Source organism: Pseudomonas sp. 05N36, from assembly GCF_056397385.1.
On record NZ_JBFTNH010000002.1, the window covers coordinates 284,030 to 341,700 of the forward strand.

Here is a 57,671-nt window from a genome sequence, read left to right on the forward strand (position 1 = left end):
TAGTGTCCTCCGATGCGCGCTCCAAACTCATGGGCCGGATCGTCGACGGCTACACCAACATCACCACGCTGAAGCTCTTCGCCCACACCAACTTCGAACAGCAATACGCCCGCGAAGCCATCGCCGAGCAGACCGAAAAATCCCAACTGGCGGGCCGCGTCGTCACCAGCATGGACGTGGTCATCACCAGCATGAACGGCTTGCTGATCGTCGGCACCACGAGCCTTGCGCTGTGGCTGTGGACCCAGTCGCTGATCTCGGTGGGTGCCATTGCCCTGGCCACCGGCCTGGTGATCCGCATCGTCAACATGTCGGGCTGGATCATGTGGGTGGTCAACGGCATCTTCGAAAATATCGGGATGGTCCAGGACGGCCTGCAAACCATCGCCCAACCGATCAGCGTCACTGACCGCGTACCGGCGCCGCGCCTGGAAGTGGGCCGTGGCGAAGTGCGTTTCGAACACGTGACGTTTCACTATGGCAAGAAAAGCGGAATCATCGACGACCTCAACCTGACCATCAAACCCGGTGAAAAAATCGGTTTGATCGGTCCTTCAGGCGCCGGCAAATCGACCCTGGTCAATCTGCTGCTGCGCCTCTACGACCTGCAGAGCGGGCAGATCCTGGTCGATGGGCAGAACATCGCCAGCGTGGCCCAGGAAAGCCTGCGCGAGCGGATTGGCATGATCACTCAGGACACCTCGCTGCTGCACCGTTCGATCCGTGACAATCTGCTTTACGGCAAACCCGACGCCACCGACGAAGAACTCTGGGAAGCAGTCCGCAAGGCCCGCGCCGACGAGTTCATCCCGTTGCTATCGGATGCTGAAGGCCGCACCGGTTTCGATGCTCATGTCGGTGAACGTGGGGTGAAGCTCTCTGGCGGCCAGCGCCAACGGATCGCCATCGCCCGGGTGCTGCTCAAGGACGCGCCGATCCTGATCATGGACGAAGCCACCTCAGCGCTGGACTCGGAAGTCGAAGCGGCGATTCAGGAAAGCCTGGAAACCCTGATGCAGGGCAAGACCGTGATCGCCATCGCTCACCGGCTGTCGACCATTGCCCGAATGGATCGCCTGGTGGTGCTGGAAAAAGGCCACATCGCCGAAACCGGCAGCCATGCCGAACTGCTGGCCCATGGCGGGTTGTATGCGCGGTTGTGGCAGCACCAGACCGGCGGGTTTGTCGGCATCGATTGAGGATTGCGTCTGTGGCGAGGGAGCTTGCTCCCGCTCGGGCGCGAAGCGGCCGCAGATTCAGGTTGTCGGGTTTACCTGGCACAACGCCGTCTCGTGCATTGGGACAGCTTCGCTGTCCAGCGGGAGCAAGCTCCCTCGCCACAAGAGCCTCCATCAGCTCAAAAAAAGTGCCTCCGTCAGCTCAAAAAACTCGCCACAGCGCTCTAACCTCAGCCTTGTCGGTAGGGCAAGGCGCTCTTCGCCTCCTCTGCATAGCCCATGACACCCAAACGTTCGCGCTCAAGAAAATCCTTCACCGCCGACTTCAATCCCGGATGTCGCAAGTAGTGCCAGGAATGGGTGATCACCGGTTCAAAACCACGAATCAATTTGTGCTCGCCCTGGGCACCGGCATCGAAACGCTGAAAACCGTTGGCGATGGCGTAGTCCATGCCTTGATAGAAACAGGTCTCGAAATGCAGGCGGTCGAATTCCGCCAGGCAACCCCAGTACCGCCCATAAAAACTATCGCCACCGACCAGACTGAAGGCCATGGCCACCGGCCGTGATCCTTGTTTGGCCAGCACCACCCGGATGGCTTCGGGCATGCGTTCAGCCAACAGGCTGAAAAACTCCCGCGTCAGGTACGGCGACTGCCGACGCACCGCATAGGTGTTGGCGTAGCAGGCGTAGACGAAATCCCACAGTGCCTGGTCGAGTTGATGCCCCTCAAGCCATTCAAACTCGATACCCTGCCCCGCCACTTGTTCACGTTCCTTGCGCATCTGTTTGCGCTTGCGAGAACTGAGTGCATCAAGGAAGTCCTGAAAATCCCGATAGCCGCGATTCTGCCAGTGGTACTGGCAACCGATACGTTGCAACCAGCCCGGTTGCTCGGCCAATGCTGCATCGGTAAAGGCGTCGGTAAAGTTGATATGGGCGCTGGAGAGCCCTTCAATTTCCAGATAACCCGGCACGCTGTTCAGCAGTTCGAAACCATCCTGCACGTTCGCCGCCAACAACCGTGGCCCGCTGACCGGGCTGAACGGCACAGCCGTCAACAGTTTGGGGTAGTAATCGATCCCGGCGCGCTCGCAGGCATCGGCCCAGGCATGGTCGAACACGTATTCGCCGTAGGAATGCCATTTGCGGTAACTCGGCATTGCCGCGAGCAGCCGACCGTCTTCGATGTGCAGCAGATGCTCCGGCTGCCAGCCGGATTGCGGTCCCAGGCTGCCACTGTCTTCCAGCGCCCCAAGAAAAGCGTGACGCAGAAACGGCTGAGTCTCGGGCACCAGCGCGTCCCACTCTTGAGGCGCGATGGCGGACAGACTGTCCAAAACGTGTAACGGCATTCTGTTCCCCTGCGGTTGTTGCCTACAGACCCGCCGAGTATCGCCCATCCCCGGCCCTTGCCGAAATAAAAACCCCGCCGAAGCGGGGTCAAAACGAAGTCTGAGGGCGGTGTGACCTGAAATTACTCTTTACCCTTTTGACGTTCGGCGGCCAGCCGCGCGGCGAGCTCGTCGACACCGGGAAGCGGTTTTTCGGGCATGGCGCGCAAGGTCGCCTGCATCAGGCGCATCTGTCGGATGAACCGTCGGCAATTGGGGCAAAACATCAAATGATGGCGCACCATCAGCCGCTCACGAAAACTCAACTGGCCATCGAGATAATCGCTGGACCGCGCTACTTGTTCCTTACAGGTCAACATTCGCCGGTTTCCTCAAAATGCTCCACGGTTGCAAACACCTTCAACCGTGCACGGTGCAGCAGCACACGAACATTGGAGAGCGAGATCTCCAGAAGATTACAAATTTCCTCCAGCTCCAGGCCCTGGCGCTCACGCAACAGCAGCACGCTGCTTTGCAGTTCCGACAGGCTGAGCAAGGTGTGCTCCAGGCATTCACGCAGTTCGTTTTCGGTAAGCAGCGCTTCCGGGGTGTCCTGATGCCAGCTGAACGGCGCCACCAGCCAGTGGCCATCATCAGCGGAAAAACGATCATCGTCGATGGTGCCGTGGGGTGACGGCAGGTCATCGAGCAAGACTTCCCGGCGGTTTTGCTTGTATCGACCTTTTGCCGCGTTGGCGGTGATGGTCAACAGCCAGGTCTTGAGGCTGGAACGCCCCTCGAACCCGTTCAGGTTGCGCACCACCGACAGCCAGGCATCCTGCACCACTTCGTCGGCATGCCGGTTACCGACGATGGCATAAGCCACGGCCCGCATGGCGCTCTGGTAGGTGCTGACCAACTCCTTGAAAGCCTTTTGCTCGCCCGCCAACAGGCGTCCGAGCAGTTGCGTGTCGTCAGCTGCGGTCATTGAAACCTCGTGTCCGGTTCGTGAACTCAGCGCTTGCGCAGAATCACGCTACCAATCGAATAACCGGCACCAAACGAGCTGAGTACCGCCAGCGAACCGGCTGGCAAATCGTCCTGGTTCTTGTGAAAGGCAATCACTGAACCTGCAGAGCTGGTGTTGGCATAGGTGTCGAGAATCACCGGGGCTTCTTCTTCGGTGGCTTCACGGCCCAGCAGCTTCTTGACGATCAGGTGGTTCATGCTCAGGTTGGCCTGGTGCAGCCAGAAGCGCTTCACGTCGCTGATGTTCAGCTTGTTCTCGTCCAGGTGGGTGGCGATCAGTTCCGCGACCATCGGGCAGACATCGCGAAACACCTTGCGACCTTCCTGGACGAAGAGTTTGTCACGGGCACCGATGCCCTCTTCCGCCGCACGGTTGAGGAAGCCGAAGTTGTTGCGAATATTGTTGGAGAACTTGGTCAACAACTTGGTGCTGACAACATCAAACTGGTACTTGGACGTGGCCAGGTCGGCACGTTCAATAATTACCGCTGTCGCCGCGTCGCCGAAGATGAAGTGACTGTCGCGGTCGCGGAAGTTCAGGTGACCGGTGCAGACTTCCGGGTTGACCATCAGGATCGCCCGCGCCTGGCCCAGCTGTACGCTGTTGGCGGCGGCCTGAATGCCGAATGTCGCCGAGGAACAGGCCACGTTCATGTCAAAACCGAAACCCTCGATACCCAGCGCTTCCTGGACTTCGATGGCAATGGCCGGATAGGCGCGTTGCAGGTTGGAGCAGGCAACGATCACCCCGTCGATGTCCGCCGCCGTCTTGCCGGCGCGTTGCAAGGCCTGCTCGGCAGCGCCGATGGCCATCTGGCAAAGCACCGACCATTCGTCATTGGAACGCTCGGGTAAACGGGGAGCCATGCGCTTAGGATCGAGAATGCCGTCCTTGTCCATGACAAAGCGGCTTTTGATCCCCGAGGCCTTTTCGATAAAGGCGGCGCTGGATTCGGTCAACGCTTGCACTTCACCGCGCTCGATGGCGTCAGCGTTGTCGGCATTGAACTGAGCGACGTAAGTATTGAAAGACTGCACCAGCTCTTCGTTGGAGATGCTGTTGGCCGGGGTGTACAGGCCGGTGCCGCTGATGACGACATTATGCATGGTCGTTTCTCTGATCTGTTCAGGCAGAAAGTGTTGGCACCGACGTACCAACACATAAAGGGTTTATCCCGTCGAAGGGCATCAACCTGGCATCTCTTGATTCCGGTCCGCCCGGGTTGCGAGGCTCAAATATGCGCGGGCGGTGTTTATAACGGCGAAGTTTGCCATAAACATTGGCGTTTGGCCCCTGCCGCAAGAACAATGGCAGACCTGTGGGAGCGAGCCTGCTCGCGAAAGCGGTGTGTCAGTCAACATTGATGCTGAGTTTTCTGGCCCCTTCGCGAGCAGGCTCGCTCCCACAGGGTTTACGGTTCGACTTGGGTCCATTGCTTGCTCAAACGCTTGTCGGAGATCGGTACCTTGGTCCCCAATTGCTGGGCGAACAGCGAAACCCGGTACTCCTCCAGCCACCAGCGATAGAGTTCAAGCTGCGGATCGCGCTTGCCTTCCTGCGCGTGTTTGTTGGCGCGGGTCTGGTATTGGGTCCAGAGACCGGACAACTCGCCGCTCCAGACCCGGTCCTTCTGTACCTGAGCCCCAAGTTTCTCGAAGCGCTGCTCGATGGCTTTCAAGTAACGCGGCAACTCCTTGAGCCACTGCATCGGGGTTTCACGGACAAAGCCCGGATACACCAGGTGACTGAGCTGCTGCTTGATGTCGTTCAGGGCCACCGCTTGCGCCAGGTCGATCTTGCCTTTGAAGCGCTTCTGCAAAGCGTGCCAGAGCTTGAGCGTTTCCAGCGTCAGTTTCGCCAGACGCTCGGCATGCTCGGTCCACGCACCGCGCTTGCGCTCGGCCAGCGAGGCCAAACCCGCGCCGTCACGCGGCAAACTCGCTTCGCCGTCGAGAATGCAGCTGTCGAGGCTCGCCAGCAGGATGTCTTCCACCAGACTGTCGATACGCCCCAGCTCGCGGTACATCAGGCCCAGCTCGGTGAGCCCCGGCAACTTGCCGCGCAAGAACTTCGCCGGCTCGGCCAGTTGTTGCATGAGCAACCGCTGCAATGCCCGACGATGCTGGAACTCGGCCTCGGCCGGGGTCGAAAAACGCCCTTCCTTAACGCTGCCCGCCTCTTCCACCAGCGCCGGGTAGACCGTCATCGACAGCCCGGCGATCTTCTGCTGGGTTTTCTCGGCCACCGCGGCGAAGACCTTGGCCTCCACCGGCTGTTGGCTTTTCGCCGTCTGTGGTACCGCCAAAGCAGCCTGACTGGCCTCGGCGAAACGTGCGGTCAGCTCGGCCAGATCACGGCCTTCGCCGAGGAACTTGCCTTGGCCATCGACGATTTCCAGGTTCATCCGCAGATGACTTTCAACCTGCTGCGACGCTTCCACCCAGGCCTCGTCACTGACTCGCGCACCGGTCATGCGCAACAGTTCGCGACCCAATGCCTGCGGCAGGGAACCGTCGGCGAAAGTGACTCGCTGCAACGCCGCTTTGACGAAGTCCGGCACCGGCACGAAGTTCTTGCGCAGGGCCTTGGGCAGGTTACGCACCAGGGCGATGCACTTGGCTTCGATCACCCCTGGCACCAGCCATTCCAGGCGTTCCGGCGGCAGCATCGGCAACAGCGGTGCCGGTACGCGCAAGGTCACGCCATCGCGGGGATGGTTAGGCTCGAAGTGATAGCTCAACGGCAAGGTCAGATCGCCCAGACGCAGGGTGTCCGGGTAATGCGCGGCGGTGACTTCGCTGGCTTCGCGGGCCAGCACGTCTTCTTCACGCATGATCAGCAATTGCGGGTCTTTCTGGCTGTTGATCCGATACCAGCTGTCGAAGGTCGCGGTCTGATGGATTTCTGCCGGCAAGCGCGCGTCGTAGAAGGCAAACAGGGTTTCCTCGTCTGCCAGAATGTCACGACGACGGGCCTTGGCCTCCAGTTCGTCGAGCTGCTCCAACAATTGCTCATTGGCAGACAGACACTTGGCTTTCGACTGAATCTCGCTCCGCACCAGCGCTTCGCGGATAAACAGTTCACGCGAGGTGACAGGATCGATCGGCCCGTAATGCACGGGCCGGCGGCCGACCACGATCAACCCGAACAGGGTGATTTGCTCGTAGGCCACGACCTGTCCGCGTTTCTTCTCCCAATGCGGTTCGAAGTGGTTCTTCTTGATCAGGTGCCCGGCCAGCGGCTCTATCCAGTCCGGCTCGATCTTCGCCACCATGCGCGCATAGAGCTTGGTGGTTTCCACCAGTTCAGCGGTCATCAGCCATTGCGGACGCTTCTTGCCCAGGCCCGATGACGGGTGAATCCAGAAGCGCCGCTGACGCGCGCCGAGGTAATCGCCGTCTTCGGTTTTCTGGCCGATCTGGCTGAGCAATCCGGACAACACCGCGTTGTGCAGCTTCGGGTAGTCCGCCGGCTCTTTGTTGAGGCTCAACTGCATGTCGCGGCAGATCAGGCTCAACTGGCGATGAGAATCACGCCACTCGCGCAGGCGCAGGTAGTTCAGGAAATTCTTGCGGCACCAATTGCGCAGCGGGCTGGCGGTCAGGGCCTGGCGTTGCTCTTCAAAACCACGCCACAGATTGACCAGCCCGGCGAAATCCGAGTCCACGTCTTTCCATTGTGCGTGGGCCTGATCGGCGGCCTGCTGACGCTCCGGTGGACGCTCGCGCGGGTCCTGGATCGACATCGCGCTGGCGACGATCAGCACTTCCTGCAAGCTGCCGAGTTTTGCCGCTTCGAGCAACATCCGGCCCATGCGCGGGTCCACTGGCAAACGCGCCAGTTGCCGGCCGAGCGGCGTCAGTTGGCTGTTGCGGTCGACTGCCGAGAGTTCTTGCAGCAGGTTGAAACCATCGCTGATGGCCTTGCCATCCGGCGGTTCGATAAACGGGAAATCGGTGATTTCACCGAGGCGCAGATGGAGCATCTGCAAAATCACCGCCGCAAGGTTGGTACGCAGAATTTCCGGATCGGTAAATTCCGGCCGCCCGATGAAATCTTCTTCGCTGTACAGGCGGATGCAAATGCCCGGCTCGACCCGTCCGCAACGGCCTTTACGCTGGTTGGCGCTGGCCTGGGAAATCGCCTCGATCGGCAAGCGCTGGACCTTGGCCCGGTAGCTGTAGCGGCTGATGCGCGCGGTACCGCTGTCGATCACGTAACGAATGCCCGGCACGGTCAGCGAGGTTTCCGCGACGTTGGTCGCCAGCACCACGCGACGACCCGGATGAGACTGGAAAATCCGCTGCTGCTCGGCCGGCGACAGCCGTGCGTACAGCGGCAGAATTTCGGTGTGTTTGAGCTGGGCCTTGCGCAGCATGTCCGCCGCGTCACGAATCTCGCGCTCACCGGGCAGGAACACCAGCACGTCGCCGGGACTGCGGCGCTCGCTGCGTTCGTATGCGGCAATTTCATCGAGGGTGGCGAGGATCGCCTGATCCACGGTCAGGTCGTCTTCGACCCGGTTGCCCTCTTCGTCCTGCTCCAGCGTCAGCGGTCGATACCAGGTGTCCACCGGGAAAGTACGGCCCGAGACTTCGACAATCGGCGCATCGTCGAAATGCTTGGAGAAGCGCTCGAGATCGATGGTCGCCGAGGTGATGATGACTTTCAGGTCCGGACGGCGCGGCAGCAGGGTTTTCAGGTAACCGAGCAGGAAGTCGATGTTCAGGCTGCGTTCGTGGGCTTCGTCGACGATGATCGTGTCGTAGCGTTCGAGGTAGCGGTCGTTCTGGGTTTCCGCCAGCAGGATGCCGTCGGTCATCAGCTTGATCAGGGTGTTGGCATCGCTCTGATCCTCGAACCGCACCTGATAGCCAACCAAGGCACCGAGCGGCGTCGCCAGCTCTTCGGCCACCCGGCTCGCGACGCTGCGCGCAGCAATTCGGCGCGGCTGGGTGTGGCCGATCAGGCCGTGTTGGCCGCGGCCGATTTCCAGGCAGATCTTCGGCAACTGGGTGGTTTTACCCGAGCCGGTTTCGCCAGCAATGATCAGCACCTGATGCTTGAGCAGCGCTTCCTTGATTTCGTCGCGCTTGGCGGCGATCGGCAGGCTGTCGTCGTAACGAATCAGCGGCAGGCTGGCACGTCGCGCCACCACCTGGTCGCAGGACGCTTGCATGCGCGTCACCCACAGCGCCAGCTTGGCGTCGTCGGGTTTCTTGCGCAGCTCGAGCAACTGCCGCCGCAGCCGGTGGCGGTCGGCAAGCATGGCGTGGTCGAGGTTTTCCAGCAGTTTGTCGATTGAAGGCGATTCGTCAGTCATCAGGTACGCAAAGGTCGTCTAGTGGCGCAGGGGGGCGATTGTCGCAGATTTGAGTCCATAGCGACGAACCCAACCTGCTTTTGTGGCGAGGGAGCTTGCTCCCGCTGGGTTGCGAAGCGGCCCCAAAAGGGACTGCTGCGCAGTCCAGCGGGAGCAAGCTCCCTCGCCACAAGGTGTTCACTCAGGAGGGTTATTCGTTATCGAGGCCTTTGCGCCGATACGGGAACACATCGATCACCTTGCCAGCGCGAATCGCTGCTTGCAGGCCTTTCCAGTAATCGGCGTTGTACAGCTCGCCATGCAGTTGATCGAACAACCGGCGCTGCGCGGAGTCGGCGAACAGGAACGGTGGGAACTCTTCGGGGAACACGTCCAGCGGCCCGATCGAATACCACGGCTCGGAGGCCATTTCATCTTCCGGTGTACGCGGTTGCGGGATGTGGCGGAAGTTGGCTTCGGTGAGAAAACAGATTTCGTCGTAGTCATAAAACACCACGCGCCCGTGTCGGGTGACGCCGAAGTTTTTCAGCAGCATGTCACCGGGGAAAATGTTCGCCGCCGCCAGTTGCTTGATCGCCAAGCCATAATCTTCCAGCGCTTCGCGCACCTGCGCGTCGTTGGCGTTTTCCAGGTAGAGGTTCAACGGGGTCATGCGCCGCTCGGTCCAGCAGTGGCGAATCAGCACGGTGTCGCCTTCCACCTGGACCGTCGACGCGGCGACTTCCAGCAGCTCGGCCAGGCACGCCGGATCAAACTTGCTCAACGGAAAACGGAAGTCGGCAAACTCCTGGGTATCGGCCATGCGCCCGACCCKGTCGACGCTTTTCACCAAGCGATACTTCTCGATCACCGTGGCGCGGTCGACGTTTTTCGACGGCGAGAAACGGTCCTTGATGATTTTGAATACGGTGTTGAACCCCGGCAGGGTAAACACGCTCATGACCATGCCGCGCACGCCCGGGGCCATGATGAACTGGTCGTCGGTGTTGGCCAGGTGATTGATCAACGCCCGGTAGAACTCCGACTTGCCGTGTTTGTAGAAACCGATCGAGGTGTACAGCTCGGCGATGTGCTTGCCCGGCAGGATGCGCTTGAGAAAACCGATGAACTCCGCCGGTACCGGCACATCGACCATGAAGTACGAGCGGGTGAACGAGAAAATGATCGACACTTCGGCTTCATCGGTGATCAACGCGTCGATCTGAATCCCTCGGCCTTCGCGGTGCAGAAACGGAATCACCAGTGGCCATTGCTCGTCCGCGGTATAGATGCGCCCTACCAGGTAGGCGCCCTTGTTGCGGTAGAGCACCGAGGAAAACAGCTCGACGCTCAGTTCCGGGTCCTTGCAGACCCAATCGGGCAAATTCTCGCGCAGTTGCGCTTCGAGTCGGCGCAGGTCGCGGTCGAGGTCAGCGTAGTCTTCGCTGAAGCGGTAATCGGCAAAAATACTCGCCAGCATGCCGGACAACTGCCCATGCGGCTTATAGATCCGGGTCTGCGCGGCCCGGGCCCGGTGCAAGCTGGGCCGGGTGGTGTGGATGAACATGCAGCCATCGCTGATCAGGTCATGACTGAACAGCCCGCAGAAAATCGAGTTGTACCAGGTCTCGGACAATTCATCGTCGAAACGCAGGTCGATCAGGTTGATGTAGGCGCTTTTGACCAGCGGCCAGCAGCTGACATCCATCAGCACCTCAGCCTCGAAGGCGGCATGCAGGCGCCCTACCACTTCGCTGACCTTGGCTTCGTAGAGGTTGATCCGCGCCGCCGACGCGATCTGCGTTTCCTGCCACTGCGCCTGTTCGAAGCGCGCCCGGGCACCGTCAGTGATCTGGCGGAAATGCTCGCGGTAATCGTCGAAGCCGTCGAGGATCATCTGGGCGATATCGGCGGCGGGCCATGGCTGCGGCATGTGAAGACCTCTGCGGGATGGTTCTTGTCGTTGGGGCTGAGCTTAGAGGTCAATTGTTACGCAACGCAACCATTGCCTTGGCCCCCTGAGGCAGCGACACTTGCGCCCTGATAAAGGAAGGAACGAGCCGTGAACCCCGTCGATATTCTGCGTATGTTGTCACTTGCTGCCATTTGGGGGGCGAGCTTTCTGTTCATGCGCATCATCGCCCCAGTGATTGGCACAATCCCCACTGCTTTTTTCCGCGTTTCGATCGCCGCCACCGGGTTGCTGGTGATTCTGGCGCTGATGCGGATCAGCTGGGATTTCCGTGGCAAGTTCAAAACCGTGCTGCTGCTCGGGATGATCAACTCCGGTCTTCCAGCGACCCTGTACTCGGTGGCCGCTCAAGTACTGCCGGCCGGCTACTCGGCGATTTTCAACGCCACCACGCCGCTGATGGGCGTGTTGATCGGCGGCCTGTTCTTCAGCGAAAAACTCACCCTCTCGAAGATTGCCGGGGTAGCCCTCGGCTTGTTTGGCGTCGCCATCCTGACCCGCGCAGGTCCGGTGGCCTTCGACATGCAATTGCTGATGGGCGCACTCGCCTGCCTGCTGGCAACCACCTGCTACGGCTTCGCCGGGTTCCTGGCGCGACGCTGGCTCGACCATCAAGGCGGCCTCGACAGCCGTCTCTCGGCACTGGGCAGCATGCTCGGCGCAACGCTGTTCGTGTTGCCGTTGTTCGGCTACAGCGTCATCACTCAGCCGCCCGTTAGCTGGGGTGGCTGGAATGTCTGGTTGTCGCTGCTGGGCTTGGGCCTGGGCTGCACGGCATTCGCCTACATCCTGTATTTCCGCTTGCTCAGCTCCATCGGCCCGGTCAAATCAATGACCGTGACCTTCATGATCCCGCCGTTCGGCGTGTTGTGGGGCGCATTGTTTCTCGATGAACCGCTGTCGATGGCGCATCTGTATGGCGGGCTGTTGATTGCAGGGGCGTTGTGGCTGGTGTTGAAGCCTGCGGCGGTGAAGGTGCCTGAACTGGTGGAGCAATAACCCATCGGCAGCGGCGCATCAACACACTATGCGCCGCTTGGGATTGCGTGCACTTCACCTCAAGGCGACGTCAGCGTAATCAGGTAAGCGCCTGAGTTCACCGGTTTTCCGGCAGCGTCGACCAAGGCGTATTGCTGATCGTAGTAACGGCCATCCTTGCTCCCGTCCGCGACCAGCTTCACGCCCACGCGGGAATGATCGAGCGCACTGACCGAGCGAACCGGCTCGACGCTGCGCACACTGACCGAGTCGCCATCCATCCTGGTCGGACAACCGTTGAACTCAAACGTCGAACTCGCCCCCACGCCGGAGCTACAACCTGACTCGACAATACTGCCGTGAAACTGGATGACACCTTGGCCTAGCGGGGTGGCCGCCAGGCACGCACCACTCAGCGCGAAGAACAGGCTGATACCGACCGACAAACGCTTACCGTTCATGTTGATGCTCCTTAGGGTTGTAAGGACTGCATCGACAAGTTTGGCTGGGATCTTGAGGATTTTAGGAAATGTCTGATGTTTATTTCTTGAGGCTGCCAACGGCGTCTCGGGGCGCACCCGTCAGCACGCTGCTGCTGACAAACTAAGAAACGCCTGATGTTCGCAGCTTTTCACGGTCGCTAAGGTACTGGTTCCTTTACCACCAGGTATCTCCGTAAGCATGATTTTTTCTAACAAACAGATTCGATTGCGCACCCTTCTGAAAATCGTTTGCGTGATGTCATTTGCCTACGGCCCTAGCGCAATGGCTGCGAAGTGCATTTGGGTAAGTGGCACTTCTGGCACCCTTAACTTCGGGGCCAGCTTGACCGCTGGCAGCCTGGCGATCCCCCAAGACGCCCCCATAGGCACAGTTATCTACGAGGACAGCCTTCAACAGAAAGAGCTTTATTATAAATGCAGTTCACAGTATATCTCTGGAATGTTCATGACGCCTGCACTCGGCGTACCTTCCGGCAATACTTACCCCTTGGGCAAGACCGGGCTATCTTTCCGTATAAAGTCACCTAACACGTTTGCCCCGGAAGTAGCACCACCCGCCTCCTTCCCCGCTACAGTGACCAGGAGTTACATAGCAGGTGGCACGTACACGCTTCAAATTTTCAAGTCCGCCGAGCTGTCATCGAACAGCGTGATCGCCGCCGGCGAATTAGGCCAACTCAGGGCCGAAGAGTTGCTATTCATCACGTTCAACCTGGCCAATCCTATTAACCTGAATACTGCCTCCTGCCAGACCCCGGCAGTGTCCGTTCAAATGGGCGACGACTATCAGCTGGACGAGTTCGACAAAAGCGGCGACACCCCTCGGGTGATCAAATTCAACATTGCCTTGAATCAGTGCCAGCGGGGCATTCAGAAAGTAACCTATCAGCTCAAAGCCAATACTCCGGCCATTGACCCGAAAAAGGGCATCGTTTCACTGAATACCGGATCATCAGCCAAAGGCATCGGCTTGCAGCTGATGAACGAGGCAGGACAACCCATCACCCTGGACACCCCTTACCCGTTCAGCGGTTTCAACCACTCGGGCACAGACTTCAAAATCCCTTTGTCCGCCGCTTACATCCGCCTGGCCGATAGCACGCTTGAAGCCGGCACCGCCAATAGCGAAGTCTCCTTCATTGTGAGCTACCTGTAGCGAACTAAGAATCGTCTGATTTTTTCCACTTTCCGCCTCACCTAAAGTGGTGGCATGAGATTAAAAACGTATATCCATCCGTTCAACCCGATCCTTTCCACACCCGGCGCGGCTAAATGAGCAACGCGATTGCCCAAAGCCATACCTGTTTCACTGCCCGTGAAGCACTGCTTGAAAGCCTCAGCTTGTCAGCCATGCGCTACGACGGGTAGGCAACCGGGGGATTTCTCCGAGTCCATGTCGAATGAACTCGAAACCCTTAAATGCGACAACGTCCCAGCCCCAAGATCATGGGTATCCAGTTTTTCCGAATGCCCTGTTTGGCTGGCTTAAATAACCTTTGCCCAGTACGAATGATCATCAATATGAGACTTTCGAAAAATCTTCCTATCCCGGGTTTCGTCTTTATGTTGGCATGTTTACATACGTCAACAACGGTTGCGGGCTCCTGCGTCGCTTTCGAAAACGAAGCCCCGACAATGAATTTCGGGAGCGGTTCGGCGGCAATCAACTTGTTGGTTTCCCCTAGCACCCCCATAGGTGAGACCGTCTACACGGACAGACGCTGGGCACCGAGGGTCGCCTATCGCTGCAGCGCCAGCTATCATCAGCGCGGGCTTAGCATGAATCCCGCATTGGGGTGGCCTACAGGCGGCGACGCCACAACCACTTTCCCCTTGGGAAAGAGCGGGCTGTCGTTTCGAATACGCAACACTTGGAATAATTACATTCCCGAAACGGAATTGCGTTTCAATGACCCTGAGTCGGATGCCATGCCCGAAGGGAATTACACACTGGAGATCATCAAATCAGCCGAGCTGCAATCGAACGTCGTGGTCCCCGCCGGCTATCTGGGTCGCCACTTTGCCGATGACGTCACGCTCGCCACATTTAATTTAAGCAATTCCATTGTTGTAAGTGCCCCGTCCTGCCAGGCCCCGTCAGTCTCGGTAAACATGGGTGATGACTATCAATTGGGGGACTTCAGTAAACCGGGGGCCACCCCTCAAACTATCAAGTTCAACATTGTGCTGAACCAATGCCAGGCCGGCATTCAGAAAGTTACCTATCAGCTCAAAGCCAATACTCCGGTCATCGACTCGCAAAAGGGCGTCGTTGCACTGAACGCCGGATCAACAGCCAAAGGCATCGGCTTGCAGCTGAAGAACGAGGCAGGGGAACCCATCGCCCTGGACACCACCTACCGGTTCAGCGGTTTCAAACCCTCGGGAACAGAATTCAAAATCCCTTTATCTGCCGCTTACATCCGCCTGGCCGACAGCAGGCTTGAAGCCGGCACCGCCAATACCGAAGTCACATTCACCATGAACTATCTGTAACAAACTAAGGATCGTCTGATTTTTCATGCCGTCTGCCCCACCTAAAGTGGCGGCATGAAATTTAAAACGTATCTCCACCAGTTCAATCCGATCCTTTCCACACCAGACGCAGCGCGGCGCTTGCTGCGTATTTTTGCCGTGGTGCTGCTGGTCGGCATCCTCGGCGGCGTTTATAACTTTCTGCTGTTCACCTTCAACAATGAAATCTCCCAGCGGCGCGGCTACATGAGCAGTGCGATTGCCGAAGCCCATACCTTTTTCACCACCCGTGAAGCGCTGCTCGAAAGCCTTAGCCTGTCAGCCACGCGCTACGACTGGCAGGCCGAACCGGCGGTGTCCGACGAAGAAACTCATCTGTTGCTGGGCGACTCGCCCGGCAAGCAGTGGAACATCTGGCTGACCCAACGCATGCGCGATTATTTGAAAGCGCAACAGGTCAACCTGATTTATGTCAGCAGCGATGTCGAGACCACGGTGGCGCGCCTGTACAACGCCACACCGGCAGCCGGGGATTTCTCCGAAACCATGCTGAATGAACTCCAGACCCTTAAACGCGACAACGCCCCTGCCCTGCAAGAGTTGTGGCTGACCCATAAGTCGGCAGGGCATTCGCAGCTATACATATTCATTCGTCTGGACGAGCGCGACGTGAACTCCGGCTGGCTGGGCCTGGAAATGGACGATCGGGAAGTCTCCAGAGCCTTGAGCGACCACAGCGCAGGCGAGTTCACCATGTTCAACGCCCAAGGCATGCCGCTTTTCAGCAACAGCCGCAATCCGCACTCAAGCCAGAATCTGCCGGACCTTCAATGGCAAGATTTCTTTGGCTTTGTCGGCGACGGCTGGCTGCCTGACCACATCGTGTTGCGCAAGCAGTTGAAGTCTTCCGACTGGCAACTCGCGTACTCCATCGACTTACGCGCCGTGCTGTCGGCTCTGTGGCCGCAATTGAGCGCCGCGCTGTTGTTTTTCCTGTTCAGCAGCAGTCTGGTGTGGCTGCTGACCCATCGTATCGAGCGCCGCTTCATTAACCCAGCGATCATGCGGATTCAGGCCCTGATCGAAAGCGAGCGGTTCAGCCGCGACGTAATCCAGACCGCCCCCGTGGCCCTGTGCGTATTGCGGCGCACCGACGGTCAGGTGGTGCTGGAAAACCCCTTGTCTCAGCAATGGCTGGGACAGGGAGGTGAACGCGAACACCTGTGCCACGGCTGGATTCGCCAGGCCTTCGATACGCTTGAACCCGCCCTCAGCGACTACTTCGAGACCATCGACGGCAGGCACCTTTATCTGAGCTGCGCACCTACCCGGTACAAAGGCGAAGACGTCTTGCTCTGTGCCTTCAGCGACATCAGCGCACGCACTGAAATCGAAGTCGCACTGGATGAAGCCCGGCAACTGGCCGATGCTGCCAACGAAGCCAAGACCTTGTTCCTGGCGACCATGAGCCATGAAATTCGCACCCCCTTATATGGCGTGCTGGGCACCCTGGAATTGCTGGCGCGCACCGATCTGGATGCCCAGCAAAAAAATTATCTTCGGGCCATCGAAGGCTCCTCGGCGACCTTGCTGCAATTGATCTGCGATGTGCTGGACGTGTCGAAAATCGAGGCTGGGCAACTGGCTCTGGAGTTGAGCGAGTTTTCGGCGCTGGAACTGGTACGGGAAGTGATTCAGGGTTATGCGGCGGCGGCCCAAAGCAAGGGCCTGCAATTGTACGCCTGTCTGGACTCGCAGTTGCCGGATCGGGTTATCGGTGATATCAGCCGTATCCGTCAAATCCTCAACAATCTGTTGAGCAACGCCGTCAAGTTCACCGACTCCGGGCGGGTGGTGTTGCGGGTCAAAGTGCTTAGCCGCGATGGTGAGCGCGCCAGTCTGCAATGGCAGGTCTCGGACACCGGCAAAGGCATCGCCCATGACGATCAGCCATTCATTTTCGAGCCGTTTTACCAGACCGGAGGCAACACCAATGTAGTCGCCGGCACAGGCCTTGGTCTGCCTATCTGCCTGCGCCTGACGAACTTGATGAACGGCAATATCCGCATGGTCAGCGATCAGGGTCTGGGCAGCAGCTTTTCCCTGACCTTGCCGCTGGAAGTGCCAACGATCGGTTCACTGTCGACAACCATGACAGGCCTGTTACCCGAAGTGGTCTACGTGGTCTCGCCGATCCGTGAAGTGGCCGAAGCCATCAGCGGCTGGTTGTGGCGCTGGGGTGCCCGCCCGCAAATCGGTCGACCGTCACACCAGGACGTTGGCCCGGAGTGCGTATTGATCGAACTGCACCCTGGCACCCTCGAACAGCGCCTGGCGCAAGAATGGGGCGGCCCGTTGGTGCTGGCCACCAGCGATGGTTCCAACGAGCCGCAGGCCATGTGCGGTGGCTGGAAGGTCAACCTCAATGACCTGCACGCGATTTATCAGGCAGTGAGCCGGGCCCAGGGTTTACGAATGGCCAAGCCTCAGCCGCTGATTGAGCAGCGCGACCTGCGCAAACTTAACCTGCACATCCTGGTAGCCGAAGACAACGCGATCAATCAGTTGATCCTGTGCGACCAACTGGAGGAACTCGGCTGCACCGTGAGACTGGCGTCCAACGGCGAAGAAGCGCTGGCGATCTGGCGCAGCGAACAGTTCGACATCGTCCTGAGCGACGTGAACATGCCCAGACTCAATGGCTACGAACTGGCCCGCGAACTGCGTCGCCAGGGCTGTACTACGCCGATCATCGGAGCGACGGCCAACGCCATGCGTGGAGAGGAAGCATTGTGTCTGGCGGCCGGCATGAATCACTGCCTGGTCAAACCTTTTACGTTGCGAGCCTTGTTTAATTACCTGGCTCCTTATGAACGAGCAGCCCATGAAGCCGTGTAGCATTTTGATAGTCGAAGACCATCCCTTCCAGCAGTTGTACTTGCAGCATTTGTTCGGCGAACTGGGGGATTTCTATCTGGAGTCTGCGTGCGACGGCGAAGAAGCGCTGGCCTGCTTGAAGCGGCGCAATTTCGATCTGGTCCTCACCGACCTACTGATGCCCGGCATGGATGGCGTGCAATTCATCCAGGGATTGGCGGCCTTACGCTCGCGGCCAGTGCTGGCGATCATGAGTGCTGCCTCGCGCCGAATGCTGATGGGGGCAAGCCTGGTGGCCAGCAACCTGCAAGTGAAGGTCATAGGGCTGATCTCCAAACCGGTGAATGTTGCTGCCCTGCGCTGCCTGATCGATCAATTGCAGGGGCTGCGCCAGGTCGCTCAGCCCTCGCCCCTACCCGGCATTGACCGCCAGGCAATCCTTGATGCGTTGGATAACGGTGAATTGCAGGCCTGGTTTCAACCCAAGAAAGCCTTGGTCAATGCACGCATCGTCGCCACCGAAGCGCTGATTCGCTGGATTCACCCCGAGCACGGCATGCTCCTGCCAGGGGTGTTTCTGCCCGCACTCATCACCTTCGGCCTGGAAGAGCGCCTGTTATGGCGGGTTCTGGAACAGGCCATAGTGGCCCAGGCCCAATGGCGTGAGCAGGGTTATGACATCCCTGTGTCGATCAACCTGCCCACACACCTGCTCAACAGCCATGACCTGCCTGACCGTATACTCGCGTTCGTCCTCAAGCATGAAGGTATTCCAGGGAGGATTTGCTTCGAACTGATGGAGTGTTCGGTGCCCGACGATATCAGCAACTTCTACGCCGGTGCCTGCCGCTTGCGGATCAAGGGCTTCGGTCTGTCGCAGGATGATTTTGGCAAGGGCTACAGCTCCTACATGAATCTGGTGTCGGCACCGTTTACCGAATTGAAGATCGATCGGGCACTGGTACATGGCTGTAATGACAACGAAGAACTGGCGCAAGCGTTGACCAGTATTGTTCGCTTGGGGCGGCAGTTAGGTTTGACCGTAGTGGCTGAAGGTGTCGAAACCGCGCAAGAACTTGCTCTGTTGCGTAAGATCGACTGCACTCAGGTCCAGGGTTTCCTGATTTCCCATGCGGTCTCCTCGGATCAGTTCCAACAGTTGTTAAGCCATGACGGTCCGGCAAACATGTGCTGATCCGCCCGAACGTCCCTTGCTTTTGAGGTCATTGTGTCCAACGGCTATCGGCTCGCCGCCTGCGGGGCTGTGCGATGAATCATCCCAACGCCTTACTGGAGAAACTGGCCAGTAGCTCCCTGCGGCTGAACAAAGGCTTGATGGTGCTCAGCGCGCTGGTATTGCTGTTAATCGGCATCAGCTACCTGGGCGTGCAGCGCACGCTGGAAGAGCAGCGCGACACCATGGGCTTTCATTTTGCCCGGCTGATGGAAAACATCCGCGAGCAGGAAGCTTTCCTCAATGCCGTCCAGCGGCAAAGTGCCAAAGGCTCCGTCCTGGACGCCCGGACTTCGCCGCTGTTTCAGCAAAAAAACCTGCCCGACCAAGGACCGGATGTTTATGAAGGGCAGCAGTTTTCGTTTTCGCTGCCCTTCAGCGTGAAAATCGCCACCGATAAAATCGCTGCCAGCGAACAACCAAAAGTCTTTGCCCTGGCCGCGCACCTGAGCGATTACTACAGCGCTTTCTGGTCCGCGTCGCACTATCAGTCACCGCAGGTTTTTCTGTTCAACGTCCCGGACAACTTCGATATCACGGTACCGGCCACCGGGCACCTGCGCCGTGAAGGGCAGATTCAGGGCGGCGTATTTGGCGATGTCGTGAAGCAGGTCAAGAAGCAACTGCATGACCAGACGCTGGACAATCAGGTTCATTGGGATCTGTACGGCGCAGCGTCCGATGACGTGATGGCGCCAACCCTCCTCGCCTACGTCAATATTGATCTCGCTTCGAGCACGTTGAATATTCAAGGCGCCAGCCCTCGGGTAGCGCTCGCGTCCTTGCTGAACCTGTCTCAGGTCAACAACATTGAGCGAATCATGCAGTGGTCGATCTACGACCAATTCACCCTGATTTCGCCGTCCGGCAGGGTGCTGGTTGGCGCACTCGAGCCGGAGCGCATGTTGAGTGAAGGGATGAATCTCAACCGTGACGGCCTGGTCTTCAAACTGACCAGCCATGATGAATACCCCTGGACAGCGATCTACACCATCAGCTTCAAAAGTTTTGTGGATTACGCCTTGTGGCCGCTGCTCTGTCTGGCTGCGCTGGTGCTGACGGGACTGGGTTGCGGCTGGGCCTTCAATCGCTGGTATAAAAGCCACGTCGTACTCCCTGCACATCAGGCTCACCAACGCATCGCCGAGAGCGAAGCGTTCAGCCGCGCCGTGATCGACACCGCGCCAACCGGCCTGTACGTGGTGCGCTGCAGCGACCATAAAGTGTTGCTGGAAAACCAGCGCGCCCAGCAATGGCAAGACACCACCCAACTGATCAGCGCCCTCAGCCGGCAGCAGGGCCTCACCGAGCCAGGGCAGGCCGATCTGGAAATCGATGGCCGCCATTTGCAGGTCGCGTTCATTTCCACTCGTTATCAAGGCCAGGACGCCTGGCTCTGTGCCTTTCACGATGTGACCCGGCATATCGAAGACGCAGCAGCCCTGGAAGAAGCCCGCCGGGCGGCCGACTCGGCCAACGAGGCCAAGACCCGCTTTTTGGCCACCATGAGCCATGAAATTCGCACACCGCTGTACGGCGTACTCGGCACCCTGGAACTGCTGGGACTGACCGAGCTTGATCCGCGCCAGCAGGCCTACCTGCACACCATCCAACGCTCTTCCGCGACCTTGTTTCAGTTGATCAGCGATGTGCTGGATGTGTCGAAGATCGAGTCCGGACAGATGACCATCGAGTCTCATGAATTCTGCCCCCTGGAACTGACGGAAGACACCCTGCGTACCTACAGCGCGTTCGCCCAGGCCAAGGGTTTGCAACTCTATGCCTGTATCGACGCAACGCTGCCAAACCGGGTACGCGGTGATCCGCTACGGATTCGGCAGATCCTCAATAATCTGCTGAGCAACGCCATCAAGTTCACCGACTACGGTCGGGTAGTGTTGCGGGTTCGGGTACTGCAAACCGATGGCTCAAACGTCAGCCTGCAATGGCAAGTCAGCGACACGGGGGTCGGGATATCCCAGGCCCAGCAGGTGCGATTATTCGATCCTTTCTATCAAGTCCGCGATGGCGTCAACGATTCGGGTGCGGGGTTGGGCCTGGCGATTTGCCGGTGGCTGTGTGAGCTGATGGCTGGCCAGTTGAAAGTGGTCAGCGAACCAGGCCTGGGCAGCAGCTTTTCTCTGCAATTGGCGCTTGAGCACGTGCCGGGGGAACTGGCCGATTGCCCCGAGTTCGAGCCAGGAGCGTCGGCTGTTTATGTTCGGGCGCCAGTGCAGGAGTTGACGCAACATCTCTGCGCCTGGCTCAACCGACTGGGCATTGAAACCCGCTCGGTGAACACCGACCTGCTGCAAGCAGAGCCGTCAACATTGCTGGTGGACATGCTGCCATCCGGCAACGAAATACCCTGGCCGGGACCACGGATCATCGCCACGGCCGACGGGCGTAACCCGCCTGAGTGCTCGGGCAATGGCTGGAACGTCGACGCCTATGATGTCCGCGCCATTGCCTGGAGCATCTGCCTCGCGCACCAAGGTGTCGACGGGGCTGACCGGCGGGCGCTACCGGAAAAAAGCCGAAGCCTGAACTTGCATATCCTGGTGGCCGAAGACAACCCTATCAATTCGCAGATCATCAAGGAACAACTGGAAGCCCTGGGTTGTTCAGTAGTGCTTGCGGCCAATGGCGAACAGGCCCTTGCACAGTGGCTGCCCGGCCTGTTCGACCTGGTGCTGACCGACATCAACATGCCCATCATGAATGGCTATGAGTTCGCCGCGACCCTGCGCCAACATGATGTGGACCTGCCGATTATCGGCGTGACCGCCAACGCTCTGCGCGAGGAAGGTGAACGCTGCGCCGCCGTGGGTATGAACGCCTGGATGGTCAAGCCGCTGAACCTGAAAACCTTGCGCACGCAATTGTCGGAATACTGCGAAATAGCAGTGTCCGCGCACGCCACCGTCGCTGATGACAGCCTGGCACCTGAAGTCGCCGTTGACTCGGTGCAGCTTTCGCCGAAAATGCGTGAACTGTTTATCAGCACCATGCAGAAGGACAGGCAGGCTACGCTTGCAGCTCTGGACAGTGGTGATATCAACACCATTGCGCGACAACTGCACAGCATGGCCGGAGCATTGGGCGCCGTACAGGCCGGGGCCATGGCCATTGCCTTCGCCGAACTGGAGTCTCGGCTGTTGGGGCTGACCCTCACGCCGGCCCTGGCGCTGGAGGTCAACACTCAACTTGATCGGCTAAGCGCTTTATTGAATAGCTTTGAATAACCTCTATTTCACTGTGGGTAACCGGTCATGAAAAAACTAAACGTTGTCATCGCTGATGATCACCCCATTGTGCTGCTCGGGGTTCGTGAGCTGATAGAACGTGATGAACGCTTTCGTGTGGTGGGTGAAGCCGTCTGTTCCAACGAGCTGATCAACCTGCTTGAGCGCCAGCCTGTCGATCTGGTCCTCACCGATTTCAACATGCCCGCGGACTCACCCTACGGTGATGGCCTCAAGCTGGTGGAGTATCTGAAACGGCATTTCCCGGCGGTGAAAATCCTGGTGCTGACCATGATCTCCAATCCCTTGATCCTGACCCGTCTGCATGAACTGGGTGTGGTCGGGGTCATTCAGAAAAGCCAGTTGCACAACGAAATTCAAGTTGCGCTCAAGGCTGTCGCCAGAGGCAATCCGTTCCAAAGTACCGGGCCGGACTCCAGTTCAGTGATGGAGTCCACCGCAGACCTGGACGAACGATTCGCCAGGCTATCGCCCAAAGAGCACGAAATATTGCGCCTGTTCGTGTCCGGGCAAAGTGTCACCGACATTGCCCGAGGCCAGAATAGAAGTGCCAAGACCATCAGTACGCAAAAAACATCTGCGATGCGTAAACTGGAAGTTAACAGTGACCAGGACTTGTTGGCTTACTGCTTTGAACGCAAACTTTTCAACTAGTGCTTATCTGCACTCCAGCGTCTCTCCTGCTTTAAGAATCGTCTGATGTTCCCGTATGGGTCGGCTCTATATCGTGCTTCTGCACCGCATAGAACCTTTAATCCACACAATGGTAATCAGAATGAACAAGCTGTCCCTGGCTCTTTTAACCCTCGCAATGTCTGTATCCGCTGGCACCGCTTTCGCAGTAGAAACGCCCACTAAAGCCGGCACCGGCACCATCAGCTTCAGCGGCAACATCAACAACGATGCATGCTCCGTTGAAGGCTCCGACCTGAACAAGACTATTTCCGTGCCGATGGGTGAAGTGTCGATCAAAGACATGGGCACCGCCGCAGCGCCAATGGGCAGTGGCAAATTGAGCGCCGAAAACTTTGACATGAAGATCAGCTGCAACGCTGGCACCAAAGTGTCGATGATCCTTGAACCCAAAAGAGGTACCGGTACGGGCGTCGATAGCAATGGGGTACTGAACCTGATCGGCGGCCTGGGTGCTGCAAAAAACATCGGTATCGCCCTGCTCGATGCTAATGGCGCACTGATCAACCTGAGCTCACCCACCACGGCCAAAATCGAGAACACCCTGCAAGATGGCAGCGCCTCGCTGAAGTTCTCCGCCGCTTACGTCACCACTGGCGCAGCGGGCACCGCCGTCGCCGGTCGCGGTGACGCCACCCTGCCGTTCACCCTGCAATACGAATAATCGCCGGGAATTAACGGACCTAGTGCGGGGCTTATCGGCCCCGCGCACCCCTTGAATCAAACGGTAATAATCATGTTTCGTCATCCTTCCATATCTTTCTGCCTGGGCCTCCTCGGTCTGCTCGTGGTTTCCCAGGCCAATGCCGGAATCTCATTGAGCGCTACTCGTCTTGTCTTTGACGGAAAGCACAAGGAAGCCGGCATCACCGTACGCAATAGCGGTGAAGACGTGTTGATCCAGTCTTGGGTCGATACGGATACCCCTGGCGTTACGTCGGTGCCCTTCGCCGTGACTCCGCCGCTGGCACGGGTGGTGGGCAAGGAGCAGCAGTTGTTGCGGGTGATCTATGAAGGCACTGGCATGCCATCCGACAAAGAGTCGGTGGTCTGGCTCAATGTCCAGGAAATCCCTCAGGCTTCGAAAGAGAAAAACACATTGCAGCTCGCAGTGCGCCAACGCATCAAGGTGTTCTTCCGTCCGGTCGGGCTGAGCGCGGACGCCTATCTGGCACCGACCCAACTGTTATGGCGCCTGGAGAGCCGGGCCGGCAAAACAGTCTTGGCGGTGAATAACCCTGGGCTCTTTCACGTGTCCATGGCGGACATAAAACTTCAATCCGGAACATTGACCGAACACACCGCCGACTCAACGATGATCGCTCCGGGCGAAAATAAAGAGTTCACCATTAAACAATTCAACACTACAACTACGCCCAACGTACTGTTTACCAGTATTAACGACTACGGCGCGCAAGATCGTTACATCGTAAAACTTTCCAATGGCGCCTCAAGCCAGGCCCGACTGAACAAAGAGTTGCCTTAACGCGCTTGTCTGAAGGGCAACCGTATTCTTTTACCGTATTTCTCTTCGCTCCGTTTAGCAGTTCGTATCGGAGGTAATATAGGTACTTTGCATGCTTTTATTTCCAAGCAACCGACCCGGTCCTGGCGTGAACGACCGACCGTGGTACTCAGATACCAGCACTCTTTTAAGTCCGCTATTTATCGCTGTTGCCAGCACCCTCCCCATGTTTGTCGGGGCGGAAGAATTAGAATCGGAACAACTCAAGCAGTTCAACACCACGTTTCTGCAAGGCGCCCAGTCGTCGGTGGACCTGCAGTCGCTGTTGTCCGCCAACAGCGTGCTGCCGGGTAACTACCGGGTCGACCTCTACAGCAACGAAGTGTTGGTGGGCCGCCGCGATATCGACTTCCAACGCAACCCGAAAAACGGCAAGGTCGAGGCCTGCCTGACCCTGGACATGTTGCAGCAACTGGGCATCGACATGAACAAGCTGGAAGCGGCCGGCACACTCAACCCACATGAGCCGCAAGCCTGCTATGACTTGCCGTCGCTGATCGACAAGGCCACTTTGCGCTATGACGTCAGCCGTCTGCGGCTGTTGGCCAGCGTGCCGCAAATCGCCATGCAGCGGGGCATGCGTGGTTATGTCGACCCGGCCTTATGGGATAGCGGCGTCTCGGCGGCTTTTATCAACTACCAGTTGAGCAGCAACCGTAACAGTACGGACTACGCCACCACGTTCTCCAACAACCTGGGTCTGCGTAACGGCCTCAACCTGGGCGCCTGGCGCCTGCGTAATGAGTCGAACTTCAGTAGCAGCACCGGTCAGCCCAACACGTTCAAGAGCAACCGCAGCTACTTGCAACATGACGTGACCGCGTTGAAGGGCCAGTTCAGTGCCGGCGATATATTCTCCGACACCGACCTGTTCGACAGCGTGCGTTATCGCGGCCTGAAACTGGCCTCCGACGAAGGCATGCGCGCCGACAGCGAGCGCGGCTATGCACCGATCATTCGCGGCGTGGCGGAAACCAGCGCCACGGTGGAGATCCGTCAGAACAATTACGTCCTCTACACCGCCAACGTGCCACCGGGTCCGTTTGAAATCAGCGATATATATCCCAGCGGCTCGAATGGCGACCTGCAAGTGACCATCATCGAAGCCGATGGCCGTCGACGGGTAACGGTGCAGGCGTTTTCGAGCCTGCCGATCATGGTCCGCGAAGGCCAGGTGAAGTACAGCGTCTCGGCGGGCAAGTACAACAGCAACAGCGATGGCCTGGCGTCGCCGCAGTTTGTCAGCAGCACCCTGGCCTACGGCATCAACAGCAACCTCACCGGGATCGTCGGCGTCCAGGCCTCGGAGAACTTCAAGGCGCTGTCAGTCGGTGCGGGGCGCAATACCCCGATCGGCGCCGTCTCTGTCGACCTGACTCGCTCCTCCAGCCTCACCGCGGGCCAGACCGTCCAGGGTAATAGCCTGCGGGCGTTGTATGCCAAGACGTTCACCGGCACCGATACCAACTTCACCCTGGCGGCCTATCGCTATTCGACCGAGGGCTACCGGACCCTGACCAACCACGTCGAGGAGCTCAACGCCGATGGCCGGAAACCCACCGGCAACTCGAAAACCCGTACCGACCTGACCATCAACCAGAGCCTGGGCCGCAACCAGCAATATGGCAGCGTTTACCTGAACGCCAGCGACCAGCGCTATTGGGGACGCGGCGGTTCCCAGAGTCTGTCTACCGGCTACAGCAACTACTGGGGTGAGGTCAGCTACAACGTCAGCGCGACCTATACCAAGGATGTCGGAGATTTCGGATCGTCAAACAACGACACCTTGATCAACCTGTCCCTGTCGTTCCCGCTGGGTTCCAAACCCCGTGCACCACGGGCCTTTGTTTCGGCCAATACGCAGAAAAACAGCGACAGCACGCAAGTTGGTATCAACGGTTACCTGTCGGAAACCAGCGACACCTATTACTCACTGCAAGGCGGCAACAGCAGCACCGGTGGCAGCTCGGCCTCGGCCAACATCAGCACCCGCACCTCGGTTGCGGATATCAGCGCGGGTTATAGCCAAGGGCGCGGCTACGCCTCGCAAAACCTTAACCTGGCCGGTTCCGTGGTCGCCCACGCGGGAGGAATCAATCTGGGACAGACCGTGGGCGAAACCTTTGCCCTGGCCGAAGTGCCGGGTGTCTCCGGGGCCAAAATCGGCAGCTACAGCGGTGCTAAAACCGGCGCCAACGGCTTTGCCGTGGTCCCCAACACTCAACCCTATCGGGTGAACTGGATCAGCCTGGATACCCGGGACCTGGGTGCAGACATCGAGATCGATAATGCAACCCAGCAAGTCGTACCAAGGCGCGGCGCCGTGGTGTTGGCTCGATATGTCGGCAAGACCGGCCGGCGGGTGCAGTTCGAGCTGTTTGATGCGCAGAACAAGGCCATTCCATTTGGCGCCGCGTTGGAAGATGCCGCCGGTAAACAACTGGCCATTTCTGACCCGAGCGGTAAAGCCCTGGCGCTGGTGGAAGAAGATTCAGCCACCCTCACCATCAAATGGGATGGCAAACACTGCCAAGCGCCCTACGCATTGCCCGAGCGCAACAAAGCCCTGAACTACGAGCGCGTGCGCTTGCAATGCCAGCCATGAAAAACGCGGCCTTCGCCAATCACGAAGGCCGCGTCAGCATCAGCGGCTTTTACGGAACACAAACACCAGGCCGACGATGATCAAGAGCATGCCGAGCATGCTCAACATCGCCAGTCTGTTGCCGAAAATCAGGTAGTCCATCACCGCCGTCACTGCCGGCACCAAGTAGAACAAACTGGTGACATTCACCAGATTGCCTCGGGCGATCAGGCGATACAGCAGCAAGGTCGCCAGCAGCGATACCACCAGGCCCATCCACAACACGGGCACGATGAACCCCGTGCTGTGCTCGAAGTGGAACGGCTGGAACGGCACGAACATTGCGCACAGCAACAGCCCGGCCAGGTATTGCACCGGCAGTGTGCCGAGGGGATTTTCGGTGATGCGCTTCTGCATGATCGAGCCTGCGGTCATGCTGACCAGCGCCAGCAAACCAAAGAGCATTCCGGCCAGCGACATGCCGGCCAGGCCGATGCCCTGATAGACCACCATGATCAACCCCGCCAGCCCGAGCATCAGGCCGAACATCCGGCTCCTGGAGCGTTGGCGCTCAATCAGCACCACGGTGAGGATCGGTTGAACCCCCATGATCGTGGCCATGACCCCGGGCGTAACCTTCAGGTCCAGCGCCAGCAGATAGAAAATCTGATAGGCGCCCAGCAATACCAGGCCGGTGGCCGCGGCATACAGCATCGGTTTGCCGCGCCGGGGTAGCTTGAGTTTGAGCAGCGGGATCAACAGCACCAGCCCACAGAGGGCAATGGCAAAGCGGATCAACAGAAAGGCAAAGGGTGAGGCGTGAGCCAGCCCCCATTTGGAGAAAATCGCCCCGCTACTCCAGAGCAGAACGAACAGGCTCGTGGACGCCGCCGCGAGCGCGGTCTTTTTTGAAATGAGCAACATGAAAACCACCTGTCATCAGGCAAGAAGCCAACTCAGCCGAAGCTGAAATTCAGTCGTTGTGTTCAGGCGGGCACAGGCAACAGCAGAAGCCGCTGATCAGCCCGAGAAGCCAACACCTGGCGGTGAAACCACCGCGCACACCAGCGTGCGACTGACAGGAGGGGGATAGTGACTGATCTGCGCAGGCTGCACATTCCCGCACGGCACGACGCCAGCGTTGACCGCTGAATCGACTACCGCGTTGATGAGGGATGCAGGCATGGGCTGATCTTTTTCGAGGGAGAAATCGCTGGGTTGGAAACGCAGCGAGCGCTGACTATAACCAGCGCTCGATATTTTTTGCAATGACCRGATCAAAAGATCGCAGGCCTGTCGCTCAGCCAAACAACCAGTAACCCAGCGCCGTCAGCACCACAACCGCCAATACTGGCCGCAGGATGCGGTACATCTTGGGATTACGGCGCTTCCACTTTTTGACCACGCCGCTGAACTTGTCGCTGGAGGTCTTGCTCCAGGCGTAGACCTTGTTGATCCCGCCGACGCGCTCGTCATCGAGGTTTTGCGGCGCCGTGGCACGGCCCAGCAGGCCACTGATGTAACGGTTGATACGCGTCATCAAGCGGTTGCTCAGCGGTCGCTCGATGTCACAGAACAGAATGACCCGGGTGGTTTCGGTTTCGTTCTTGACCCAGTGCACGTAGGTTTCATCGAACATCACGTCTTCACCGTCACGCCAGGCGTAGACCTGACCGTCGACAAAAATGCGGCAGTCGTCGGAGTTCGGTGTCGACAAACCCAAGTGATAGCGCAGGGAACCGGCAAACGGGTCACGGTGCGGGTTGAGGTGGCTACCGCCTGGCAACAGGGCGAACATCGCGCCTTTCACGTTGGGGATGCGGCTGACCAGCTCGACGGTCTTCGGGCAGAGCAATTCGGCCGATGGCAGCGGTTTGTCGTACCACTTGAGGTAGAAACGCTTCCAGCCCTTCTTGAAGAACGAACCGAAACCGGCGTCGTTGTTCTTCTCGGCGGCGCGAATATAGCCTTCGTCGAACAGGTGCATGGCCTCGTCACGAATGACTTCCCAGTTTTCCTTGAGCACATCCAGTTCCGGGAACTTGCTGCGGTCCAGGTACGGTTTGGACGGCACTCCCGAGAACAGGTACATCAAGGCGTTATAAGGAGCGAACAGCGCCGAGTGATTGACGAACTGACGCAAGACCGGCAAACGCGCCTTGCCGCGCAAATGCACGTAGAGCGTGCTGCCGATGAACAGCAGCAACAGCGACGCCTTTGCGGCAAAGGAAAAGGTCATGAGGAAACTCCTTGAAAAAAGGTCTCTCTGCGCATTGTCAATTACCCGACATGGCAGCCGGCCATGATAAACACTACCGGCCTTGGGAAAAACCCACATAACTGAACAATCAGTGTTAAAGGTTGCGCAATAAAGCACTTATTAACATAAGGCACCTGAACCTTGACTGATCAGGATCAAAGAATCGCAGGCTGCGCCAGCTCCTACATGGGCACGTCATTCGGCGTAGGAGCTGGCGATCTTTTGAGCGTTACTGCTGCAATTCCTGTTCGGTAAACAAATCGCTAAACAACATGCTCGACAGGTAACGCTCACCGGAGTCCGGCAGGATCACCACGATAGTCTTGCCCTGCATTTCCGGGGTTTCGGCCAGACGCACGGCAACCGCCATGGCCGCACCGCAGGAAATCCCGGAGAGAATCCCCTCCTCCTGCATCAGACGCAGGGCCATGGCCTTGGATTCTTCATCGCTGACCAGCTCGACCCGGTCAACCATCGACAGATCAAGGTTTTTCGGCACAAAACCAGCACCGATGCCCTGGATCTTGTGCGGGCTTGGTTTGATTTCCTCACCGGCCATGGCCTGGGTAATCACCGGCGAGACCAGCGGTTCCACCGCCACCGAGAGAATCGGCTTGCCCTGGGTGTTCTTGATATAGCGCGAAACACCGGTGATGGTCCCGCCGGTGCCGACACCTGCAACCAGCACATCAATGGCGCCGTCGGTGTCGTTCCAGATTTCCGGACCGGTGGTTTTTTCGTGGATCGCCGGGTTGGCCGGGTTCTCGAACTGCTGCGGCATGTAGTAGCGGGCCGGATCACTGGCCAGAATCTCGGTAGCCTTTGCAATGGCACCGTTCATACCTTTGGCCGGCTCGGTCAGTACCAGTTCGGCGCCCAGGGCCTTGAGCACCTTGCGCCGTTCGATGCTCATCGACGCCGGCATGGTCAGCATCAGCTTGTAGCCACGCGCGGCGGCGACGAACGCCAGGCCGATGCCGGTGTTGCCCGAGGTCGGTTCGATAATGGTCATGCCCGGCTTGAGTTTGCCGCTGCTTTCGGCATCCCAGATCATGTTTGCACCGATCCGGCATTTGACTGAATAGCCCGGATTGCGCCCTTCAATCTTCGCCAGAATGGTCACGCCGCGAGGCGCAATACGGTTGATCTGAACCAATGGCGTATTGCCGATGGAATGCGCGTTATCAGCGAAAATGCGGCTCATGGCTGGGTCCTTATGCAGCGTTGGAGAAGCCTTCAAGGGTATGCCTCGCACCCCTCGTGCGTCCAGTCGCGACGCTGGATGATAGGCATGTTCAGTCAATCGTTAAGCTGACCGGGTCACCATGTGACGCCCCATTCAGAGACTGAATAAGCCGTCTGCGTTCACAGTCGACCGGGCGCCGCGTTATAGTCGGGCATACTTTTATTTCGCCCGCCCTGCCCGGCGCAGATCGGCGTTACCGTTCGAGGAATTACCGATGAAGTTCGAAGGCACCCGCGCATATGTCGCCACCGATGACCTGAAGCTGGCGGTCAACGCCGCCATCACCCTGGAGCGGCCCTTGCTGGTCAAGGGCGAACCCGGCACCGGCAAGACCATGCTCGCCGAGCAACTGGCCGAATCCTTCGGTGCCAAGCTGATCACCTGGCACATCAAGTCCACCACCAAGGCTCACCAGGGCCTGTACGAGTATGACGCGGTCAGCCGCCTGCGGGACTCGCAACTGGGTGTGGACAAGGTCCATGACATCCGCAACTACCTGAAAAAGGGCAAGCTGTGGGAAGCCTTCGAGTCCGAAGAGCGGGTGATTCTGCTGATCGACGAAATCGACAAGGCCGACATCGAGTTCCCGAACGACCTACTGCAAGAACTCGACAAGATGGAGTTCTACGTTTACGAGATCGACGAGACCATCAAGGCCAAGCAGCGTCCGATCATCATCATTACCTCCAACAACGAGAAAGAGCTGCCGGACGCCTTCCTGCGCCGTTGCTTCTTCCATTACATCGCCTTCCCGGATCGCGTCACCCTGCAAAAGATCGTCGACGTGCACTACCCGGACATCAAGAAAGACCTGGTCAGCGAAGCGCTGGACGTGTTCTTCGATGTGCGCAAGGTTCCGGGTCTGAAGAAGAAGCCATCGACCTCCGAACTGGTCGACTGGCTCAAATTGCTGATGGCCGACAACATCGGCGAAGCGGTACTGCGCGAACGCGATCCGACCAAGGCCATCCCGCCACTGGCCGGCGCCCTGGTGAAGAACGAACAGGACGTCCAGTTGCTTGAGCGTCTGGCGTTCATGAGCCGTCGCGGCACCCGTTGATACTCTTCTTACAAGATCAAGGGCGAAAGCCATGCTGCTCAACCTGTTCAATGAAATGCGTGCAGCCAAGGTGCCAGTCTCGGTACGCGAGCTGCTGGACCTGATCAACGCGCTGAAACAGCGCGTGACCTTCGCCGACATGGACGAGTTCTATTACTTGTCGCGGGCGATTCTGGTGAAGGACGAACGGCATTTCGACAAGTTCGACCGGGCGTTCGGGGCCTACTTCAATGGCCTGGAAAAACTCGACGATCACCTTCAGGCGCTGATTCCCGAAGACTGGTTGCGCAAGGAATTCGAGCGCTCACTGACCGATGAAGAACGCGCGCAGATCCAGTCCCTCGGTGGCCTCGACAAGCTGATCGAGGAATTCAAGAAGCGTCTCGAAGAACAGAAGGAACGCCATGCCGGCGGCAACAAGTGGATCGGCACCGGTGGCACCAGCCCGTTCGGCTCCGGCGGTTTCAACCCGGAAGGCATCCGGGTCGGCGATGCCGGCAAGCGCCAGGGCAAAGCGGTCAAGGTCTGGGACCAGCGCGAGTACAAGAACCTCGACGATCAGGTCGAGTTAGGCACGCGCAACATCAAGGTGGCCCTGCGGCGGCTGCGCAAATTCGCCCGCCAGGGTGCGGCGGACGAGCTGGACATCGACGGCACCATCGACCACACCGCCCGTGATGCAGGGCTGCTGAATATTCAGATGCGCCCGGAACGCCGCAACAACATCAAGCTGTTGCTGCTGTTCGACATCGGCGGCTCGATGGACGCCCATGTGAAGATCTGCGAGGAGCTGTTCTCGGCCTGCAAGACCGAGTTCAAGCACCTGGAGTACTTCTACTTCCACAACTTCATTTATGAATCGGTGTGGAAGAACAACATGCGCCGTGGCTCGGAGCGCACGGCGACCATGGACCTGCTGCACAAGTACGGCGCCGACTACAAAGTGATCTTCGTCGGCGACGCCGCCATGGCGCCTTACGAAATCACCCAGGCCGGCGGCAGCGTCGAACACTGGAACGAAGAAGCCGGTTACGTGTGGATGCAGCGCTTCATGGAGAAGTACAAGAAGCTCATCTGGATCAATCCGTACCCGAAAGACACCTGGGGCTACACCTCCTCGACCAAGATCGTGCGCGATCTGATCGAAGACCAGATGTTCCCGCTGACCTTGCGCGGGCTGGAAGAAGGGATGCGGTTTTTGTCCAAATAAGCTTCGCTGCCTGTCAGGGCCCTATCGCGAGCAGGCTCGCTCCCACAGGGGTAAGTGTCGGTCACACAACGTGTGAACCACACCGATCCACTGTGTGCGAGCCTGCTCGCGATGCTTTTAGCGGCTCACAAGTCTGCGCAAATACTCGACCTGCTGCCGATGCGCCGTTTCCTGAACCACCGGCGCCAACCGGATCTGCTGCCCCGGCAAACACTGCGCCAGTCGTGCCAACGCCAATGGCGTCAACGCGCCTAACCGTGGATAACCGCCAATGGTCTGCCGATCATTGAGCAGCACGATCGGCTGCCCGTCCGGTGGCACCTGAACCGCGCCCAGCGGGATGCCTTCGGAGATCATCGGCTTGCCTTGATACTGCAACGCCGTCCCCAGCAAACGGATGCCCATGCGGTCGGCACGACTGTCGAGGGTCCAGACACGGTTGAAGGCGTCGAACAGGCTTTGCCCGCTGAACTCGCCATGTTGCGCACCGAGCACCAGATCCAGCGGCTGATTCAGCGTGAAGTCCGGTCGCTGCGCGCGCGGCACCTCCCGCAGCGCGTGCGCCGGCCCGGAATAACCCAACTCGGCACCGCGTGCCAAGGGCAGGCCAAAACCGTCCAACCCACCGAGCTCTTCACGCACCACCGTCGCACAACTGCCCAACACCTGGGGCGCGTTGAAACCACCAGGCGCCGCCAGATAGGCGCGGGCACCGTGCACTGGTTGAGTAAATTGCAAACGCTGGCCTTTCTTCAGCTGAAAGCTGCGCCACGGCGCCAGCGGCTGGCCGTCGAGCAGCGCACCGAGGTCCGCCCCCGCCAGCGCCAGACAGCAATCGTCTTGCGCCTCCAGGGTCAAACCGCCGAGGGTGATTTCAATCACCGCGGCCTCCAGCGAATTGCCCAGCAGCCAGTTGGCCCAGGACATCGACAGCCAATCCGCCGCACCGCCCTGGGTCACACCCAGATGCCGCACACCGAATCGACCGGCATCCTGCAGCAGGCACAGCGGCGTGCTGGCTTCAATCGTCAAACGGCTCATGCCAGCACCTCCAGCGGTGTATCGTCGCCGCCCAGATTGACGAACTCGGCATGACCGACCGCGGCAAAACGCACCGTATCGCCCGGTTGCATCAAGCTGTAGCCCTCACGCTCGCGGTCAAACAGTTTGGCCGGGGTGCGGCCGATCAGGTTCCAGCCACCCGGCGACACCACCGGATAAGCCGCAGTCTGCCGCTCGGCAATTCCCACGCTACCGGCCGCCACGCGCTTGCGCGGGGTATTCAAACGGGGCGCGGCCAGCACTTCTTCAACCAGTCCCATAAAGGCAAAACCCGGCGCAAAACCCAGCGCGAACACTTGATACTCACGCTCGCTGTGGCGGCGAATCACCTCCTCCACAGCCAGCCCGCTGCGCTGCGAAAGCAGGCTCAGCTCAGGTCCGACACTGAGGTCATACCAGACCGGCAACACATGGCATTGACCAGTGGCCCGGGCGTTGGGGGTCAGATCGGTCAAGGCTTCGGCGATCAGCTCCCGTGCCTGGACCGGACTCAAGGCGAGCAGGTCGTAATGCACCATCAGGGTCGTATAAGACGGCACCAGATCGATCAAACGCCCGGCGAATCCTGCACGCAGTCGCTCGCTGGCGGCGAGCATCCACGGCATGTTGGCTTCGGCGATTTCATCGAACAGCCGCACCATCAGGCAATCGATGGCCACCACTTCAACCCGTGGCTTCATGGCGCGCTCTGCTGATTCAACGCTTCACGGATCCGCTGCACAGCCGCCACCGAACTGGCGTTGTCGCCGTGTACGCAGAGGGTGTTGGCCTGCAAATGCAAGGCGCTGCCGTCACTGGCGACCAGGTTGTCACCGCGAGCGATGGTCAGCGCCTGTTGAATGATGGTCTCGGGATCGTGATGCACCGACCCCGGCAACTGCCGCGAAACCAGATGCCCGGCGCTGTCATAGGCACGGTCGGCGAACGCTTCGAACCACAGCGTCACGCCGTACTCGTCGCCCATCAGTTGAGCTGCGTGGTTGTCACGGGTCGCCATCAGCATCAACGGCAGTTGAGGGTCATACGCCGCGACGGCCTGAATCACCGCCCGCAGTTGCGCCGGGTTGGCCATCATGTCGTTGTACATCGCACCGTGGGGTTTGACGTAACTGACGCGAGTTCCCTGCGCCCGGCAAATGCCGTCCAGCGCGCCGATCTGGTAGTGCAGCAGATCCTGAAGTTCCTGCGCGGTGTAGGCCATGGAACGGCGGCCAAACCCCAGCAGATCCTGATAGGCCGGATGCGCGCCAATCTGCACGTCATGGCTCAACGCCAGGCTGACGGTCTTGCGCATGATGCTCGGGTCACCGGCATGGAACCCGCAGGCAATGTTGGCGCAATCGATGTACGGCATCACTTCGGCATCCAGCCCCATGGTCCAGTGACCAAAGCTTTCGCCGATATCGCAGTTCAATAGCAGGCGGCTCACGGTGAGTACTCCTGAGGTTTTTATCGTTTTAACCGGGGACGTTCGAGCGGTCTCCAGATTATCAGTTACTGCGCATCGAGTTGCTTGCCACGGGTTTCCGGCAGGCTCAACGCCGCCAGGATCACTACACCGTAGGACACCGCCGCAAACGCACCGATCCCGACGCTCAGCGGTACTTTCTGGCTGAGCAAACCGATCAGCAGCGGAAACAGCGCCGCCAGTGCCCGGCCAACGTTGTAGCAAAAGCCCTGGCCCGAACCGCGAATCCGCGTTGGAAACAGCTCGGTGAGAAACGCCCCCATGCCACTGAAAATCCCCGAGGCGAAGAACCCCAGCGGAAAGCCCAGCCAGAGCATCACGCCATTGCTGACYGGTAGTTGGGTGTAGAGCAGCACAATGGTGAACGAGCCGACCGCGAACAGGATGAAGTTCTTCTTGCGACCCAGAATGTCGGTCAGATAGGCGCTGATCACATAGCCGGCGTAAGACCCGAGAATCACCATTGCCAGATAACCGCCGGTGCCGAGCACGCTCAGTCCGCGCTCGTTTTTCAGGAAGGTCGGCAACCAGGAAGTGATCGCGTAGTAACCGCCCAGGGCCCCAGTGGTCAGCAAGGACGCGCGAAACGTGGTGCTGAGCATGCCGGGGGCGAAGATCTCGTAGAACTTCGACGGGTTGCTCGGTTCCTGCCGGGCCTTGGCCTGGCGGTAGATTTCCGGGTCCTTGACCAGTCGGCGGACGAAGATCACGAAAATTGCCGGCACGATGCCGAGGATGAACAGCGCACGCCAGGCATCCTCCGGCGCCAGGATCGAAAATAGCAGCGCATAGAGAATCGCCGTCAGGCCCCAACCCAGGGCCCAGCCGGATTGCACCATGCCTACCGCCTTGCCGCGGTCCTTGGCGCGGATCACCTCGCCCATCAGTACTGCGCCGGCAGTCCATTCACCACCGAAACCGAAGCCCATCAAGGTTCGGGCGATCAACAGTTGTTCGTAGTTTTGCGCGAAGCCGCAGAGGAAGGTGAAGAAGGCAAACCACAGGACCGTCAGTTGCAGGGTGCGTACGCGACCGATGCGGTCAGAGAGAATCCCGGCGACCCAACCGCCAATCGCCGAAGCGATCAGCGTGCTGGTGTGGATCAGCCCGGCCTGGCCGGTGGTGATGCCCCACATGGCGATCAATGTCGGTACCACAAAGCTCAGCATTTGGGTGTCCATGCCGTCCAGGCCATAGCCGATCTTGCAGCTCCAGAAGGTTCGGCGTTCCTGCTGATTGATGTGGCGGTACCAGTCGAAGGGGCCGGGGCGGCTCTCGATCTTGGGTTTGGCGACATCGAGCGTGTCGGGCGCACTCATGGCAAATCTCCAGCTGAATTTTATTGGTATTGTTCTGAACACCGACGACGCCTATCGTGGGTTTGGCGCATTTTTCGACGACGGCGCCCTGCCCGTCCAACTAATAAAAACCCTGCCAAGGCATAAGAAAAAGTTGATCGCATGAACCTCAAATTTCTCGAAACCTTCGTTTGGGTCGCCCGGCTGAAAAGCTTTCGCCTGACTGCCGACAAGCTCTTCACCACCCAGGCCTCGATTTCCAGCCGCATCGCGGTGCTGGAAAGCGAGCTTGGGGTAAAGCTGTTCCTGCGTGATTCACGCGGTGTGAAGCTGACGCCCGAAGGTGTGAAGGTGCTCGATTACGCCGAGCAAATGCTCGACACCATGCAAGCGCTCAAGCAGTCGCTGGAAACCCGCTCAAGCAAGGTCGGACGGGTTCGCATCGGCGTGATGGACACGGTCATTCACACCTGGCTCAGCCCGCTGGTGGCGCAGATGACCGATCACTATCCGCGGGTAGAAATCGAGTTGGTCGCCGATACCTCGCTGAATCTCTGCGATCAGCTGCAAAAAGGTTTTCTCGACCTGATTCTGCAAACCGACCTGCTGCGCCAGGAAAGCGTGCGCAGCCTGGAACTGGCCAGCCACCCGATGGGCTGGATCGTCGCCAGCCATTCGATCTACAACCGCAACTATGCGAGCGTCGCCGAACTGGCCCGTGAACGGATCATCACCTACTCGAAAAACTCCCACCCGCATCAGGACGTGCTCAGCCTGATGCAGGCCAATGGCGTACTCGCGCCAAAGCTCAATTGCGTGAACTCGGTGTCGGCGATTATCCGATTGCTGCGTGACGGTTTCGGCATTGGTGCCTTGCCGCCGGTGCTCGTCAGTGAAGAACTGGCCCGGGGCGAATTGACCTTGCTGGCCATCGACCAACGCCCGCCCAACCTGCAAGTGGTGGTCTTATGGCGGGTCGGCGCGGAATGGGTCGAGGAGATCGTGGCGTTGTGTCAGCACGTGGTGGAGGGCTATGCGCAGAAGGTCGGTGAGCACTACATGGTCTTGAGTAAAGACTAAACCAGCCTCTGAATAGGAGCTTTCCCACACCACAAGTAGGAATTACTATCATTTGCATTATTATTTTTAGACGGTATTCTCAGCGCGCATTCAGCTAAACAACTGTCCAGAAGGAGTCGGACCTGATGCGCGCCTACACGCAAAAACAGCAGCAACTGCTCTCACACTGGAGCGAAGCCCTTGGCACCCAGGCTTTCCAGTCCCACCGCATCACCCTCGATCATTTGAGCAATGCGCTGGAACCCGCCGCCCAGCGCTGTTTTCAACGCCTGATCCAGGCGCTGTTTCGTGAAGGCCTGATCAACCCTGACGCCTGCGAATACGATGACAACCGCCGCTGCTGGTTGCCGCTGGGCAACGGCGCACACCTGTGCTTCGATCATCTGTCCGGCGGCAGGATGAACAGTTGGGATGTGCGCGGCAGCATCGTCCTGCACACCCCCGATGCACTGCCGCACAAGATCCAGTTGCCCAGCGAACTGCTCGCCCATCTCGCCACCCAGCTGAACCCGCCCGCCTCCCCGCAGGTCCTGGAACGTCTGGCCCGCGAGCTGGATGACAGCTACAGCAACGACACCCTGTGCCTGGCGTTTCACCATGGATGGACCGAACGCCTGAGAGAGCAGATCGGCACCGAACACGACGACAACCTGCTCGCCTGGCTCAAAGCCAGCCCCGGTCACCGGAACCCGACCTCGCTGCTCGAACAGTGGGGCACGCTCGGCCATCCGTGGCACCCGAACTACAAGACCAAACTGGGCTTGAGCGCCACTCAGGTCATCGCTTTCTCGCCGGAGTTCGAAGCGAGTTTCCCGATCGTGCTGTGCGCCCTGCATCGCCAGTACGCCCACGTCGAAACACTGGCCGGCAGCGCCGATTACTGGGGCTGGTGGCAGGGTCACTTCCCACAGGCCGCCGAACAATTGCAGCGCCATTTGCAACAATTGGGCCTGGAAGTAACGGACTACCTCCCGCTCCCGTCGCACCCCTGGCAAGCCGATGAAGAGCTGCCAAAATCGTTCGCCAACGAGATCGCCGACAACCTGCTGATCGTCACCGACATCGTGGCCTTCACTGGCCATCCGACCATGTCGTTCCGCACGGTCGTACCGGAGGCCAGTCGCGTTGCGCCGATGGTCAAATTGCCGGTGGCCTTACGGCTGACCAGCGTGCAGCGCACCGTGTCGCCGCGCTCGGCCCGAATGGGGCCGCGCATCAGTCAGCTGTTGCTGGATATTCTCGATCAGGAGCCGCAGATTCAGCGCCTGCTGAACATCGTGCCGGAACGCATCGGCGTGCATTACGCGCCACAACCGGCCAATGACGAACTGTCCCGGCATGCCGCCGTGCTCTACCGCGACAACCCGCTGAGCCTGTTGCAAGAAGGCGAGTTGGCGATACCGGTCGGCAGCCTGTTCGCCGTCAATGAATTCGAACAGCCGTTGCTGCGCGATTGGGTACGCCTGGCCCAGGGCCTTGACGACAGCGAGGCCATGCTGGCGTTCTTCGAGGACTACCTGTCGATTGCCGTACCGAGCCTGCTGGGCATTTACCTGATGTATGGCGTGGCGTTCGAAGCGCACCAGCAAAACAGCTTCATGGTGATGGGCGCTGACGGGCAGTTGAATCGGCTGTTACTGCGTGACTTCGGCGACATCCGCATCGATCGCAAGACCCTGCATGTCAAGGGCCTGGATATCCAGCTGCACGATCCGAAAATGACCCTGTACGACGAGTCCGGTTTTGTCCGCGACAAACTCCTGCACACCACGTTCATGTGCCACCTCGGCGAGCTGACGTTGCTCTGTGCCCGTCACTGGAACGTATCGGAAAACCTCCTGTGGGAGCGATTGGCAGCGCACGTTGCACAGTGCTTCGACGCCTTGCGCGAACGTGTCGAACCGGCACGCTGGGACAGCGAGCGCGCGGCCTTGCTGGAACAGGACTGGCCGGCCAAATCGTTCATGCGCATGCGCTTGCACGACAGCCACGCCGACATCGTCGGACGCCTGAGCAATCCACTGCGATCCAGCGCCCATGCTCGCTGACAGTCGCGCATTGCGACTGCTGATCGTCATCCAGTTTGTCTCCATGGGTGCCATGGAAATGAGCGGCCCGTTCTGGCCCTTGCAGATCCGCCATCTGCTCGGGCCAGAAGGCGCCGGCTACACCGCACTGTTATCGGCGCTGGTCTATGCCGGTCCGATGCTCGCCGCCATGCTCCTGACGCCCGTGTGGGGCCGGTTGGGTGATCGCACCGGGCACAAGCCGATGATCGTTCGGGCGTTGCTGGCATTGGCGTTGTGCCAAGGGTTGGCGGCCATCACCGTCGACCCGTGGCTGCTGGTGGGCATTCGTGTGATGCAAGGCGCATTGGCCGGGTTTCTCGCCGCCGCGCAAGCCTATGCCCTGGCCTGCTGCGACAGTTCCCGGCGCGGTCACACCCTGGCCCGCCTGCAATCGGCGACCGCCGTCGGCTCGCTGATCGGCCCGGTGCTGGGCGGCTGGTTGATGGACATCTCGGGATTCGCCCTGCTCTGTTATGGCGCGACGGCGATTTGCCTGCTGTGTGCACTGGGGAGTTTTTTCCTGCCGGCCGACAAGGCCCGGGCCTCGACGAAAAAAACAGTTGCGCCAGTGGCCCTGCCCAAAGGCTGGCTCGGTGGAATCCTGCTGGTGATCGTGTTGATTCAGGCCGCGAAGATGATGCCGCAGCCGTTCTACGCGCTGTACGTCGCCGAGATTCTGCACGCACCGAGCTGGCTGATCGGCGCCACTTATGCGGCGAGCGCCGCGACCCTGGCCATTTCCGCCCCGCTGTGGGGACGCCTGTTCGACCGCTGGCAACCGGCCTACACCTTGCGCGTCATCGAAGGCGTCGCCTGGCTGTGCGCCCTGACGCTGGCGGCCACGGCGCTGGCCAACGAATGGCTGGGGTTCCTCGTCAGCCGGCTGGTCTGGGGTGTCTGGCAAGGCGCCCTGCTTCCGGTCGCCTATGCACTGATCGCCAACACCGTTGCTTCAAGCCAACAGGGTTTTGCCCTCGGCCTCGGCAACAGCGCGGCCAAGGCTGGCGCCTTGCTCGGTGCCGTACTCGGCGGGATCGGCATGGGGCTGGTCGGGCTGGCGCACAGTTTCTGGCTGGTGGCGCTGACTTATGCGCTGGCCGCCATCGGGATTCGCTGGGTGCGGTCATTCACCTCCACGCCCGGCCCAACACCCTTATCTACCCACACTTATCAAAACTAAAAAAAGACCACGTCATGACCCGAACAAAACTTTCCCTGTTGATTCCGCTGCTTGGCTCCTTCAGCGCCCAAACCTGGGCCGAGGAGACCGAACAGCAACCCGGCACCCTGAACATGCAAGCCACCGTCGTCTCGGCGACTCGCAGCGAAGCGAGCATTGCCTCGATTCCCGGCTCGGTGCAGGTCATCGACGAACAGCAGGTCCGCGAGCAGAGCGGCGCGGGTCGCCGGGTCTCCGACATTCTTGGGCAATTGGTGCCCGGCCTTGCGCCATCCAGCGGCGGGATGAGCAACTTCGGCCAGACCCTGCGCGGGCGCAACATGCTGGTGTTGATCGACGGCGTATCGCAGAACGCTACGCGCGACAACTTCCGCCAGCTCAACAGCATCGCGCCGGCCAGCATCGAGCGCATCGAAGTGATTTCCGGCGCCAGCAGCATCTACGGTGCCGGCGCTTCGGGCGGCATCATCAACATCATCACCAAGCGCAACCAGGGCCAGGATATTGCCTATAGCAGCAAACTGGGCCTGACCAGCGGAAACAACCTCAACAGCAAAGGCTTCGCCTACGAAGCTTTCCAGAGTGCGACCGGGCGCAAGGATGCGCTGGACTGGTACGTGTCCGCCGACCTGACCCAGCGCAACGATCAATTCGATGGCAACGGCAAGCGCATCCCTCAGGACACCTCCCAGGGCAGCAACATGGACACCGAAACCTATGACCTGCAAGGTCGTTTCGGTTACGAACTGGATGCCGATAAAAAACTCAGCCTGTCGCTGCAGGACTACAAGGACCAGCAGGACACGGACTTCACCAAAGACCCGAAAAACCTGCAGCAAGCCGTAGCGGTCAAAGGGCTGAAACTCGACGACCAGCCCTACACCCATAACCAGGCGGTCAACCTCAACTACACCGACAAGGACTTCTACGGTCAGGGCCTGCAGCTGGAAAGCTACTGGCGTCGGGCCGACGCGCTGTTCTTCCCGGACCTGTCGCGGGGCAAGGCCGGGATCGCCGACAACAACAGCGTGCAGGATGTCTACGGCTTGCGCGCGGCCATCGACACGCCGTTGCCGGCCATCGGCAGCGCTACGGGCAATCTGGTCTGGGGCGCCGACTACGATCACGAGCGCTCTCGCCAGCGGGGTGACCAGTACACCCTCAAAGGATTGACCTACACCAAGACCGGCACCACCTATGAGATGGGCCCGGATCTCGAAACCACCACCAAGGCGCTGTTCGGGCAAATGTCCTGGGACGTTGGCGACTGGACCTTGCGTGGCGGTGTGCGCCGCGAGTGGATCGAAAGTGAGGTCGCCGACAGCATCGCCTACGGTCAGATCGTCCAGACCGGTGTGCGCGCCACCCTGCCCGGCGACACCCTCAAATATGACGCCACGCTGTACAACCTGGGCGCGGTTTATCACCTGAGTGAAAACCAGGACCTCTTCGCCAATTACAGCCAGGGTTTTTCGCTGCCGGATATCCAGCGCTTCTTGCGTGACGTCAACAGCACTTTCGACATCCAGAGCCTCAACGCCCAGGCCATCAAGGTCGACAGCTACGAGTTGGGCTGGCGCGGTAACTGGGACCAGTGGCAGGCCGACGTCACCGTGTATGAAAACACCTCGGACGTGACCCAGTTCTACGATGCCAATGATCGTGTCCTGCGCCTGATCAACCAGAAGGAACGGGTACGCGGCATCGAAAACAGCCTGACCTACCGCGCGACCGATCACTGGTCGGTGGGGGGCACTTATGCGTGGGCCAAGGGCGAGACCGAGCAGAACGGCAGATGGATCGACCTGCCGGCGACACGCATCTCACCGGCCAAGACCACGCTGTTCGTCGGCTACACCGAAGATGACTACACCCTGCGCTTGCAAGGCATGCGCCTGGCCAGTTACGACGCCGCCGCCAAGGACGACAACGGGCGCGACATCAAGGGCTATACGCTGGTGGACCTGTTGGGCTCGGTGCGATTGCCGGTGGGGCGTCTTGAAGGCGGGGTGTACAACCTGACCGACCGCACGTACGTCAACCTGTTCGCCCAGGCCAACGCCGAAGCGCCGTTCGCCAACGCCGAAGGCCGTACGTTGAGCATGAGCTACTCGATCGATTGGTAAATAAAACAGGAGCCGGCGTGCCGGCTCCTGCACTTTCGATGGCGTTACAAACCGCGTAAATCGCGCTCTTCAATCGGCCGGCTCTGGCGCAGGCGCTTGCCGCCCAACACCACCCAGTCGATCAGACGGAACAGGCATTCCAGACCGAACGACAGCAACATCGCCCCGCTCAGTCCCCAGCCCATGGCTTCAGGTGTCAGCAACAGCTGGTAGCTGTAGCCATTCCAGGTTTCCTTGCGAATATCCGGGTCAGCCGCCAACACCACCTGCAAGAAGCGGATGTACCACGGGCCTTGCATGGCCTGGAATTGCTTGTCCAGCGCCAATTGGCGAGTGAGCAAGGTGCTCAGGCTGTCGGCATCGCTGCGAAACACCGGGTCGTCACTGGCACGGTAATGAGCGACCAGAGCTTGCAGGTCGCCCTTGAAGAACTGCTCGGCAGTGCCTTGAAACCCTCGCAAGCCGGTCTGCGCTTCGATCAGGTGCGCCTCGACCCGCTTGGCGTAATCGTTGATGAAACCCGGCACCTGCACGCCCACCAACAGGCCGATCGCAAACAACACCAGCCGCAAATAACTGAGCAACATAGAAAGGTGTTCCTTATTCGGTCTTGCCCTGGCTGACGCATTCACCGCGTCGCCACAGGCTCCATTGGCCCGGTTCGTAACGGGTCCAGGTTTCGTTTTCAGTCAGGGGTTCGGTGGCAATGACCGTCACCACATCGTTGGGGGTGGTTTCGGCCTGGAAGTCGACGATGACGTCCGCATCCTTCAAGCGTGCCGGACCAAACGGTGCGCGTCGGGTGATGTGCGCCAATTTGCTCGAGCAATAACAGAACAGCCAGTCGCCGTCGCTCAACAGGCAGTTGAACACACCTTTGCTGCGGTATTCGGCGCACGCCGCCACCAGGCTCGGCAGCAACTGCTCGACGTCGACCGGTTCCGGGAAGGCTTCACGCACGCGGTTGAGTACATCGCAGAATGCCGCTTCGCTGTCGGTATCGCCAATGGGCCGGTAAAAACTGGCGGTTGGCTGGAAGTCGGCGAGTTGGCCGTTATGCGCGAAGCACCAGTTGCGGCCCCACAACTCACGCACGAACGGGTGAGTGTTGGACAGGCAGACCTTACCGACGTTGGCCTGGCGGATATGCCCGATCACCACTTCGCTTTTGATCGGATAGCGCTGCACCAGCTGCGCGACTTCGGACTCACAACTCGCCGCCGGGTCCTGAAACAAGCGCAGGCCACGGCCCTCATAAAACCCGATGCCCCAACCGTCCCGATGCGGGCCGGTTCGACCGCCACGCTGCATCAGCCCGGTGAAGCTGAACACGATATCGGTCGGTACATTGGCGCTCATGCCCAATAATTCACACATGCCTGGACTCTCGCTTCAATGCCGGGGCAACGTCAAAGACGGGGTTCAACTCGCGAACGCTGGGGGTTGCTCGGAACCGGCGGGCGACCATAACGATCATCGCCAGCACCGCCGAAGGGCTGGTCATCATCCGGATCGGCAGCCTTGGCAGCGGCTTTCGCGGCGGCCTCCCGCTCCTTGCGAGCATTGGCGGCGCGCTCGATGGGAAAGCGGATCAACGCGAAGATCAGGTAAATGCCGAAGGCGATCATGCTGTACATGACCAGGTCGGAGATCGCGCGCCAGATGTTGTTACCAACCTTGAACAGCAGGTCCAGGGCGGTAATGGCGATGGCCGGGGCGAATTTTTCCTTCACCGGGTCGATAATGGTCGGGCTGAACAACAGCACGACCATGAGCAGACGCAGTGGCTCGCGCAACCAGCGCCACATCCAGCGGGTCAGCCGCATCCACACCAACAGGCAGCCTAAAGCGGCAAAGGCGTAAAGGCCCCAAGCGATCAGATAGTCGTTCTCGGTCATGGTGTCCATGGCAAGGCAGGCAAGTCGGGTAGAGACAGGCCATTACTGGCCTGCCTCCCCCTAAGAACCGTACGTGCGCCTTTCAACGCATACGGCTCAAGTCTTTAGAAAGCCCCTTGCGGAGCCGGTTTGTTCACTGTCAATCCACGGCTGTGAAGCTGTTGGTGACAAATAGGATGCAATAGTACCCGGTTATCCAGGGTGTCTCTACCGCCATGAGTGCGGTGGATAATGTGATGGTCATGCCATCCCGTTTCCTTCGTAATCGGTTGTTTGCACATCAGACACAGTCCTTTCTGGCTTTGATAGAGACTGAGAATCTGTTTGCGATACTTCAGCTTTTTCAGCATCTGTGCCGTCCGCAGCTTCTCGCCCATTTCTTCCATGGAAGGGTCGAAGGGGTTGTACTCCCCACTAACCTTCCTGTGTCGTTCGATCGGTGTACTCGCAAGCGAATACAGAGCGACCTCCTTTTTTGTCCCGTTTTCCTCCAACATCGTGGTGGCAAACACCCAACTTCTGCTTCCTTGAGTTCGGAAATACTTCTTCCCGATCCATTGCAGTGACTTGTTCGGGTGCCGCCGCTTTGCCCAACGCCATAGAGCATAAAACAACAAATTATCCATGCGGCTGTAGGCCTGCTTGGCTACTACAGGCTGGTGATACAGCGCCCAGCCTTTCAAGATGGGATTGAGCAATCGAATCAAATACTCCTGCTTCGCCATCTTGTTGGCGTCGATGACCTCCTTCACCTTGTGATAGAACGCCTTGACGTTCTTCTTACTCGGTTTGATCAGAAGCTTCCCGTCGTACTTACGGAAATTCCAACCCAGAAAGTCGAAGCCTTGATCGGTATGGACGATATGTGTTTTCTCAGGGGATAACTGCAACCCGCGTACTGCCAGGAATTGCTCCACCCAAGGTCTGATTTCGCTTTCCAGTACCTCTTTCGAGTTTCCAGTAATCACAAAATCATCCGCATACCGCACCACGTTGATCTTCAGCTTTCTGGCCCTTGTCACGCCCAGATACTGCTTGAGCTGTGTTTCCAGACCATCGAGCGCCATATTTGCCAAGGTAGGCGAGATAATCCCGCCTTGTGGCGTACCAGCATCCGTTGCCTGTAGCTGGCCTTTATGAATCACGCCAGCCTTCAACCATTTCCGAAGAATCGCTTTGTCCGTAGGGACGTTGGCGAGCATCCAGTCATGATTAATGTGATCAAAGCAGCCTTGTATGTCCGCCTCCAGTATCCATTGGGCCGAGACCTTCTTGGACAGGCAAACAAACAACTGACCCATCGCATCCGCCGTGGAGCGTTCGATCCTGAAGCCGTAGCTATTCGGATCGCCCTTGGTTTCTGCAATGGGGGCCAGAGCCAGCAAATACAGCGCCTGCATAGCCCTGTCAGTCATGGTTGGGATACCCAAAGGGCGTTCCTTCCCATACGACTTCGGAATGAACACACGCCGTAAAGGTCGTGGCTTATATCCGTGACGCTTCAACCCATTTGCCGCTTTCCATTTTGCGTCGGGTGTATCCCAGAGCACGCGGTCGACTCCCGCCGTGCGCTTACCCTGGTTTTCAGTGACTCGCCGTACGGCCAAGTATCTGGCCGATCGAGAGCGGGTCAGCATCCGTTGCAGGGCTTTCACCCTGCGCCATTTGCCTTCCCGACAAGCCTTCGCAATCCGCACCTGCATTGCCCGAACATTCCGCTGAACTCGACACCAATCGATGTCATGCCATTGTTGCGGAGTGCCGGAAAGCGCAGGCACGGCCATTTGGCTGTGCTCTATCATGCTGCCTTCCTCTCAAGTTTCCCCGAGCAGAAGACGTACGCATCCCCTGACGGGAATGGACGCTCCCGTCAGGGTTGGATTAGTAGGAGGCCCAATACTGCGGGTCTCTAAGATCATTGAGACAGGTTCAGTCAGAGTTCATGCGACGAAAGACCACGCAGAAGTCTGCCCGGTTTCCCGTGAGGTAATGTCCCAACCCCTATCCGAGCCATTACAGCCCGGCTTTCGCTTTCTCTGCGATCCCATACCCGCACAGCCAACAGATCCCCTTGCGGTTCACCTGCCCGAAGGCGGCCATACGGGCTTACCACGTTCCCTGCCTATCACACGATTGGTTTAGGGCCTGCCTTTTCACCGATGGTCCTATGACGACGTACCTCAAGCCTCTACAGAGGTATCCGACCACGTGCCTTTTGGCTCAAGCCTGACAGCAGTTTTGGCTTGTTCATAATTACGGCGTTTATCAGCAGTTCACTTACGTTACCCATACCAACCAGCCTAGCGTCTCAACCCGGCACTGCTCCGAGTATCTATGCTTTACCTCGCGGCAAAAGCACACCCTGACGGGGACTACATTGTGAGAAGAGCTTCACACCTCACCGTTACCAGTGACGCATGTCTTCCTAGGCTATCGTTGGTCGCACAACGAGTCCGCTGCCACCTTGCGAGCAAGGTAGATGGACAATGACAGACAGAGCTTTCGCTCATGTCTCCGGTTTGATGTGAGCAGGGACTGCCGAGGCAGCATGCCCAAAGAAATTGTTACCTCCTGTTTCAAAAGCAGGAGGGAACCCCAGCGGGGATTCTCTCCCGCATGGGTTTAGCCCTGAACAGGGCTGATGTGTAGTAGGCACTCCAGTACCGGAAAATCTGGTACTGCGGTCGAGCTACCGAGCGCTAATCGACCTTGAGTTTGCCACCGCCGCTGCGGCAAGTCCTTGAAGGCATTGGACTTCTGGGAGGGTTTTGTTTCTAGGGGTTGGGTACCCAAGCTCTTGGCTTCCTTTCGGAAGCCCTTCAAGATGACTCTACACCTCGAAGTCTTGGAGACACGCTACGCGTGTCGCACAGAGGCGCTTATGATAACGGCTTTTCACCGATCAGGCTGCCCCGCTGTCTGTGAAGCCATTTTTACATTACGCCCGAGAGTCCTTCATGCCCCTTTCCGCCCACGTTTGCAGCGCCCCGATTGCCCACAAGGCCGACGGCGATGACCCGTACGCCTGGCTGCAGGAGCGCGACAGCGCACAGGTGCTCGACTACCTCAAGGCTGAAAACAGCTATCAGGAAGCACAACTGGCCGACCAGGCCGAGCTGCGAGAAACCCTGTTCAACGAAATAAAAAGCCGGATTCTCGAAACCGACCTGTCGCTGCCCTCCCCGTGGGGGCCTTACCTGTATTACACCCGCACCGTCGCCGGTGACGAATATGCCCGGCATTACCGCTGCCCGCGTCCGACCGACGACAGCCTGCTGGTCGACGAAAGCCAGGAACAGCTGCTGCTCGACCCCAATGAGCTGGCCAATGGCGGGTTTTTCTCGTTGGGCGCCTTCAGCATCAGCCCGGACCACCAGCGCCTGGCCTACAGCCTCGATACCAGCGGTGAAGAGATTTACACGCTGTTCGTCAAGGAGCTGTCCAACGGCAAGGTCAGCGAACTGGCGTTCGAGAATTGCGACGGCAGCATGACCTGGGCCAACGACAGCCTGACGCTGTTTTTCGGCGAACTGGATGACACCCATCGCCCGCACAAGCTGTTTCGTTATCGTCTCGACGGTACCGCCGCCGAAGAAGTCTTCCATGAAGCGGACGGACGGTTTTTCCTGCACTGCTACCGCTCAAGCTCCGAACGCCAGTTGCTGCTGTCGCTGGGCAGCAAAACCACCAGCGAAGTCTGGGTGCTCGATGCGTCGCAGCCACAACAGGCCTTCACCTGCCTGGCACCACGGGTTGAAGATCACGAGTACGACGTCGACCACGGCAAGCTCGACGATCAATGGACCTGGCTGATTCGCAGCAATCGCGACGGCATCAACTTTGCGCTGTATCAGGCCGCCGACACCGGGCTTGCGCCAACCGAAAGCGACTGGCAAAACCTGATCCCTCACAGCGACACGGTGATGCTTGATGGCATGAGCCTGAATGCCTCGGCCATGACCCTGAGCCTGCGCGAAGGCGGCTTGCCGATCATCGAAGTTCACCCGCAAGGCCTGCCCGCTTACCGCGTGCAACTGCCGGACGCGGCCTACAGCCTGCATGTGCAAAACAGCCTGGAGTTTGCCAGCGACAAGATCCGTCTGCGTTACGAGGCGTTGAATCGCCCGGCGCAGATTCGCCAGCTCACCCTCGCCAGCGGCGAACAGAAAGTGCTCAAGGAAACCCAGGTGCTCGGCCCCTTCGACGCCGATGCCTACGTCAGTCAGCGCCTGTGGGCGACTGCGCCCGATGGCACACAGGTGCCGATCAGCCTGGTGGTCAAACGTGAAATGCTCGGCAAGCCGACGCCGCTTTACCTCTACGGCTACGGCGCCTACGGCGAAAGCCTCGACCCGTGGTTCTCCCATGCGCGCCTGAGCCTGCTCGATCGCGGCATGGCCTTCGCCATCGCCCACGTGCGCGGCGGCGGTGAGCTGGGCGAAGCCTGGTATCGCGCCGGCAAACAGGAACACAAGCAGAACACCTTCAACGACTTCATCGCCTGCGCCGAGCACCTGATCGCCAACGGCCACACCACCGCCAAACAACTGGCCATCAGCGGCGGCAGTGCCGGCGGATTGCTGATCGGCGCGGTGCTCAACCAGCGCCCGGAACTGTTCGCGGCGGCGATTGCCGAGGTGCCGTTCGTCGACGTGCTCAACACCATGCTCGATCCGGACCTGCCGTTGACCGTTACCGAATACGACGAATGGGGCAATCCTGAAGAGCCGGCGGTTTATGATCGGATCAAGGCGTACGCGCCGTACGAAAACGTCAGCGCTCACGCCTATCCGGCAACCCTGGTGATCGCCGGCTACAACGACAGCCGCGTGCAGTATTGGGAAGCAGCCAAGTGGGTGGCCAAGTTGCGGGCAACCAAATCCGACAATAATCTGTTGCTGCTCAAGACCGAACTGGGTGCCGGTCATGGCGGGATGAGCGGGCGTTATCAGGGATTACGTGATGTAGCCCTCGAATACGCATTTGTTTTCAAGGTACTGGGTATCGCCTGAGGAACTCTGTAAGGCGTACAGGTCTTAAATGTGCGAGCGAGCCTGCTCCGGGCGGCGATCCGACGATGGCGGCATTACATTCAACATTGGTGTTGGCTGAACCACCGCTATCGCGAGCAGGCTCGCTCCCACAAGGGATTGGCAATTACCCACAAAGCCCGAACCGGCAACACACAAGAAAAAGACTGTGATGACATGTCAGAACCGACCCTGTTGAACAAAGAAATTCGCGACTGGCTGATGGACTGTGGCCTGTTCGATCAACTGCAACTGGCCGATTTCACGGCGGCTGCCGGCTACTTCAGCATCAGCACCATCGCCGAGGGCCAGGAGATTTTCCACGAAGGTGATGCCGGCAGTTTCATGTGCATCATTCACTCGGGTCAGGTGGCGGTGCAGAAAACCAATAGCGACGGCAAGCCGGTGACCATCGCCACGCTGCGCAGCGGCCGGGCATTCGGCGAAATGGCCGTCCTCGACGGCGAACGACGCTCGGCCAGTTGCGTGGCGGCGAGCAATTGCCAACTGCTCAACCTGGGCAAGGACTCGTTGGAAAAGATGCTCAACGACGCGCCGAAAATCGCCGCGAAGATCATCCGCGCCATTGCCGTGTCGCTGTCCAAACGCCTGCGCATGGCCGACGGCCAATTGCTCTCGCAACAGATTTAACCGCCGGGGGATTTGTTTTTTTGCTGGATCTGCTCAAGCCCCGGCAAGGTCTGGTCCTTGGGCGGGTTGGGCATTTCGATCGGTGGCAATAACGGTTCACCACCACTACTGCTGCCGACCTTGGGCACCGTGGTCGGGGTAATCTGCGGGTATGGCGTGGGGGTTGCGGTGCCGGGTGAACCGGGGGCCGCTGATGGTGCAACAGGGACCGTTTGCAACTCTTGCGCCTGCGCTGCACTTATCGAGAGCGCGGCCAACACAATGACCGTTAGAATGGTGCGCTTCATCAATGGCTCCGTTGCCCTTGCTTGTTGCCTTAAGGCTACTCCCAACCGCGCAAGATTGCCCTTCTCAATGCCGGTTTCTCCTCCCTGATGCCAGCTTCCCTCCTTAAAGAGAGCCCCATGAAACGTTTCGTTCTGCTCGACACCACCCCGATCCCCGAAAACGGCGGTGCCCTGTGCCTGTTCGAGTACGGCGAAGATTTCGTCATCAAGATCCAGGGCGGTGACGGCGGACAATTGATGAACACCCGCATGCACGGCTCCGAAGACGCCCTGGCCGAGATCCCTTGCCGCAAGGTCGCTGGCCGGCCGAATTCACGGGTGCTGATCGGTGGTCTCGGCATGGGGTTCACCCTCGCTTCGGCGCTCAAGCACCTGGGCAAGACCGCCGAAGTAGTGGTCGCCGAACTGGTGCCGGGAGTGGTCGAGTGGAACCGCGGGCCATTGGGCGAGAAGTCCGGGCGACCGCTGCTAGACCCGCGCACGGTGATCCGCATGGAAGACGTGGCCAAGGTCCTGCAGGCCGAACCGCAAGGTTTCGATGCGATCATGCTCGACGTCGACAATGGCCCCGAAGGCCTGACCCAGAAAGCCAACAGCTGGCTGTACTCGGCCGGTGGCCTGAGCGCCTGCGCCAAGGCCCTGCGCCCCAAAGGCGTGCTCGCGGTATGGTCGGCCAGCGCTGACCGGCAGTTTTCCGACAAATTGAAAAAGGCCGGCTTCAAGGCCGAAGAAGTGCAAGTCTTCGCCCATGGCAACAAAGGCACCCGACACACGATCTGGATTGCCGAGAAGCTCAAGGCCTGAGCTAAACTCTGTTCATAACCGTCATTAGTCTTTTTTACAAAGGTGAACCCATGAGTTCGTCAACGCCTCCCTCCAACACGGCCAAACTGGACCGCATCCTCGCCGACGCCCAGCGCGACCGTGAAATGGGTTACCGCGACAAGGCCCTGAAGATGTACCCGCACGTCTGCGGACGCTGTGCCCGTGAGTTCTCCGGCAAGCGCCTGAGCGAGTTGACCGTGCACCACCGCGACCACAACCACGACAACAACCCGCAGGACGGCTCCAACTGGGAGCTGCTGTGCCTGTACTGCCACGACAACGAACACTCGCGCTACACCGACCAGCAGTACTTCGGCGACGGCTCGCTGAGCACGCCGAAAATCGCCAAGGCAACGCATAACCCGTTCGCCGCGTTGGCCGGGCTGATGAAAAAAGACGACTGAAGACCTCCAGCGTCTGAGCGGGCTTCATCGCGAGCAGGCTCGCTCCCACATTGGTTTTGGGTGATCACACATAGTGTGTTCACAGAAGATCCCCTGTGGGAGCGAGCCTGCTCGCGATAGCAATAGACCCGACACCACCAATCTACAATCTGACCGCCATCGAGCAATCCCCGTATAATCGCGGTTTTTCTCGAAGGGCACCCCGCTCGTGGCAAACAAACGGTACAGCTGCATTGGTTTGTATAACCCCAAATCACCGGAGAACGTCGGTTCGGTGATGCGCGCCGCCGGCTGCTACGGCGTGGCGTCGGTGTTCTACACCGGCAAGCGTTATGAACGCGCCCGTGACTTTGTCACCGACACCAAGAAAATCCACCACGACATTCCGCTGATCGGCATCGACGACCTGAAGAAAATCCTCCCGCTGGGCTGCGTCCCGGTGGCGGTCGAACTGGTCGATGGCGCCCGTTCGTTGCCCGAATACACCCACCCGGACCGTGCGCTGTATATCTTCGGCCCGGAAGACGGTTCGCTCGATAAAGAGATTCGCGAGTGGTGCGAAGACGTGGTCTACATCCCGACCACCGGCTGCATGAATCTGGCCGCCACCGTCAACGTGGTGCTTTACGACCGCATGGCCAAGGGCAATAACACCCGTTCCGGTCCAAAATTTCGCTGATACGCTGGGCACGGGATGGAACGAGACGACCGACTGCACGGTCGGCTGTATAACCATTGCCCCTGAGGAGACAGATCATGAGCGACATCAAACGCGTAGCACCCACGCCGCTCCAGACGCCACCAACGCAAAACGTCCAGGGCTGGGAACGCGTCGCGAGCATGGCCGGTGGTGTGGTGATGGTCGGCAAGGGCCTGCGCCGTGGTGGCGTGTTCGGGCTGATCGAGGTGGCACTCGGCGGTGCAGCCCTGGCCCGCGGCATCACCGGTCACAGTTCGGCAAAAAGCTTCTTCGAAAAAAGTCGTCAGGACCTGAACAACGCCCGTTCGAAAATTGAACGGGCCGGCGCTGAGCTCAAAACCCTTAAAGCCAATGCCGAGACGGCAACCCGTACCGCGACGGTAACGGGTAATGACTCGCTGAAATCGCCCAAGGCCGGGGTTTGAGAAACACTGCAAAACCCTGTGGCGAGGGAGCTTGCTCCCGCTCGGCTGCGAAGCAGTCGTAAATTCGACTTACACGGTTTATCTGTAAACCGCGTTTACCGCATTCAGGACCGCTTCGCGCTCCAGCGGGAGCAAGCTCCCTCGCCACAATTGCGCTTGACTCAAGTTATCTGAGCAACTCGGTCTCCAGCACTTTCGACGGCTCGCCGATAATGCTCTGGGCCAGCACCACAAACTCCTTGGTGCTCACCCGTCCGAGGTCCATGGCGCCGCGCAACATGTCGTCCAATGAACGCGTGTTGCGGGTTTTCAGGCGAATTTCGCGGTCCAGTTCCTGCAATAGCAACACCGCTTTGGCGAGCTGCGCATCGCTGAGCTGATCGCCACGCAGAGTGCTGACGTGGTGGCCGGCCTTGGCCATTTTGTCTTCCAGCGTCTGATAACGATCATCGCTCATGCCACCGGCACGGCGCAGCAGTTCAATCGCGTAGTACTCGGCAAAGCCTTCGTTGATCCAGTCACTGCGATCACTGTCCTTGATGCGCCCCAATACCTGGACCAACTCACGGAGCAACGGGCTGCTGCCGCTTTCGCTGACCAACGGCAAATGACTGTGCAGATAAATCGATTCGTGCCCGGCCAGGCTGCCGCGCCACATCGGGTCGGCGGCCCCCACAATCAGCAGCTTGCCGGGATGACGTGGATACAGCGCCTGCACTTGCGGCCAGACGAAGGTCAGCAGCGTCAACACGTCCATCCGGTGCATGCCCTGCCCTTGCGGCGAGGCAACCGTGACTTCGGTTTCGCCCAGGCGTGTGCGACGACTGCCCAGGTTGCCGGCGAGCATCCAGCCCGTGGGACGGTCGAGCCGCCGAGCAACGTTGTCGATGCGAAAACGGTTCTTGCCAACCCGTGGCCAGGAAGTCTCGACGCTTTTCCAGCCTTCCGGCAATTCAAACTCGAGACGCGATACCAGCTCGACACCGTCCTGCTGATCCAGGCGCGCCGCCGGGACCAGGTCGTCGCCACGCATCAACGCCCAATTGGGCGTCATGCGGGTATCGAAACTGGCGTTCTTGAGGGGGTGACTGACGCGTACCCGGTAGGTCAGGCTGGCCTTGTCAGCGGCCGGATGCCAGACGCCACGCGCCGCGTTGCCCGGCGTGAGTTGCCACTGACCATCGGCCTTGAAGTCGCTGTACTGGCTGCCATCGCCCAGATCAAAATCCAGGCTGTGCACCGCCGAGCCACGTGCCAGGGTCAAGCGCACTTCGGCCTGATCGCTTTGCGGCAATAGTCGTACGTGGTAATCCAGATCGACTTTTTTTGCCGCCCACACCGGTGAACCCAGCACCAGCAACGACAAAACCAACGGCAGCTTCAACCCAACAGCCATACACACTCCTTCGTGACTTGCTCGTACTACGACAGGTACTTAACCCGCCCGAAAAATCAGATGATCTTCCCAATCATCCTCAGCCACGCTGCCTTCGGCGAGCATACGCCCGGACTGGGAAATGCGCTCGTGGTGCACGGCATCCCGATCGCCGCAGACCAGGTGATGCCAAAGCGGCAAGTCCTTGCCCTCACTGACCAAACGGTAACCGCAGGTCGGCGGCAGCCACTTGAACTGGTCGGCCTTGCCCGGCGTGAGCTGGATGCAGTCCGGTACCGAGTCGCGACGGTTCGCGTAGTCGGTGCACTGACAGGTTTTCAGGTCCAGCAGTTTGCAGGCGATGCGCGTGTAGTAGACGCTGTTGTCTTCTTCGTCCTCAAGCTTTTGCAGGCAGCACAGGCCACACCCGTCGCACAACGACTCCCACTCCTCCTGATCGAGTTGTTCGAGGGTTTTGCGTATCCAGAAAGGTTCGACTTTGGCGGCCATGGCTCAAGCATCAACATCAGGTGGTGAAAAGGCCGCCAGTCTAGTGCCCCAGCCCCTGCGGGCCAAGTGCTGGCGACTGCCGGTAGAACAGAACTTGTCGGTTATGCCGCCACGAAGTAGCTTTGCGAGTCGCAACGACCCATGCCAAGGTGCCATTAACGCTCAACCGCGTTGCATTCAGGGCAATTGCCCCGGGTCTGAAAAACCTCACTGCCCAGCTCAACTGCGCGCGTCGGTTTTTACTCAGCTTTTCCTTCATAAACGTAGTCAGGAAACTCGTCCATGAGCGCTAATCCCCGCGTTGCCGAATATGCCATTCACCCACAGTTCACTGATCGCTGGTCGCCGCGCGCCTTCACCGGTGAAAGTATCCCTGAAGAAACCCTGCTGAGCTTTTTCGAAGCGGCTCGCTGGGCACCGTCGGCCTACAACTCGCAGCCATGGCGTTTTCTCTACGCGCGCCGCGATACGCCGAACTGGGAGCGTTACCTGGGCCTGCTGAACGAGTTCAACCGCAGCTGGGCGCAACACGCCTCGGCCCTGGTGATCGTGATCTCGAAAACCACCTTCACCGCGCCAGGCGCCACCGAAGAAACCGCCGCCCTGTGGCACACCTTCGACACCGGTTCCGCCTGGGGCCATTTGGCCCTGCAAGCCTCTATCAGCGGCTGGCACACCCACGGCATGGCCGGTTTCGATCAGGAGCTGACCCGCAAGGAGCTGAATATTCCTGAAGGCTACGCGCTGCACGCGGCAGTCGCGATCGGCAAGCTGGGCGACAAGGCGACCCTCGCCGATTACCTGCAAGCCCGGGAAGTCCCAAGCCCGCGTCGCCCGCTGAGCGAACTGGCGGCCGAGGGTGATTTCACCCTGTAAGCCACACTGAAAAACCAATGTGGGAGCGAGCCTGCTCGCGATGACGGTTTCACATTCAACCTTGATGTTAGATGTGCAGGCCTCATCGCGAGCAGGCTCGCTCCCACAGTTGATCGGGGTTGATCAGTACCCGCGTGTAAAATCCACTTCTCCGCGCAACGCTTCACCGGCCTGATACGCCCGCAGATTCTCGATAAACAACTGCACCATCATCGGCGGTGAGGTGGGTGCCGAGCTGTGGCCGGTCAGCAGCAAGCCCCAGGCGGTCCAGAATGGATGGCGCTGCGGCAACGGTTCCTGACGGCAGACGTCGATCACCGCCCCCGCCAGATGCCCTTCCTTCAGGGCCTCGACCAGGTCCGCATCGACTACCGCCACACCACGCCCGACGTTGATGAACAAACCGGTCGACTTGAACTGCTTGAACAACGCGGCGTTGTACAGATCGTGAGTGTTCGGCGTATTCGGCAGCAGGTTGACCACGTAATCGACTTCACCGACCAGGCGCCCCAGATCCTCTAGCCCCGCGACCTCAATGAACGGCGCCTGCTCGCGCGGCGAACTGGCGATCCCGTACAGCTTGACGCCAAAAGGCACCAGGAACTGCGCCACGCTCTGACCGATATCGCCAGTACCGACGATCAGCACCTTGCGCCCCGCCAGGCTCTGGCCCAGGCGGTTGTCCCACTTGCGCTCGACCTGGCTGACCAGTCGCGCCAGTACTTCGCGCTCATGGCCCAGCATGTAGGTCAGCACGTATTCAGCCATCATCTGACCGAAAATCCCGACCGCACGGGTCAGCCGATAGTGGCGTGGCAAGCCATCGGCGAGCAACGGTGTAATACCGGCCCAGGTCGATTGCAGCCACTGAGGCTCATGACCTTGACGCAACAGCGTCGCCAACAGGTCCGGCTGGCCGAGCCAGACCGGGCAGTCGGCGGCCATGCCGGCCAATTCAGCGGAGTCGCCGCTGGTCAGTACCTGCAGGTCAGGCGCGGCCTGACGCAACAGTTGGGCATATACAGCGTGGTCGTGTTCGGCAATCAGAACGCGCATGGTTCAAACCTTCAAAAACAGTGCACAAGGCCGCCGAAGGAGTGTTTCTCCCTCGCTCGCGGCCCTCGCCAAAATTATCAATTCCATTGTTTCCAGAGGCTCTGGACAGAGCCCCTACAGATGCCCGTCAAACCGGATCATTGCGTCGCAGCAGCTCTTCCGGCAAGTGCTCGATGTACTCGTCTTCGGCCGGAGGCATTTGCAGGTGATAGCCCTGCTTGTCGAGGTTTTCCAGGACCACTGTGATGTCTTCGCGCGAGAGCTTGCGCTCGGGGGTCAACACCAGGTCGAAGGCGTGATGCGGTTTACCGAACGCCAGCAGCAGGTTTTCCGGGACGCGCTCCAGCGCATCGCTTTTGAGCACATAGAGGTACATCTCGTTTTTCTTCGGGCTTTTATAGATGGAGCAAATACGTTTCAAGGCTGTTCTCCGGCAGTGGCCAGGCAGTCGAGCAGGGCCTGGCCCATCAATTCGCGGCGCCAGCCACGCAGCGAATCAGGCAAATGGTAAGGGCCCTCGGGGAAGCCGCTCTTGAGCAAGGCTTCGAGGGTTTTCTTGCGCAGCATCAGTTCCGGGGCAATGTTCAAGCGTTCAGCTTCGGCCTGTCCGAGCGCCCGCAGACG

General features: G+C 59.3%; 50 protein-coding genes (2 of these 50 running past the window's edge). 25 read left to right on the forward strand and 25 right to left on the reverse strand.

Going from position 1 to position 57,671, the window contains the following annotated elements; translation table 11 throughout:
* Nucleotides 1–1,199 carry the 3' portion of an ABC transporter ATP-binding protein gene (locus AC1DIH_RS04355; RefSeq protein ID WP_477770727.1) on the forward strand. Its footprint begins 634 nt before the window's first position, so 1,199 of the gene's 1,833 nt are visible here — the last part of the coding sequence; the start codon falls outside the window, past its left edge; its stop codon occupies nt 1,197–1,199.
* A gap of 209 nt (nt 1,200–1,408) precedes the next feature.
* Here the strand turns inward: AC1DIH_RS04355 and AC1DIH_RS04360 are convergent, their stop codons facing one another.
* The 6 genes from AC1DIH_RS04360 to aceK form a co-directional block, all read right to left on the reverse strand.
* Nucleotides 1,409–2,533 (reverse strand): GNAT family N-acetyltransferase, encoded by a 1,125-nt coding sequence (locus AC1DIH_RS04360; RefSeq protein WP_427531349.1) that lies wholly within the window; start codon nt 2,531–2,533, stop codon nt 1,409–1,411.
* A 122-nt stretch (nt 2,534–2,655) separates the two neighbouring features.
* Nucleotides 2,656–2,892: an anti-sigma factor family protein gene (locus tag AC1DIH_RS04365; RefSeq protein WP_429540165.1), complete on the reverse strand. Its 237-nt coding sequence runs from the start codon at nt 2,890–2,892 to the stop codon at nt 2,656–2,658.
* Nucleotides 2,886–3,500 (reverse strand): RNA polymerase sigma factor, encoded by a 615-nt coding sequence (locus tag AC1DIH_RS04370; protein WP_477770728.1) that lies wholly within the window; start codon nt 3,498–3,500, stop codon nt 2,886–2,888. Before AC1DIH_RS04370 ends, AC1DIH_RS04365 begins: the two co-directional genes overlap by 7 nt.
* Before the next feature lie 26 nt (nt 3,501–3,526).
* Nucleotides 3,527–4,648 (reverse strand): beta-ketoacyl-ACP synthase III, encoded by a 1,122-nt coding sequence (locus tag AC1DIH_RS04375; RefSeq protein WP_477770729.1) that lies wholly within the window; start codon nt 4,646–4,648, stop codon nt 3,527–3,529.
* A 305-nt stretch (nt 4,649–4,953) separates the two neighbouring features.
* The gene (gene hrpA, locus AC1DIH_RS04380) at nt 4,954–8,865 is read right to left on the reverse strand and encodes an ATP-dependent RNA helicase HrpA (RefSeq protein ID WP_477770730.1); all 3,912 of its coding nucleotides are present in this window, start codon (nt 8,863–8,865) and stop codon (nt 4,954–4,956) included.
* A 190-nt stretch (nt 8,866–9,055) separates the two neighbouring features.
* On the reverse strand, nt 9,056–10,777 hold the full coding sequence (gene aceK / locus AC1DIH_RS04385; protein ID WP_477770731.1) for a bifunctional isocitrate dehydrogenase kinase/phosphatase: 1,722 nt from the start codon (nt 10,775–10,777) through the stop codon (nt 9,056–9,058).
* Nucleotides 10,778–10,906: 129 nt separating this feature from the next.
* Here aceK and AC1DIH_RS04390 point away from each other — a divergent pair, with 129 nt between their 5' ends.
* On the forward strand, nt 10,907–11,815 hold the full coding sequence (locus tag AC1DIH_RS04390; RefSeq protein WP_477770732.1) for a DMT family transporter: 909 nt from the start codon (nt 10,907–10,909) through the stop codon (nt 11,813–11,815).
* 59 nt (nt 11,816–11,874) lie between these two features.
* Here the strand turns inward: AC1DIH_RS04390 and AC1DIH_RS04395 are convergent, their stop codons facing one another.
* Nucleotides 11,875–12,255: a type 1 fimbrial protein gene (locus tag AC1DIH_RS04395; RefSeq protein ID WP_477770733.1), complete on the reverse strand. Its 381-nt coding sequence runs from the start codon at nt 12,253–12,255 to the stop codon at nt 11,875–11,877.
* Nucleotides 12,256–12,475: 220 nt separating this feature from the next.
* On the opposite strand from AC1DIH_RS04395, the gene AC1DIH_RS04400 reads away from it, so the two are divergent.
* The 9 genes from AC1DIH_RS04400 (at nt 12,476) to AC1DIH_RS04440 (ending at nt 26,972) form a co-directional block, all read left to right on the forward strand.
* The gene (locus AC1DIH_RS04400; protein WP_477770734.1) at nt 12,476–13,453 is read left to right on the forward strand and encodes a fimbrial protein; all 978 of its coding nucleotides are present in this window, start codon (nt 12,476–12,478) and stop codon (nt 13,451–13,453) included.
* A 365-nt stretch (nt 13,454–13,818) separates the two neighbouring features.
* Nucleotides 13,819–14,793: a fimbrial protein gene (locus AC1DIH_RS04405; RefSeq protein WP_477770735.1), complete on the forward strand. Its 975-nt coding sequence runs from the start codon at nt 13,819–13,821 to the stop codon at nt 14,791–14,793.
* Between the two features lie 54 nt (nt 14,794–14,847).
* Nucleotides 14,848–17,670 carry an ATP-binding protein gene (locus AC1DIH_RS04410; protein ID WP_477770736.1) on the forward strand — a complete coding sequence of 941 codons (2,823 nt, stop codon included), beginning with the start codon at nt 14,848–14,850 and terminating at the stop codon, nt 17,668–17,670.
* Complete coding sequence (gene pvrR / locus AC1DIH_RS04415; RefSeq protein WP_477770737.1) at nt 17,657–18,844, forward strand: response regulator cyclic di-GMP phosphodiesterase PvrR; 1,188 nt, start codon at nt 17,657–17,659, stop codon at nt 18,842–18,844. Before AC1DIH_RS04410 ends, pvrR begins: the two co-directional genes overlap by 14 nt.
* Before the next feature lie 74 nt (nt 18,845–18,918).
* Nucleotides 18,919–22,128, forward strand: coding sequence for a hybrid sensor histidine kinase/response regulator (locus AC1DIH_RS04420; RefSeq protein WP_477770738.1), 3,210 nt, complete (start codon nt 18,919–18,921; stop codon nt 22,126–22,128).
* Nucleotides 22,129–22,155: 27 nt separating this feature from the next.
* Nucleotides 22,156–22,803: a response regulator gene (locus AC1DIH_RS04425; protein ID WP_477770739.1), complete on the forward strand. Its 648-nt coding sequence runs from the start codon at nt 22,156–22,158 to the stop codon at nt 22,801–22,803.
* A 121-nt stretch (nt 22,804–22,924) separates the two neighbouring features.
* Nucleotides 22,925–23,506, forward strand: coding sequence for a fimbrial protein (locus AC1DIH_RS04430; RefSeq protein WP_477770740.1), 582 nt, complete (start codon nt 22,925–22,927; stop codon nt 23,504–23,506).
* Between the two features lie 72 nt (nt 23,507–23,578).
* A complete protein-coding gene (locus tag AC1DIH_RS04435) occupies nt 23,579–24,328 on the forward strand; it encodes a fimbrial biogenesis chaperone (protein ID WP_477770741.1) in 750 nt (249 codons plus the stop codon).
* Between the two features lie 205 nt (nt 24,329–24,533).
* Nucleotides 24,534–26,972, forward strand: a complete 2,439-nt coding sequence (locus AC1DIH_RS04440) for a fimbria/pilus outer membrane usher protein (protein ID WP_477770742.1) — start codon at nt 24,534–24,536, stop codon at nt 26,970–26,972.
* A 39-nt stretch (nt 26,973–27,011) separates the two neighbouring features.
* Here the strand turns inward: AC1DIH_RS04440 and AC1DIH_RS04445 are convergent, their stop codons facing one another.
* The 4 genes from AC1DIH_RS04445 to cysK all read right to left on the reverse strand — a co-directional run bounded on the left by AC1DIH_RS04445 (nt 27,012) and on the right by cysK (nt 30,415).
* A complete protein-coding gene (locus tag AC1DIH_RS04445; protein ID WP_477770743.1) occupies nt 27,012–27,875 on the reverse strand; it encodes a DMT family transporter in 864 nt (287 codons plus the stop codon).
* A 96-nt stretch (nt 27,876–27,971) separates the two neighbouring features.
* Nucleotides 27,972–28,136, reverse strand: coding sequence for a hypothetical protein (locus tag AC1DIH_RS04450; RefSeq protein ID WP_477770744.1), 165 nt, complete (start codon nt 28,134–28,136; stop codon nt 27,972–27,974).
* A gap of 115 nt (nt 28,137–28,251) precedes the next feature.
* Entirely contained in the window at nt 28,252–29,190 is a 939-nt protein-coding gene (locus AC1DIH_RS04455; RefSeq protein WP_477770745.1) for an aspartyl/asparaginyl beta-hydroxylase domain-containing protein, read from the reverse strand.
* Between the two features lie 250 nt (nt 29,191–29,440).
* Nucleotides 29,441–30,415, reverse strand: coding sequence for a cysteine synthase A (gene cysK, locus AC1DIH_RS04460; protein WP_477770746.1), 975 nt, complete (start codon nt 30,413–30,415; stop codon nt 29,441–29,443).
* Between the two features lie 256 nt (nt 30,416–30,671).
* Here cysK and AC1DIH_RS04465 point away from each other — a divergent pair, with 256 nt between their 5' ends.
* Together AC1DIH_RS04465 and AC1DIH_RS04470 are read left to right on the forward strand one after the other, a co-directional pair.
* A complete protein-coding gene (locus tag AC1DIH_RS04465) occupies nt 30,672–31,517 on the forward strand; it encodes an AAA family ATPase (protein WP_024265085.1) in 846 nt (281 codons plus the stop codon).
* A gap of 31 nt (nt 31,518–31,548) precedes the next feature.
* Complete coding sequence (locus tag AC1DIH_RS04470) at nt 31,549–32,727, forward strand: vWA domain-containing protein (protein WP_145014963.1); 1,179 nt, start codon at nt 31,549–31,551, stop codon at nt 32,725–32,727.
* A gap of 117 nt (nt 32,728–32,844) precedes the next feature.
* Here AC1DIH_RS04470 and AC1DIH_RS04475 read toward each other — a convergent pair whose 3' ends face one another.
* The 4 genes from AC1DIH_RS04475 to AC1DIH_RS04490 form a co-directional block, all read right to left on the reverse strand.
* Nucleotides 32,845–33,768 (reverse strand): 5-oxoprolinase subunit C family protein, encoded by a 924-nt coding sequence (locus tag AC1DIH_RS04475; protein ID WP_477770747.1) that lies wholly within the window; start codon nt 33,766–33,768, stop codon nt 32,845–32,847.
* On the reverse strand, nt 33,765–34,469 hold the full coding sequence (locus AC1DIH_RS04480) for a 5-oxoprolinase subunit B family protein (RefSeq protein WP_477770748.1): 705 nt from the start codon (nt 34,467–34,469) through the stop codon (nt 33,765–33,767). The genes AC1DIH_RS04475 and AC1DIH_RS04480 overlap by 4 nt, the downstream gene beginning before the upstream one ends.
* Nucleotides 34,466–35,218, reverse strand: coding sequence for a 5-oxoprolinase subunit PxpA (locus tag AC1DIH_RS04485; RefSeq protein WP_477770749.1), 753 nt, complete (start codon nt 35,216–35,218; stop codon nt 34,466–34,468). Before AC1DIH_RS04485 ends, AC1DIH_RS04480 begins: the two co-directional genes overlap by 4 nt.
* A gap of 65 nt (nt 35,219–35,283) precedes the next feature.
* A complete protein-coding gene (locus AC1DIH_RS04490) occupies nt 35,284–36,576 on the reverse strand; it encodes an MFS transporter (protein WP_477770750.1) in 1,293 nt (430 codons plus the stop codon).
* Between AC1DIH_RS04490 and AC1DIH_RS04495 the strand changes: the two genes are divergently transcribed.
* The 5 genes from AC1DIH_RS04495 to AC1DIH_RS04515 all read left to right on the forward strand — a co-directional run bounded on the left by AC1DIH_RS04495 (nt 36,575) and on the right by AC1DIH_RS04515 (nt 43,010).
* Entirely contained in the window at nt 36,575–36,721 is a 147-nt protein-coding gene (locus tag AC1DIH_RS04495) for a hypothetical protein (protein WP_427534386.1), read from the forward strand. The genes AC1DIH_RS04490 and AC1DIH_RS04495 overlap by 2 nt on opposite strands.
* A complete protein-coding gene (locus tag AC1DIH_RS04500) occupies nt 36,718–37,635 on the forward strand; it encodes a LysR family transcriptional regulator (protein WP_477770751.1) in 918 nt (305 codons plus the stop codon). Before AC1DIH_RS04495 ends, AC1DIH_RS04500 begins: the two co-directional genes overlap by 4 nt.
* A gap of 125 nt (nt 37,636–37,760) precedes the next feature.
* The gene (locus AC1DIH_RS04505) at nt 37,761–39,683 is read left to right on the forward strand and encodes an IucA/IucC family protein (RefSeq protein WP_477770752.1); all 1,923 of its coding nucleotides are present in this window, start codon (nt 37,761–37,763) and stop codon (nt 39,681–39,683) included.
* Nucleotides 39,673–40,884 (forward strand): MFS transporter, encoded by a 1,212-nt coding sequence (locus tag AC1DIH_RS04510; RefSeq protein WP_477770753.1) that lies wholly within the window; start codon nt 39,673–39,675, stop codon nt 40,882–40,884. The genes AC1DIH_RS04505 and AC1DIH_RS04510 overlap by 11 nt, the downstream gene beginning before the upstream one ends.
* Nucleotides 40,885–40,898: 14 nt before the next feature.
* Nucleotides 40,899–43,010, forward strand: coding sequence for a TonB-dependent receptor (locus tag AC1DIH_RS04515; RefSeq protein ID WP_477770754.1), 2,112 nt, complete (start codon nt 40,899–40,901; stop codon nt 43,008–43,010).
* A gap of 44 nt (nt 43,011–43,054) precedes the next feature.
* Here AC1DIH_RS04515 and AC1DIH_RS04520 read toward each other — a convergent pair whose 3' ends face one another.
* From AC1DIH_RS04520 to ltrA, 4 genes are all read right to left on the reverse strand, one after another.
* The gene (locus tag AC1DIH_RS04520) at nt 43,055–43,597 is read right to left on the reverse strand and encodes a DUF2937 family protein (RefSeq protein ID WP_054596163.1); all 543 of its coding nucleotides are present in this window, start codon (nt 43,595–43,597) and stop codon (nt 43,055–43,057) included.
* A 13-nt stretch (nt 43,598–43,610) separates the two neighbouring features.
* Nucleotides 43,611–44,387: a class II glutamine amidotransferase gene (locus AC1DIH_RS04525; RefSeq protein ID WP_477770755.1), complete on the reverse strand. Its 777-nt coding sequence runs from the start codon at nt 44,385–44,387 to the stop codon at nt 43,611–43,613.
* A gap of 32 nt (nt 44,388–44,419) precedes the next feature.
* Nucleotides 44,420–44,917: a hypothetical protein gene (locus tag AC1DIH_RS04530; protein ID WP_054598264.1), complete on the reverse strand. Its 498-nt coding sequence runs from the start codon at nt 44,915–44,917 to the stop codon at nt 44,420–44,422.
* 95 nt (nt 44,918–45,012) lie between these two features.
* On the reverse strand, nt 45,013–46,710 hold the full coding sequence (ltrA, locus tag AC1DIH_RS04535) for a group II intron reverse transcriptase/maturase (RefSeq protein ID WP_477770756.1): 1,698 nt from the start codon (nt 46,708–46,710) through the stop codon (nt 45,013–45,015).
* Nucleotides 46,711–47,865: 1,155 nt separating this feature from the next.
* Between ltrA and AC1DIH_RS04540 the strand changes: the two genes are divergently transcribed.
* Nucleotides 47,866–49,920: a S9 family peptidase gene (locus AC1DIH_RS04540; RefSeq protein WP_477770757.1), complete on the forward strand. Its 2,055-nt coding sequence runs from the start codon at nt 47,866–47,868 to the stop codon at nt 49,918–49,920.
* Nucleotides 49,921–50,115: 195 nt separating this feature from the next.
* Entirely contained in the window at nt 50,116–50,589 is a 474-nt protein-coding gene (locus AC1DIH_RS04545; RefSeq protein WP_054598263.1) for a cyclic nucleotide-binding domain-containing protein, read from the forward strand.
* On the opposite strand, the gene AC1DIH_RS04550 is transcribed toward AC1DIH_RS04545, so the two are convergent.
* Nucleotides 50,586–50,876: a hypothetical protein gene (locus AC1DIH_RS04550; RefSeq protein WP_477769649.1), complete on the reverse strand. Its 291-nt coding sequence runs from the start codon at nt 50,874–50,876 to the stop codon at nt 50,586–50,588. The two genes, AC1DIH_RS04545 and AC1DIH_RS04550, sit on opposite strands and share 4 nt — an antisense overlap.
* Nucleotides 50,877–50,993: 117 nt before the next feature.
* On the opposite strand from AC1DIH_RS04550, the gene AC1DIH_RS04555 reads away from it, so the two are divergent.
* From AC1DIH_RS04555 to AC1DIH_RS04570, 4 genes are all read left to right on the forward strand, one after another.
* Nucleotides 50,994–51,680, forward strand: coding sequence for a spermidine synthase (locus AC1DIH_RS04555; protein WP_477770758.1), 687 nt, complete (start codon nt 50,994–50,996; stop codon nt 51,678–51,680).
* A 50-nt stretch (nt 51,681–51,730) separates the two neighbouring features.
* Nucleotides 51,731–52,105 (forward strand): YajD family HNH nuclease, encoded by a 375-nt coding sequence (locus AC1DIH_RS04560; RefSeq protein ID WP_054596159.1) that lies wholly within the window; start codon nt 51,731–51,733, stop codon nt 52,103–52,105.
* A 208-nt stretch (nt 52,106–52,313) separates the two neighbouring features.
* Nucleotides 52,314–52,784 (forward strand): RNA methyltransferase, encoded by a 471-nt coding sequence (locus AC1DIH_RS04565; protein WP_019692493.1) that lies wholly within the window; start codon nt 52,314–52,316, stop codon nt 52,782–52,784.
* Between the two features lie 77 nt (nt 52,785–52,861).
* Nucleotides 52,862–53,230 carry a YgaP family membrane protein gene (locus tag AC1DIH_RS04570; protein ID WP_477770759.1) on the forward strand — a complete coding sequence of 123 codons (369 nt, stop codon included), beginning with the start codon at nt 52,862–52,864 and terminating at the stop codon, nt 53,228–53,230.
* Between the two features lie 166 nt (nt 53,231–53,396).
* Here the strand turns inward: AC1DIH_RS04570 and AC1DIH_RS04575 are convergent, their stop codons facing one another.
* Both AC1DIH_RS04575 and AC1DIH_RS04580 read right to left on the reverse strand, forming a co-directional pair.
* Nucleotides 53,397–54,626 (reverse strand): hypothetical protein, encoded by a 1,230-nt coding sequence (locus AC1DIH_RS04575; RefSeq protein WP_477770760.1) that lies wholly within the window; start codon nt 54,624–54,626, stop codon nt 53,397–53,399.
* Nucleotides 54,627–54,665: 39 nt separating this feature from the next.
* Nucleotides 54,666–55,115, reverse strand: coding sequence for a YcgN family cysteine cluster protein (locus tag AC1DIH_RS04580; RefSeq protein WP_054596149.1), 450 nt, complete (start codon nt 55,113–55,115; stop codon nt 54,666–54,668).
* 282 nt (nt 55,116–55,397) lie between these two features.
* Here AC1DIH_RS04580 and AC1DIH_RS04585 point away from each other — a divergent pair, with 282 nt between their 5' ends.
* A complete protein-coding gene (locus tag AC1DIH_RS04585; protein WP_019692497.1) occupies nt 55,398–55,991 on the forward strand; it encodes a nitroreductase family protein in 594 nt (197 codons plus the stop codon).
* 123 nt (nt 55,992–56,114) lie between these two features.
* On the opposite strand, the gene AC1DIH_RS04590 is transcribed toward AC1DIH_RS04585, so the two are convergent.
* From AC1DIH_RS04590 to rnd, 3 genes are all read right to left on the reverse strand, one after another.
* Entirely contained in the window at nt 56,115–57,047 is a 933-nt protein-coding gene (locus AC1DIH_RS04590; protein ID WP_477770761.1) for a D-2-hydroxyacid dehydrogenase, read from the reverse strand.
* 127 nt (nt 57,048–57,174) lie between these two features.
* On the reverse strand, nt 57,175–57,468 hold the full coding sequence (locus AC1DIH_RS04595; protein ID WP_477770762.1) for a YcgL domain-containing protein: 294 nt from the start codon (nt 57,466–57,468) through the stop codon (nt 57,175–57,177).
* A protein-coding gene (gene rnd, locus AC1DIH_RS04600) for a ribonuclease D (protein ID WP_477770763.1) crosses the window boundary here: on the reverse strand, nt 57,465–57,671 show its end. Its footprint extends 927 nt past the window's final position; the window shows 207 of its 1,134 coding nt (coding positions 928–1,134); its start codon lies off the right edge, out of view; its stop codon occupies nt 57,465–57,467. The genes AC1DIH_RS04595 and rnd overlap by 4 nt, the downstream gene beginning before the upstream one ends.

Bases quoted from the DNA above. Each gene is read 5' to 3' on its own strand.
- AC1DIH_RS04505 (WP_477770752.1), top strand. From the start codon at position 37,761: ATGCGCGCCTACACGCAAAAACAGCAGCAACTGCTCTCACACTGGAGC.
- AC1DIH_RS04395 (WP_477770733.1), bottom strand. From the start codon at position 12,255: ATGAACGGTAAGCGTTTGTCGGTCGGTATCAGCCTGTTCTTCGCGCTG.
- AC1DIH_RS04435 (WP_477770741.1), top strand. From the start codon at position 23,579: ATGTTTCGTCATCCTTCCATATCTTTCTGCCTGGGCCTCCTCGGTCTG.
- AC1DIH_RS04540 (WP_477770757.1), top strand. From the start codon at position 47,866: ATGCCCCTTTCCGCCCACGTTTGCAGCGCCCCGATTGCCCACAAGGCC.
- AC1DIH_RS04580 (WP_054596149.1), bottom strand. From the start codon at position 55,115: ATGGCCGCCAAAGTCGAACCTTTCTGGATACGCAAAACCCTCGAACAA.
- AC1DIH_RS04555 (WP_477770758.1), top strand. From the start codon at position 50,994: ATGAAACGTTTCGTTCTGCTCGACACCACCCCGATCCCCGAAAACGGC.
- AC1DIH_RS04495 (WP_427534386.1), top strand. From the start codon at position 36,575: ATGGCAAATCTCCAGCTGAATTTTATTGGTATTGTTCTGAACACCGAC.
- hrpA (WP_477770730.1), bottom strand. From the start codon at position 8,865: ATGACTGACGAATCGCCTTCAATCGACAAACTGCTGGAAAACCTCGAC.
- pvrR (WP_477770737.1), top strand. From the start codon at position 17,657: ATGAAGCCGTGTAGCATTTTGATAGTCGAAGACCATCCCTTCCAGCAG.
- AC1DIH_RS04440 (WP_477770742.1), top strand. From the start codon at position 24,534: ATGTTTGTCGGGGCGGAAGAATTAGAATCGGAACAACTCAAGCAGTTC.
- cysK (WP_477770746.1), bottom strand. From the start codon at position 30,415: ATGAGCCGCATTTTCGCTGATAACGCGCATTCCATCGGCAATACGCCA.
- AC1DIH_RS04465 (WP_024265085.1), top strand. From the start codon at position 30,672: ATGAAGTTCGAAGGCACCCGCGCATATGTCGCCACCGATGACCTGAAG.
- AC1DIH_RS04430 (WP_477770740.1), top strand. From the start codon at position 22,925: ATGAACAAGCTGTCCCTGGCTCTTTTAACCCTCGCAATGTCTGTATCC.
- AC1DIH_RS04570 (WP_477770759.1), top strand. From the start codon at position 52,862: ATGAGCGACATCAAACGCGTAGCACCCACGCCGCTCCAGACGCCACCA.
- AC1DIH_RS04410 (WP_477770736.1), top strand. From the start codon at position 14,848: ATGAAATTTAAAACGTATCTCCACCAGTTCAATCCGATCCTTTCCACA.
- AC1DIH_RS04525 (WP_477770755.1), bottom strand. From the start codon at position 44,387: ATGTGTGAATTATTGGGCATGAGCGCCAATGTACCGACCGATATCGTG.
- AC1DIH_RS04480 (WP_477770748.1), bottom strand. From the start codon at position 34,469: ATGAAGCCACGGGTTGAAGTGGTGGCCATCGATTGCCTGATGGTGCGG.
- AC1DIH_RS04550 (WP_477769649.1), bottom strand. From the start codon at position 50,876: ATGAAGCGCACCATTCTAACGGTCATTGTGTTGGCCGCGCTCTCGATA.
- AC1DIH_RS04545 (WP_054598263.1), top strand. From the start codon at position 50,116: ATGTCAGAACCGACCCTGTTGAACAAAGAAATTCGCGACTGGCTGATG.
- AC1DIH_RS04475 (WP_477770747.1), bottom strand. From the start codon at position 33,768: ATGAGCCGTTTGACGATTGAAGCCAGCACGCCGCTGTGCCTGCTGCAG.
- AC1DIH_RS04470 (WP_145014963.1), top strand. From the start codon at position 31,549: ATGCTGCTCAACCTGTTCAATGAAATGCGTGCAGCCAAGGTGCCAGTC.
- AC1DIH_RS04560 (WP_054596159.1), top strand. From the start codon at position 51,731: ATGAGTTCGTCAACGCCTCCCTCCAACACGGCCAAACTGGACCGCATC.
- AC1DIH_RS04375 (WP_477770729.1), bottom strand. From the start codon at position 4,648: ATGCATAATGTCGTCATCAGCGGCACCGGCCTGTACACCCCGGCCAAC.
- AC1DIH_RS04405 (WP_477770735.1), top strand. From the start codon at position 13,819: ATGAGACTTTCGAAAAATCTTCCTATCCCGGGTTTCGTCTTTATGTTG.
- AC1DIH_RS04510 (WP_477770753.1), top strand. From the start codon at position 39,673: ATGCTCGCTGACAGTCGCGCATTGCGACTGCTGATCGTCATCCAGTTT.
- AC1DIH_RS04420 (WP_477770738.1), top strand. From the start codon at position 18,919: ATGAATCATCCCAACGCCTTACTGGAGAAACTGGCCAGTAGCTCCCTG.
- AC1DIH_RS04500 (WP_477770751.1), top strand. From the start codon at position 36,718: ATGAACCTCAAATTTCTCGAAACCTTCGTTTGGGTCGCCCGGCTGAAA.
- AC1DIH_RS04575 (WP_477770760.1), bottom strand. From the start codon at position 54,626: ATGGCTGTTGGGTTGAAGCTGCCGTTGGTTTTGTCGTTGCTGGTGCTG.
- AC1DIH_RS04365 (WP_429540165.1), bottom strand. From the start codon at position 2,892: ATGTTGACCTGTAAGGAACAAGTAGCGCGGTCCAGCGATTATCTCGAT.
- AC1DIH_RS04585 (WP_019692497.1), top strand. From the start codon at position 55,398: ATGAGCGCTAATCCCCGCGTTGCCGAATATGCCATTCACCCACAGTTC.
- AC1DIH_RS04455 (WP_477770745.1), bottom strand. From the start codon at position 29,190: ATGACCTTTTCCTTTGCCGCAAAGGCGTCGCTGTTGCTGCTGTTCATC.
- AC1DIH_RS04360 (WP_427531349.1), bottom strand. From the start codon at position 2,533: ATGCCGTTACACGTTTTGGACAGTCTGTCCGCCATCGCGCCTCAAGAG.
- AC1DIH_RS04530 (WP_054598264.1), bottom strand. From the start codon at position 44,917: ATGGACACCATGACCGAGAACGACTATCTGATCGCTTGGGGCCTTTAC.
- AC1DIH_RS04370 (WP_477770728.1), bottom strand. From the start codon at position 3,500: ATGACCGCAGCTGACGACACGCAACTGCTCGGACGCCTGTTGGCGGGC.
- AC1DIH_RS04425 (WP_477770739.1), top strand. From the start codon at position 22,156: ATGAAAAAACTAAACGTTGTCATCGCTGATGATCACCCCATTGTGCTG.
- ltrA (WP_477770756.1), bottom strand. From the start codon at position 46,710: ATGATAGAGCACAGCCAAATGGCCGTGCCTGCGCTTTCCGGCACTCCG.
- AC1DIH_RS04590 (WP_477770761.1), bottom strand. From the start codon at position 57,047: ATGCGCGTTCTGATTGCCGAACACGACCACGCTGTATATGCCCAACTG.
- AC1DIH_RS04515 (WP_477770754.1), top strand. From the start codon at position 40,899: ATGACCCGAACAAAACTTTCCCTGTTGATTCCGCTGCTTGGCTCCTTC.
- AC1DIH_RS04450 (WP_477770744.1), bottom strand. From the start codon at position 28,136: ATGCCTGCATCCCTCATCAACGCGGTAGTCGATTCAGCGGTCAACGCT.
- AC1DIH_RS04445 (WP_477770743.1), bottom strand. From the start codon at position 27,875: ATGTTGCTCATTTCAAAAAAGACCGCGCTCGCGGCGGCGTCCACGAGC.
- AC1DIH_RS04400 (WP_477770734.1), top strand. From the start codon at position 12,476: ATGATTTTTTCTAACAAACAGATTCGATTGCGCACCCTTCTGAAAATC.
- AC1DIH_RS04520 (WP_054596163.1), bottom strand. From the start codon at position 43,597: ATGTTGCTCAGTTATTTGCGGCTGGTGTTGTTTGCGATCGGCCTGTTG.